The organism is Stenotrophomonas sp. STEN033 (assembly GCF_056856655.1).
The window spans coordinates 1-56,720 of sequence record NZ_JBXFWM010000007.1; the positions used below are offsets into that span (position 1 = coordinate 1).

The window sequence follows — 56,720 nt, forward strand, 5'->3', positions numbered from 1 at the left end:
GCGCGGCCGGGGGGGGGGGGGCCAAACCCCTTGGGGGTGTGTTCGGCCGGCGCCTCGGGGGGGGGGGGGTTGCGGGCCCAGCCACCCGCCGAGCGGGGCGCGGCTCTACAGGGTGCACGGAGCGCTCAGATCTCCTCGTGCAGGCCGCACTCGCGCTTCAGGCCGAAGAAGCGGGTGTCTTCCTCGCGCATGCCCGGCTCCCAGCGGCGGGTGGTGTGGAAATCACCGATCGATACATAGCCCTGCTCCCACAGCGGGTGGTAGGGCAGCTGGTGTTCCTGCAGGTACTTCCACACGTCGCGGTCGCTCCAATCGGCGATCGGGTTGACCTTGTAGCGCTCGCCACGGCGCTGCAGCACCGGCGTGTTGGCGCGGCTGGCCGACTGGCTGCGGCGCAGGCCGGTGAACCAGGTGCCAACCTGCAACTCGTCCAGGGCGCGCTTCATCGGTTCGACCTTGCGCAGGTTGTTGTACTGCTCGATGCCGACCACACCCTGTTCCCACAGGCGGCCGTGGCGCGCTTCCATCCAGGCGCGGCTGACCTGCGGACGGTAGACCTTGAGGTTGAGCTTGAGCCGCTCGCTGAGCTCGTCGGCAAAGCGGTAGGTTTCCGGGAACAGATAGCCGGTATCCACCAGGATCACCGGGATATCCGGGCGCTGGCTGCTCAGCAGGTGCAGGGTGACTGCCGACTGCGCGCCAAAGCTCGACGACAGCACATGCGCGCCGGGCGCGTTCTGCAGTGCCCAATGCACGCGCTGCTGCGCGTTCAGGGCTTCGAGTTCGGCGTTGAGCGGGCCCAGGTCATCCGGCAGGACAACCGGCGTGGTGGTGGGGGATTTGGGCAGGGCGCTCATGCGTGCAGTTCCACGGAGATTTCGCGGTGGGTGGGGTAGGGCGGCAGGGCGACGATGCCGGCGCGGTGCAGGAAATCACCGAAGCCTTCTTCGTCGTTGCGTTCACCGGCATAGCGGGCAAACAGCGGTTCCAGCGCGGCCAGGATCTCCGGCTCGGCGATGTTCTCGCGGTACAGGGTGTTCAGGCGCTGGCCGCGGTGATCGGCGCCCAGCATCAGGTTGTAACGGCCCGGTGCCTTGCCGACCAGGGCGATCTCCCCAAGGTAGGGCCGCGAGCAGCCATTCGGGCAGCCGGAGATGCGCAGCAGGATGGGGGCCTCGCTCAGGCCGTGCTGGGCCAGCAGCGGCTGCAGCTTGGCGCTGAACGCAGGCAGGTAGCGCTCGGCTTCGGCCATCGCCAGGCCGCAGGTCGGCAGCGCCACGCAGGCCATGGCAGCGCGTGCCAGCGCGGTCGGTGCGCGGTTGCCCAGATCCAGCCCGGCGCTTTCGACGATGGCGTCGATCTGCGCGCGCTGGTCGGCGGCGACGCCGGCGATGATCAGGTTCTGGTTGCCGGTCATGCGGAACTCGCCCTGATGGATGCGGGCGATCTCGCGCAGCGCGGTCAGCTGCGGTGCGCCGGGCAGGTCGGCGATGCGGCCGGCCTGCAGGGACAGGGTCAGGTGCCAGCGGCCGTCGGCGCCTTCCACCCAGCCGTAGCGGTCGCCGTTGTGGGCGAAGGACTGCGCACGCGGAGCGGCGAAACCGATGCCGGCACGGCGTTCGATCTCGGCGACCACCGTGTCCAGGCCGTGGTCGTCGATGGTGTACTTGAAGCGGGCGCGCTTGCGCAGTTCGCGGTTGCCCAGGTCGCGCTGGGTGGTGACCACGGCGGTGGCCACGTCCAGCAGCGCGTCACGCGGGATGAAGCCGACGTTGTTGGCGATGCGCGGGTAGGTTTCGGCATCGCCGTGGGTGGCGCCCATGCCGCCGCCGAGGGTCACGTCATAGCCCAGCAGTTCGCCGGCAGCGTCGAGCACGCCGATGAAGCCCAGGTCGTTGGCGTACACGTCCACGTCGTTGAGCGGCGGCAGTGCGAAGCCGATCTTGAACTTGCGCGGCAGGTAACGCTCGCCGTAGATCGGCTCGTCCTCGGCACCACTGCCGGCCACGCGCTCCTCGTCCAGCCAGATTTCGTAGTAGGCGCGGGTATTGGGCAGCAGGTGCTCGGAGGTGCGCGCGGCATCGGCGTACAGCGTGGCGTGCGCGCTGGACAGCAGCGGGTTGGCGGCAACCAGCACATTGCGGTTGACGTCGCCGCAGGCGGCCAGGGTGTCGATCAGCGCGGCGTTGATCGCCTGCATGGTGGCCTTCAGCTCGCGCTTGATCACGCCATGGAACTGGAAGGCCTGGCGGGTGGTGATGCGCAGCGAGTGGTTGCCGTAGCGGGTGGCGATGCTGTCCAGCTTGAGCCACTGCTCGGGGCTGATTACGCCGCCCGGGGTGCGGGTGCGGATCATGAACTGGTAGGCCGGTTCCAGCTTCTGCCGGCGGCGCTCCTCGCGCACGTCGCGGTCGTCCTGCTGGTAGCTGCCGTGGTACTTGATCAGGGTCTGGTCGTCTTCGCGCAGGGCGCCGGTGACCGGGTCGGCCAGGCTTTCCAGCAGGGAGCCACGCAGGCGGTTGCTGTCGGCCTTGATGTTCTCAACGGAGTGGTTGCTCATTCTTTTCGCTATCTGGAGTCAGAGGTTGTAGGAGCGGCGTAAGCCGCGAAGCCACTGCTGCGTCGACGCGCAGGGTCAACGCCAACAACACTCAATACACATCCCGTCCATAGCGCCCCTCCGTGTGCAGTCGAGTCAGGTAGTCGCGGGCAGCGTCTTCGTCCAGCCCGCCGTGTTCGCGCAGTACATCCAGCAGCGCGGCATGCACGTCCTTGCCCATGGCGATGGCGCCGCAGACATACAGATGTGCGCCGTTCTGCAGCCAGTCGTACAGATCGCGGCCGCGGGTACGCAGGCGCTGCTGCACGTAGACCTTGTCGGCCTGGTCGCGCGAGAAGGCCAGGTCCAGGCGCTGCAGTTCCTTGCGGCGCAGGGCGTCCTGCCATTCGCTCTGGTAAAGGAAATCGGTGTTGAAATGGCGTGCGCCGAAGAACAGCCAGTTGCGGCCGGTTGCGCCGGTCTCGGCACGTTCCTGCACGAAGCCGCGGAACGGGGCGACGCCGGTGCCGGGGCCGATCATGATGATGTCGCGGCTGTTGTCGGCCGGCACGCGGAAGCGCTCGTTGGCTTCCACGTAAACCGGCAGCTGCGCGCCTTCTTCCAGGGCCGCGAGGAAGCCGCTGGCTGCGCCCAGATGGGTGCTGCCGTGGGCGTGGTAGCGCAGCTCGTCGACGGTAATGTGGACTTCCTCGCCCACCCGCTTGCGGCTGGAGGCGATGGAGTACAGGCGCTGGGCGGCCGGGCGCAGGGTGCTGAGCAGGGCTTCGGCACTCCATTCGGCCGGCCAGCGGCGCAGCACGTCGACCAGCTGGTGGTCTGCGAATACCGCTGCCAGTTCGCTTTTCTGTGCCGGGTCCAGCAGGCGGGCCAGCTCCGGGTGCGCGCTGCGCTCGGCCACGGCGGCCAGCAGCGGGCGTGAGATGCGGGTCAGCTCGCGGTGCTCGGCCAGCCATTGGCTCAGTGGGCGGCCATGACCGTCATGGTCGACCGACTGGGTGCCGTCCAGGCCGGTGACATCCAGTACCGCCTCGACCAGTTCGGCCGGATTGCGGTGCACGATGCCCAGCGCATCGCCGGGTTCGTAATGCAGGTTGCTGCCTTCCAGCGACAACTCGAGATGGTGCACATGCTTGGCGGCAGTGCCGTACTGCGCGTAGGCCGGGCCCTTGAAGTCGCGACCGCTGATCACCTGCCGCGACAGCAGCTCGGCATTGAACGGATGCTGGGCGCTGTAGACGGTGCCATGCCGCAGCGGGGTGACATTGCTGGTGGTCGGGGCAGCGGTCTCGCTGATGTTGGCGCGGGCATCGCGCAGGGCCTGCGCGCGCCACGGATCGACCACGCTGTCGATGTCCAGGTCGGCCTCGCCCACGGCCTGCAGGCGGGTGGCGCCCAACTCGGCCAGGCGGCTGTCCAGCTTGCGCGCAATGCCGCAGAACTCCACATAGCTGGAGTCGCCCAGACCGAGCACGGCGTACTTCAGCTCCGGCAGCTTGGGGGCGCGCTTGCCGGCGATGAACTCGACCAGGCCAATGGCATCGTCCGGCGGGTCGCCTTCGCCCTGGGTGCTGATGACGATGTAGAGCAGGCGCTCGTTGGCCAGCTCGCGGGTGGCATAGGCGTCGGCGCGCAGCAGCCGCACCGGCAGGCCGGCGGCCTCGGCCTCGGCGGCCAGCTGTTCGGCGGCGCGCCGGGCGTTGCCGGTCTGGCTGCCATAGATCACGGTCAGCCGGTTCTGTGCCGGCTGGTTACCGGCCTGGCCGCCGGGGATGACGGCAAGGGAAGGGGGAGGGGTTCCCTGCGCCAACCCGGCGGCGAAACCGGAAAGCCACCACAGGCTGTTTCCGTCCAGACCGTCCACCAGACGTGTCAGCAGGACCCTGCGGTCTTCAGGCAAGGGGCTGGGGGGCACGGTGGCGGCGGCAGTCATTTCCGGTCCGGTCTGGTTTGGGGATGACTGATCCTAGGTACGGCGCAGTGCCAGCGGAAAGGACAAGCGGTTATCGCTTCATGCCTTGGGTTTATTTCGTCCTGTGCCAGCGCAGGCCCACACTTGCCATCCGATCCCGACCCTTACCGGGTACTGTGTGGCCCATATCGGGCCTGGCCTCTGCGACTGTGCTGATGACTGACACCACTTTGTCCCACCTTGATCGGCTGGAAGCCGAGAGCATCCATATCCTGCGTGAAGTCGCCGCGGCCTTTGACAACCCGGTGCTGCTGTACTCGGTGGGCAAGGACAGCTCGGTGCTGCTGCACCTGCTGATGAAGGCCTTTGCCCCGGGCGTGCCGCCGATCCCGCTGCTGCACGTGGATACCCGCTGGAAGTTCCGCGAGATGATCGCCTTCCGTGACCGCCGCGTGGCCGAAACCGGCACCGAGCTGCGGGTACACATCAATCCCGATGGCATTGCCCGCGATATCGGCCCGGTCAGCCACGGCGCCAGCGTGCATACCGATGTGATGAAGACCCAGGGCCTGAAGCAGGCGTTGGACAAGTGGAAGTTCGATGCAGCCATTGGTGGCGCGCGCCGTGACGAGGAAAAGTCGCGGGCCAAGGAGCGCGTGTTCTCGTTCCGCAACGACCGCCACCGCTGGGACCCCAAGAACCAGCGGCCCGAGTTGTGGAACCTGTACAACGCGCGCATTCATCAAGGCGAGAGCGTGCGCGTGTTCCCGCTGTCCAACTGGACCGAGCTGGATATCTGGCTCTACATCTACCGCGAGAAGATCCCGGTGGTGCCCTTGTACCTGGCTGCCGAGCGGCCGGTGGTGGAGCGCGACGGCAGCCTGATCATGGTTGATGACGAGCGCCTGCCGCTGCGGCCGGGCGAGCAGCCACAGCTGCGCAAGGTGCGGTTCCGCACGCTGGGCTGCTATCCGCTGACCGGCGCGATCGAATCCGAGGCTGACACGCTGGAGAAGATCATCGCCGAGATGCTGGTATCCACCAGCTCCGAGCGGCAGGGGCGGCTGATCGACCATGACCAGTCCGCATCGATGGAGAAGAAGAAGCTGGAGGGGTATTTCTGATGAGCGCCGTGACTGCCACCTCCGATATCGCCACCTATCTGAAGACCCACGAAGACAAGCCGCTGCTGCGCTTCATCACCTGCGGCAGCGTGGACGACGGCAAGAGCACCCTGATCGGGCGCCTGCTGTACGAAAGCAAGCGCCTGTTCGATGACCAGTTGTCCGCGCTGGAGGCTGACAGCCGCCGCCACGGCACCCAGGGCGAGCGCATCGACTATGCGCTGCTGCTGGACGGCCTGGCCGCCGAGCGCGAGCAGGGCATCACCATCGACGTGGCCTACCGCTATTTCGATACCGACCGCCGCAAGTACATCGTCGCCGACTGCCCTGGCCATGAGCAGTACACCCGCAACATGGCCACCGGTGCCTCGACTGCCGATGTGGCAGTGGTGCTGGTGGATGCGCGCAAGGGCCTGCTGACCCAGACCCACCGGCACAGCTACATCATCTCCCTGCTGGGCATCGGTCAGGTGGTGCTGGCGGTCAACAAGATGGATCTGGTGGATTACGACCAGGCGGTGTTCGAGCGCATCGTGGCCGAATACCGGGCGCTGGCCGCACAGCTGGGCATTGCCAACGTGCAGGCCATTCCGTTGTCGGCGCTGGAAGGGCAGAACCTGTCCAGGCGTTCGGCGGCCACGCCGTGGTACAGCGGCCCCAGCCTGATCGAGCACCTGGACACGGTCGAGCTGCGCGAGCACGACGCTGCCAGCGGCCTGCGCCTGCCGGTGCAGTGGGTCAATCGGCCCAACCAGGATTTCCGCGGCTTTGCCGGCACCATTGCCGCCGGCCAGGTGCGCGTCGGCGACGAGGTGGTGGTGCTGCCGTCGGCGCGCCGTTCCACGGTCAAACAGGTGCTGGGTCCGGATGGCCCGTTGGCGGTCGCCTCGACCGGGCAGGCGGTGACCCTGACCCTGGCGGACGAAATCGATGTCAGCCGCGGTGACGTGATTGCCGCTGCCGGCGACCCGCCGGAAGTGGCCGACCAGTTCGCCGCCCATGTGCTGTGGATGGACGACGCGGCGTTGTTGCCGGGCCGTCCGTACTGGCTGCAGATCGGCAGCCGCACGGTGGCTGCCAATATCAGCGAGATCAAGCACCGGGTGGATGTGAACACCCAGGAGCGGCTGGCTGCCAAGCGCCTGGAGTTGAACGAGGTTGGCTACTGCAATCTTTCGCTGGACGAGCCGGTGGCCTTCGCCCCGTATGCGCAGAACCGCGCATTGGGCGGCTTCATCCTGATTGACCGGCAGACCAATGCCACCGTCGCCGCCGGTACCCTGGACTTCGCCCTGCGCCGTGCCGGCAACGTGCATTGGCAGCACCTGGACGTGGACAAGGCCGCGCGGGCGCGGATCAAGGGCCAGCAGCCGAAGGTGCTGTGGTTCACTGGATTGTCCGGTGCCGGCAAATCCACTGTCGCCAACCAGGTGGAGAAGCGCCTGCATGCGCAGGGTGTGCATACCTTCCTGCTGGACGGCGACAACGTCCGCCATGGCCTGAACCGCGACCTCGGCTTCACCGACGAGGACCGCGTGGAGAACATCCGCCGCGTTGCCGAAGTGGCGCGGCTGATGGCCGATGCCGGGCTGGTGGTGTTGGTCAGCTTCATCTCGCCGTTCCGCGCCGAGCGGCAGATGGCGCGCGAACGCTTCGAGGATGGCGAGTTCATCGAGGTATTCGTCGACGTGCCGCTGGAAGTAGCCGAGGCCCGCGATGTGAAGGGCCTGTACCGCAAGGCGCGCGCCGGGCAGATCCCCAACTTCACCGGCATCGACTCCCCGTATGAGGCTCCTGAGGCACCGGAGCTGCACCTGCACGCGGACACCGACAGCGTGCCGGCGATGGTGGAGCAGGTGCTGCAGGCACTGCGCTGATAGGAGGCACTGCAGTCTTTACCCGCTCGCTTGCGCCGAAGGCAGAGGGGTGGGCGAAGAAGTGCCCCGGATAGGGTCGCAATTGCAGCTTTCGCCCCCTCCCTTGCGCCGAATGCGGAGGGCAGGGTAGGGGAGGGTTAAGGCTTTTGCATTGCCCCCCCCCGTGAAGGCCCTTGCGGAGAATGGCTCGGCACTACCGCTACAACAGCTTCGTTCCCCCCCTAACGGCACATCCGGGCGTCATCTGACACCGCTAGACTGCTTGATCGTGTATCAGATGGGACTCTGTATGTTCGGGCGATTTGCCGCCACCGTTGCCGGTGGCACTGTCTTGGCGCTGGCGTTGGCCGGATGCAACCGCAAGAACCCCGAGGCGCCGCGGCAAGCCGCCGGCGCAGTGCTGGTCACCACCCAGGTCGTCAAAGCCGCGCCGTGGAGCGATACCCTGCAGGCCAATGGCACCGCCAAGGCCCGCGAATCCATCATCGTCACCGCCAAGGTCAGCGAGATCATCGACAAGGTGCATTTCGAAAGCGGCCAGCAGGTCGCGGCCGGTGCGCCGCTGGTGACCCTGCGTGGCCAGGCCCAGCAGGCCGCCCTGGCCCAGGCCCAGGCCACCTTCTCCGAGGCCGACCGGCTCTACAAGCGCCAGCGCGAACTGGCCGCACAGCAGCTGGTTGCGCATTCAACCCTGGATACCCAGCAGTCGATCCGTGACGCCGCCGAGGCCCGCGTGCAGCAGATGCGCGCCGATATCGTCGACCGCCAGGTACGCGCGCCATTCGCGGGCGTATTGGGCATCCGCCAGGTCAGTCCCGGCTCGCTGGTCACGCCGACCACCGCCATCGCCACCCTGGACGACATCTCGCGCATGCACGTGGACTTCCAGGTGCCGGAAGCGCAGCTGTCCTCGCTGCAGATCGGCGACAAGGTCAGCGGCAGCAGCATTGCCTACCCGGGCCGCAATTTCGAAGGTGCGGTCAGCACCATCGATGCCCGCGTCGACCCGGGCAGCCGCGCCATCACCGTGCGTGCCGATTTCGACAATGGCGACCACGCGCTGCGCCCGGGCATGTTGCTGGACGTGCGCCTGTACCGCCCCGAGCGCGACGCGCTGGTGATCCCCGAGATCGCCGTGGTCCAGGTGGGCCGCGACTCCTATGTGTTCCGGGTCAAGGACGATGAAAGCGTGGAGCGCGCCGACGTCAAGACCGGCACCCGCCGGGCGGGCGTGGTGGAGATCGTCGAGGGCCTGAAGGCCGGCGAGCGCATCGTGGTGGACGGCACCGGCAAGCTGCGCCCGGGCATCCGCATCCAGGATGAGAAGCCGGCCAAGGCCGCCGAGGCTGCCGCTGTTGAGAAGGCTGCGGAAGCGTCGGCCCCGGCCAAGACGGCGAGCGCCGGATGAAGCTGTCCGATCTTTCCATCAAGCGGCCGGTACTGGCCGTGGTGATGAGCCTGTTGCTGCTGGTACTGGGCATCATGTCGTTCAACCGCCTGACCCTGCGCGAGCTGCCGGCCATCGATCCGCCCATCGTCTCGGTGTCGGTGGATTACACCGGCGCCTCGGCGGCGGTGATCGAAAGCCGCGTCACCCAGGTGCTGGAAGACGCGCTGGCCGGTATCGAAGGCATCGACACCATCAATGCGCGCAGCACCAACGGTCGCGCCTCGGTGAGCATCGAGTTCACCGCCAACCGCGATATCGAAGCGGCCGCCAATGACGTGCGTGATGCGGTCAGCCGCGTTGCCGACCGCATGCCGGAAGAGGCGCGGCCGCCGGAAATCGCCAAGGTCGAGAGCGATGCCGACCCCATCATCTGGTTCAACATGGCGTCCTCGTCGATGGACACGCTGGAGCTCAGCGACTACGCCGACCGCTATGTGGTGGACCGTTTCTCCAGCATCGACGGCGTGGCCCAGGTACGCATCGGCGGCCGCCAGCGCTACGCCATGCGGGTATGGCTGGACCGCGACCAGCTGGCCGCGCGCGGGCTGACCGTCAACGAGGTGGAAACCGCGCTGCGCAACGAGAACGTGGAATTGCCGGCCGGCCGCATCGAATCGGCCGACCGTGATTTCACCCTGCGCGTGGAGCGCAGCTACGTGGCCCCGGCCGACTTTGCCAGCATTCCGCTGGGCAAGGGCAATGACGGTTATGTGGTGCGCCTGGGCGATGTGGCCAAGGTGGAACTGGCCTCGTCCGAACGCCGTGCCTATTACCGCAGCAATGGCGAACCGGGCATCGGCCTGGGCATCGTCAAGACCTCCACCGCCAATGCCCTGGACGTGGCGCGCGACACCCGCGCCGAGGCCGAGCGCATTGCCCAGACCCTGCCCAAGGGCACGCAGATCTTCGTCGCCTTCGACAACACCACCTTCATCGAGGCGGCGGTGGAGCGCGTCTACGCCACCCTGGTCGAAGCGATGATCCTGGTGCTGGTGGTGATCTGGCTGTTCCTGGGCAGCCTGCGCGCGGCACTGATTCCGGCGGTGACGGTACCGGTGTGCCTGGTCGCGGCCTTCATCGCGCTGTTTGCGTTTGGTTTCTCGATCAACCTGTTCACCCTGCTGGCGCTGGTGCTGTGTATCGGCCTGGTGGTGGATGACGCCATCGTCGTGGTCGAGAACGTGCAGCGCCGCATCGATCTGGGCGAGCCGCCACTGGTGGCCGCCAAGCGCGGCACCGCGCAGGTGGCGTTCGCGGTGATCGCGACCACTGCGGTGCTGGTGGCCGTGTTCCTGCCGGTGGGCTTCCTGGAAGGCAATACCGGCCGGTTGTTCCGCGAGCTGGCGGTAGCGCTGGCGGCGGCGGTGGCCTTGTCGGCCTTCGTCGCGCTGACGCTGACGCCGATGATGGCGTCCAAGCTGCTCAAGCCGCACAGCGAGCAGAAGGTCAGCCGCCTGCACGGCTTCATCAACCGCCAGCTGGAACGCTTGTCGGGTGCGTACGGGCGGGTGCTGGACCGGCATGTGCAGCGCAGTTGGGTGTTCGGGCTGGTGATGCTGGCCGCGCTGGGTGCCAGCTGGGGCCTGTTCAAGCTGATTCCATCGGAACTGGCACCGGCCGAAGACCGGGGCTCGTTCCAGATCATGATCGACGGCCCGGAAGGTGCGGGTTTCGATTACACCGTTGGCCAGGTCCAGCAGGTGGAGAAGATCGTCTCCGCCTTTGTCGGGCCGGAGGAACCGATTGTCCGCGCCAACCCGCGCGTGCCCGGGGGCTGGGGCAACAGCGAGGAAATGCATACCGGCCGCATCAGCGTTTTCCTGCAGCCCTGGCGTGAGCGCAGCGAGGCCACCAGCGACGTGGCCACCGCGCTGCAGAAGGAGTTGAACGACCTCAGTGGCGTGCGCGTGCGCACCATGGTCGGTGGCGGCCTGGTCCGCAGCATGGGCCAGCCGTTCCAGATCGTGCTCGGGGGCCCGGAGTACGCCGAGATCGCGCAGTGGCGTGACCGCCTGCTGGCACGCATGGCCGACTATCCCGGCCTGGTGGGCGCCGATTCGGACTACAAGGAAACCCGTCCGCAGATGCGGGTCAACATCGACCGCCAGCGTGCGGCCGACCTCGGCATCTCGGTCACCGACATCGGCCGCGCGCTGGAAACCATGATGGGCTCGCGCCGCGTCACCACCTTCGTCGACAACGGCGAGGAGTACGACGTACTGGTGCAGGCCGGCCGTGAAGGCCGCGCCTCGCCGGCCGACCTGTCGGCCATCCAGGTGCGCGCGCGCTCCGGTGAACTGGTGCCGCTGTCCAACCTGGTCACGCTCAGCGAAGTGGCCGAGGCCGGCAGCCTCAACCGCTTCAACCGCCTGCGCTCGATCACCATCAGCGCCAATGTCGCGCCCGGCCACACTCTGGGCGAAACCATTGCCTGGGCGCAGCAGGTGGCCGCCGAAGAGCTGCCCGAGTACGCGCAGATCGACTGGAAGGGCGAATCGCGTGAATACCAGAGCGCGGGTGGTGCGGTGCTGTTGACCTTCGCGATGGCGCTGCTGGTGGTCTATCTGGTGCTGGCCGCGCAGTTCGAGAGCTTCATCCACCCGCTGGTGATCATGCTGACCGTGCCGCTGGGGGTGCTTGGCGCCTTTGTTGGCCTGTACCTGAGTGGTGGCACGCTCAACCTGTTCAGCCAGATCGGCATCGTGATGCTGGTGGGCCTGGCGGCAAAGAACGGCATCCTGATCGTGGAGTTCGCCAACCAGCTGCGCGATGAAGGGCGCAGCGTGCACCAGGCCATCGTCGAATCGTCGATGGTGCGCCTGCGGCCGATCCTGATGACCTCGATCGCCACCGTGGTCGGCGCCATCCCGCTGGTGGTCGCTGGCGGTCCCGGTTCGGCCAGCCGCGCCACCATCGGCATCGTGGTGATCTTCGGCGTCAGCGTGTCCACCTTCCTGTCGCTGTTCGTGGTGCCGGCGTTCTATGCGCTGTTGGCGCCGTACACCAAGTCACCGGAAACCGTGGCCAATGAGCTGAACCGGCTTGAGGCGGAAACTCCGTCGGTGGGCGGCCATGCGTGAGTTGTTGGCCGGCGGCCGTGTCCAGTTGCGTCCCTGGCAGCCCGGGGACGTGGACACGTTGCTGGCCCACGCCAACGATGCGGCGGTATCGCGGGGGCTGAGCACACGCTTTCCCTATCCCTATACCCGCGCCGATGCGCTGGCTTTCCTGGCCGGCGAAGTGATCGAACTGGACCGCAGCATGTTCGCCCTGGTCATCGATGGCCAGGCCTGCGGTGGCATCGGTGTCAGTCAGGGCCGCAACGAGCGCCGTTATTCGGCGGCCCTGGGCTATTGGCTGGGGCAACGTCATTGGGGCCAGGGCCTGATGACCGAGGTGGTTGCCGCCTATGCTCCCTGGGTGATGGAAGAACTCGGCCTGGCGCGGCTGTCCGCGCAGGTGATGGCCAGCAACCCGCGCTCGGCGCGGGTGCTGTTGAAGAACGGATTCAGCGAGGAAGGCACCGAGCGGCAATCGGTGTTCAAGGACGGCCAGCTGCACGACATGCGTTGCTTCGCGCGGCTTAGGACTTTGCCGCCTTTGGCGTGACGGCCCTGCACAACCGGGCCTAATCGTGGAAAAATCGGTCAGCCCCGGGATTCCGGGCTTTGGCTACCTTTCAGCTTTCCGGGGAATTACGTGGAATCCATCGTCGAATACGTAAACGGCATCATCTGGAGCAATGCGCTCATTTTCATGTGTCTGGGCGCCGGCCTGTGGTTCAGCCTGCGCACGCGTTTCATGCAGATCCGTGGTTTTGCCGAGATGTGCCGGCTGACGGTACGCGGTGAGAAGTCCGAAGCCGGCGTGTCTTCCTTCCAGGCCCTGGCCATGTCGATGGCCGGCCGCATGGGTATCGGCAACATCGCCGGCGTGGCCACGGCCATTGCCTACGGCGGCCCGGGTGCGATCTTCTGGATGTGGGTGATGGGTTTCCTCGGCGCCTCCACATCCTATGTGGAATCGACCCTGGCGCAGATCTACAAGACCAAGGATGCCGAAGGCCGCTATCGCGGTGGCCCGGCCTATTACATTGAAAAGGCCATGGGCCTGAAGTGGTATGCGGCGGTGTTTGCCGTCGCCACCGTGATCGCCGCCGGCTTCCTGCTGCCGGGTGTACAGGCCAATGCCATCGCCGACAGCGCGGTCAACGTGCTGTGCACCGGCGCCGATGCCTGCGCATCGGTCGGCGGTGCTGCCAGCATGAAGCTGTGGATCGGCCTGAGCGTGGCGGTGCTGCTGGGCATCATCATCTTCGGTGGCGTCAAGCGTATTGCCAGCTTCGCCGAGGTGATCGTGCCGTTCATGGCGCTGGGCTTCATCCTGATGGCGATCGTGGTGATGATGCTCAATGCCAGCAAGGTGCCGACGATGTTCGCCGACATCTTCTCCAGCGCCTTCGGTGCCCATGCAGCGTTTGGCGGCATCATCGGCCAGGCCATCGCCTGGGGCGTGAAGCGCGGCATCTACGCCAACGAGGCCGGCCAGGGCACCGGCCCACACGCGGCTGCCGCCGCCGAGGTTTCGCACCCGGCCAAGCAGGGTTATGTGCAGGCCTTCGCCATCTACTTCGACACCATGCTGGTGTGCACCTCGACTGCGTTCCTGGTGCTGTCCACCGGCATGTACAACGTGTTCCGCGAAGTCACCGAAGGTGGCGTGACCAAGCTGGAAGCCATCATCACCGGCGTGCCGGGCGTACAGCCGTCCGAGGGCGCGCTGTTCACCCAGGCGGCGGTGGAGTCGGTGCTGCCGGGTTGGGGCGCGGGCTTTGTGGCACTGGCGCTGTTCTTCTTCGCCTTCACCACCATCATGGCCTACTACTACATGGCCGAAACCAACCTGACCTACCTGGCCGGCAGCAACCGCACCCATCCGGCGGCGATGCTGGTGCTGCGCCTGGGCATCATGGGCATGGTGGTGTTTGGTGCCTACCACAATGCGAAAATGGCCTGGGCGCTGGGTGATATCGGCGTGGGCCTGATGGCGTGGCTGAACGTGATCGCCATCCTGATCCTGCAGAAGCCGGCCATGCTGGCGCTGCGTGACTACGAGCGGCAGAAGAAGCTGGGCCTGGACCCGGTCTTCGACCCTGACGCATTGGGCATCAAGAACGCCGACTTCTGGCGTGGCAACAAGTAATTCAAAGGAACCGCTGTGAGCAACCCCTGGAACAACCGTCGTCCCTCCTCGCGACCGCCGCGTGCAACCCCGGCGGCGCCTGCCGCCACGCGCGAAGGCGACGGTGTCCCGGTACGCGGCGGCGACGAGCTGCGCCTGTACGGTGTCAATGCCGTGCAGGCGATGTTCGCCAAGCGTCCGCAGTCGCTGCGCAAGCTGTACCTGGCCGAGGACATGATCCCGCGCCTGCAGCCGATGCTGAAGTGGTGCGTGGCCAACCGCGTGGGTTACCGCGTGGTCGGCGATGGTGACCTGAACAAGCTGGCTGCCACCACCCATCACGAAGGTGTGGTCGCCGACGTGTTGAAGCAGGAACCGTTGCCGCTGGCCACCTGGCTGGCTTCGCTGCAGGACGGCCCGGTGCTGGCGCTGTGGCTGGACGGCGTGGGCAACCCGCACAACTTCGGTGCGATCCTGCGTTCGGCTGCGCATTTCGGTGTTGGCGCGATCCTGCTGCCGGCGGAGTCCACGCTGGCGCTGTCCGGTTCGGCCGCGCGCGTGGCCGAAGGCGGCGCCGAGTCGGTGCCGCTGGTGCGCCTGCCGGCCCTGCCGCAGGCCGTTGCGCAGCTGCGTGATGCCGGTTTCGGATTGGCGGCGACGCTGGTTGAAGGCGGCGACAACGTGTTCACTACTGCGCTGCCGGACCGGATGGTTTACGTGATGGGAGCGGAAAGCGAAGGCATGGACCGCGGGTTCGCACAAAGCTGTGACCTGCGCCTGTCGATCCCGGGCAGCGGCGCGGTGGAGAGCCTCAACGTGGCTTCGGCAACGGCGGTTTTCCTGGCCAGCTGGAAGAGCCGCCAGCAAGGTTGAACCGCACTGTAGTGCCGAGCCATGCTCGGCAGAAGCCTTACCGGTAAAGCCCCGTTGCCGAGCATGGCTCGGCACTACAAAACGAAGGCGCCTTGCGGCGCCTTTGTCGTTATTGCCTGCCAACCTCATTCCTTCGGCGGCACCACGTCCTTGGCTTCGCTGCCGAAGCTGCCTTCCGATTCCGCCGCCAGATAGGCAAACACGGTGTAGGCGGCCACATTCTGCGCCAGCGCCTTCGGGTCGATCTTGTCGAGGGTGTCGTCCGGGGTGTGGTGCAGATCGAAGTAATCGGTCCCGTCCTGCGCCAACCACGCCCAGGCACCGCCCTTGGCCGCCAGCGGGCCGACATCCGGGCCGGGGCCGCCTTCGTTGGCACGGTACTCGATGCCCAGCGGGGCCAGCGCCTCGCCGATCTGGCGTGTAGCCTCACGCGATTCTGCCGGGTTACCCGAACCGGTGTTGAAGGCATAGATGCGGCCTGCGCCGAAGTCGCTCTCGGCAGCGATGTGCTGCTGCACGATCTCGCCTGCGGCCACGCGCGCGGCAGCATAGGCCTTGCCGCCGTGCAGGCCCTGTTCCTCGTTGGCAAAGGCGATGACGCGGATGGTGCGCTTCGGCGCCTGCTTGAGCTGGCCGATCAGATGACCGGCGGCCATGGTGATGCTGACGCCGGCACCATCATCGATGGCACCGGTGCCCAGGTCCCAGGAATCTAGGTGACCACCGATCACCACCACTTCCTTGGGCAGGCTGCGGCCGGTGATTTCACCGATCACGTTCTGCGAGGTGTAGCTGCCATCCCAGCCGCAATCCAGCGCGATGCGGATGCGGGTGGGACCGCGCGCGACCAGACGGTTGAGTTGGTCGGCGTCCGGGCCGGACAGCGCGGCCGACGGCACTGGGGTCAGGCCTTCGTCGTAACGGGTAATGCCGGTATGCGGCATGCGGTGTGAATCAGTACCAGCCGAACGCATGATGAAACCCACCGCACCCTTGCGGATCGCTTCGGACGGGCCACGGCTGCGTACACTGCCGCCGATGCCGTAGTCAGCGCCATCGCGCTTGCGGGTCATGGTGAAGTCGACATAGGCGATCTTGCCGGCCAGCGAGCCTTCCGGCGCCGCCTTCAACGCATCCAGACCTTCAAAGCGCACGATCTCGGCTTCCACCGTACCAGCCGGGCTGCCGCCCAAGGCGGTGATGGTCAGCGGCTGCGGATGCGCGCCCAATACGGAGGCATGCTCGCTGCGGCGCTCCCACTTGGGGAAGGTGACCGGCTCTGTCCATACCTTGTCGAAACCCAGCTGCTTGAACTTGGCCTTGGCCCATTCCACCGCGCGTGCATCGGCCTCACTGCCGGCCATGCGCGGGCCAACCTCGGTGGTCAGTGATTCCACCACCTGCCAGCCGGTGTTGTCAGCCAGCGCCTGCGTTCGCAATTGCGCGGCCTGCGCCAGCGCCTGGTCCGGAATATGGGTGGGGGCAGCAGTGGCAGCAGCAGAAGTGCAGAACAGCACGATGGCAAGAGCAAGGGCACGGCGGCGCATGATCGGTTCCACGGTGGATTGAACTATCAGGGTAACAGTGAGCAGAAGTAGGGGAATGTGCCAGTTGGTATGGGTCAACCATCAGGGGCAGATTCAGTGAAGTGCCTATGGCCTTGTTGATCACCTTCAGTTAGGCCGATAGCGCAATGGAAAACGCTACAGGGTGAATGGGAGTTTTCCTGTGGCCCCGCTGTTGCAGCGCGGGAGAGCCTGAGTTTCCACCGATCGGGTGGTTTCAACAGGACGTTGTAATGACAGTGCGAAACAGGGCTGCAGGGATGGTGTTGATGGCGATGGTGGCGCCGGCGGCATGGGCACAGGCACACTCACTTGATGATGTGCGTTTCACCGGTCCCTTGCTGACCCCGTCGCCTTCGACCCTGCCGCAGGGGCAGTTCTTCCTGCAGCCCTATCTGGTGCAGACGCATGGTTCGGGGAGCTACGACGACAAGGGGCATCGTCATGCATTGGCCGATGCGAGCGACACGTCTTTGCTGTCGGTGCTGCTCAGCGCAGGTCTCACCGACAGGCTGGCCGGAGAATTGGTGATGGACAGTGCGCGCAGCACCCAGGGCGGCCAGCACAGCGATGGCTACCGGCTGGCGGACAGCGCGCTACGCCTGCGCTATCTGTTCCGCGAAGGGGACCCGCTTACCGGCAAGTCCGCGCTTGCGGTGATGTGGGGTCAGGCGCTGCCAACCGGTCGGCATGACCGGCTCGGCGACAACCTGCTCAACGGGCAGGGCAGTGGCGCCTATCGCAGCACGTTATCGCTGCTTGGACAGGCCTACCATTGGTTGCCGAACGGACGGCCATTGCGTTGGCGCTGGCAGACGCGCTGGAGTCCGTCGCCGCGTGATGTAAGCCTTACCGGCCGCAGGGTTTACGGTACCGGGCAGGGCTTTCGTGGCCAGGTGCGTCCCGGGTCTGCGGTGGGCGCGGGCTTGGGCCTGGAGTACAGCATCGACGTGCATTGGGCGCTGGCCTTGGACCTGAGCGCCAGCCATCAGTCCGGCAATGCGGTGGACGGCACGGTGGTGGTGGGGGACGGTCAGCGCCAGCGTATCCATCGGCGTGATCGCGCGAGCCGCAGCTACAGCATCGCGCCGGCAGTGGAATACAACGTCAGCGACCAACTGGGTTTCCTCGTTGGCGTGCAGGCATCGCTGCCTGGCGGGCGCAACAGCGCCACCTATGTCAGCCCGCAGGTGTCGATGGCGCTTTCGTTCTGAAGGCTGCAATGACAACGGCCGGGCTCTCGCCCGGCCGTTGTGGTGTAGCGCAGGCCTGCGCCTGTATCAGTGCTTGTTGAGGCTGTCGCGGATTTCACGCAGCAGCAGCACTTCCTCGCTCGGCTCGGCCGGGGCAGCTGGCGCTTCTTCCTTCTTGCGCGAGAGCTTGTTGACGACCTTGACCAGCATGAAGATCGCGAAGGCGACGATGATGAACTGGATCAGCGTGTTGATGAAATCGCCATAGCCGATCACCACGGCGGGGATTTCCTTGCCATCGGCGCCGATCTTGGCCGGCGCCAGCGTCCAGGCCAATGCCGAGAAATCGACATTGCCGATCAGCCAGCCGATCGGCGGCATGATCACCTTGTCCACCAGCGAGGTGACGATTTTGCCGAAGGCGCCACCGATGACGACACCGACCGCCAGGTCGATGACGTTGCCGCGCATGGCGAATTCCTTGAACTCGCTGATCATTCCCATGTGTTTCTCCTAAAGGTGCATGAGGGGGAGTGGGCGCAGCCTACTCCAGTGGATGTCATCAGGCGATCACGCCATCGCGCTGTGCGATTTTTCCTAGGCGGGCGCTGAAACGATCGCCGCGTTGCAGGGCGGCCACACCGGCCGGGGTACCCATGAAGACCAGGTCGCCGGCACGCAGCGCGTAGAGCTTGGACAGCTCATGCAGGATCTCCGGCACGTTCCAGATCATCTGGTCCAAGGTGGATTTCTGCCGCAGCTGGCCGTTGATCTCCAGCGAGAGCTCCAGCGGCTCGAGATCGCCGACCTGCGCTGCCGGTACCAGCATGCTGACCGGAGCGGAATGGTCGAAGCCCTTGGCAATATCCCAGGGGCCGCCCTTGGCCTTGGCCGCGGCCTGCAGGTCGCGGCGGGTCAGGTCCAGGCCGACGCCGTAGGCCAGCACCAGCGCCATCGCGTCCTCAACGGCGAGCACGCCGGCGGGTGCGTCCTTGCCCAGTGCGACCACCAGTTCCACTTCGTGGTGCAGGTCGGCGGTGGCGGACGGGTAAGGAATGGGGGCATCGCCAACCACGATGGCATCGGCGGGCTTCATGAAGAACATCGGCTGGCCACGTTCGGCGGCGGCGGGCACGGCGGCGCCCATTTCGCGGGCATGGTCAGCGAAGTTACGGCCGACGCAGTAGATGCGGTGTACCGGGAAAGTACCGCCGCCCTCGACCGGAATGCGGGGCTGGGGCAGGGCGGGGATCAGATCGGTCATGGTTGCGTCCAGGTGAAACGACGCAGAAGTCTAGCGGACGCAGGCCGCGTCTGTAGAGCCGAGCCATGCTCGGCAGGTGCCTTACCGGGAAAGCTTCTGCCGAGCATGGCTCGGCACTACAAGATCGCTCCCTCCCTTTCGTGCAGCGAAGGGGAGGGCTGGGGAGGGGTAAGGCGCTTCGCCGTGCGGTAGAGCCGAGCCATGCTCGGCTGGGGCATTGCCGGGAGAGCTTCTGCCGAGCATGGCTCGGCACTACATATACGCGTTAGCGTGCTTGCGGCAAGGCTGCCTTGCGGACGACGTGGTACTCGGCATCGACGACCGTCGGGTCGGCTTTGCGCACGCTGCGGGCCTTGCGCGACGCCAGCAGTTTCCAGGTGATACCGCCCAGTATCATGGCTGCGCCGATGAACACACCGCCCACCACCAGTACCGCCAGAATGGCGATACCCAGCAGCCCCAAGGCGATCCGCACCAGCGGATTACGCGGTTTGCGCGGCTCGAACAGGTTGCGAAGCTTGGCAAATTGGACGTAACGGATATTCATGAAAGTTCGATGACGTTGAGTCTGGGACGGAGTATCAGGGGCGGAGGGGTCAGTTGCGTGAAGTTGTCGTTAATTTCATTCTGAATAGGCGGTGGCGACAAGGGGTTGAGTCAGCTTCGTCTTGGGCAACGAAGTCGCGTGCGACAATGAGGGGCTCTCTTGTATTGGTGTTCCAATGTCCAGTGCCATCGCTTCCGGAATCGAACTTTGCCCGCTGGCCGCAGTGCCGGACCAGGGTTTCCATGCGGTCGTGGCCGTGATCGATGGCGATGCCGAAACCCTGGTGCTGTACCGCGATGGCGATCAGGTCCGGTCCTGGTTGAACGTCTGCCCGCATGCCGGGCGCGCGCTGGACTGGGCGCCGGGCCAGTTCCTGAAGAGCCGCGAAGGGCATCTGGTCTGTGCCGTGCACGGTGCCTCGTTCGAGCTTGACGGTGGCATATGCGTCGCCGGGCCGTGCAAGGGCGACTCGCTGCGCGCGGTGCCGGTGCGGGTACAGGACGGAAAGGTGCTGCTCGGCTGAGGCCGGGCCCACAACCCCGATGTGGGAGCGGCGTAAGCCGCGAAGCCGATAAAGGTGGATGGCAGACCGCCGCCTGCACTCGCCAGATCGCGGCTGGTAGTTGCGCAGAATACGACCGGCAAGGTCACGGGTTTCGCCGCCCCAGCACGCCCCTGCCGCGCCTGCTCAGAACATGATGTTGATCATCAGCACCACGATCACCGTGTAGAGCAGTGACAGCGGTCCGCCCACCCGCCACATCTCGCGCGGGGTGTATTTGGCCGGGCCCATCGCCATCGAGATCACCGGGTTGGAGGCGGTCATCAGGTTGTTGGAGGCCGACAAGGCCACGATCAGCGCGAACGCGGTGGGGTTGCCGCCGGCGGCCAGTGCCAGGTTGACTGCGATCGGCACCATCACGATGGTCGCGCCAACATGGCTGATCACCAGCGAGAACGCGGTGGTCAGCAACGCCAATGCGATTTCCAGCACCCAGACCGGGATGCCGGTGGGCAGTTTGTCGATGGTATGGCCGGCGATCCAGGCCGCCGCACCACTGCTGTCCATGGCCCAGCCCAGCGGGATCAGCCCGGCCATCATGAAGATGGTCTTCCAGTTGATCGCGGCGTAGGCCTCGTCCATGCGCAGCACCCCGGTCAGCAGCATGCCGGCCACGCCGGTCAGCAGGGTGAGGGCGACCGGCAGGTGCGAGGTGAGTGCGATGATGATGGTGATGGCGAAGATCGCCATGGCGATCTTGAACTTGTGCGGGCGCTGCTCACCCTTGGGGTAGTCGGTGACCACCACGAAGTCGCGGCTGCCGGCAGCGGCGGCGAGGTCCTGCCAGATGCTGTGGAAGACCAGCATGTCACCGGCACGCAGCGGCGTGTTGCGCACGTCCTCGCGGATCACCTGCTTGTCGCGGTTGATCGCCAGCAGGCTGATGCCGCGTTCCTTGCGCAGGCGCAGTTCGCCGGCAGTCTTGCCGATGACCTTGGAGGTGGGTGGCACCACCGCCTCGGAAATGCCGGCGCGGGCAGGGTTGAACAGGTCGCCCAGCTGCTTCAGCCGCGAGGACATGCGCAGGAACTGGTTCTGCGCGAAATCCGATACCTGCTGGCGCGGGCCCATCGCCCCGATCACGCTGCCCACCCAGATGCGCATGTCCGCCGGCGGCGACAGGCGGGTGTCATCGCCGGTCTTCAGGGCCAGCAGCATCGGTGCGTCGAACAGGTTCTCGGCCTCGCCGACGGTCATGCCGACCAGCGGGCTTTCGGCGGTGACCAGCAGCTCGAAGACATCGCCCTCGATGCCATAGGCCTTGGCGAAATAGCTCTCGGTGCGGGCCGGTGCCTGGCCGTCCTCGCTCTCGGTTTCCTCTTCCTGCAGCTTGCGGCTGCCGTAGAAGCGGAAGTAGGCCAGTGACGCGATCAGCAGCGCGATACCAATCGGCAGCGGTGCGAACATGCGCAGCGGTTCGATGGTGGCGGTGCCGGAGGGCAGGTTGTTGTTGGCCGAAACCAGCAAGTCGTTGAGCAGGATCAGCGGTGAGTTGCCGACCATGGTCAGCGCGCCACCCATCACGATGGCGGCCGAGATCGGCAGCAGCTGGCGCTTCAAGGTGAGTGCGGTACGCGAGGCCAGGCGCGAGGCGACTGGCAGGTACAGCGCCATCACCGACGGGTTCTGCATGAACGAAGAGTTCAAGCCGGCGGTGGCGGTGGTCAGCAGCAACAGGCGTTTTTCCAGCCCATGCGAGCGCCGCAGCAACCAGCCGGCAAGCCGGTTCAGCGCACCAGTGCGGTCCAGGCCGGCGCCGAGGATGGTGGTGGCGATGATGCTCATTACCGCGTTACCGGAAAAGCCGCCGAAGATTTCTTCCGGCGCGATCAGGCCGGTGACGCCCAGCACCACCATCACCACCAGCGCCACCACGTCGGCGCGGATGCGCTCGAACAGGAACATCGCCATCGTGAAGCCCACCAGCCCGAGCACGAGCTTCATATCGGTGGTGAGCGTCAGCGCGGTATCCATCAGGGCAGGTGTCTGGAAAAGGAAAACAGGGGCGGGACGACGGCGCAGTCTGCCATCAACGCTGCATGGCCAGCGTGTGGATCAAGCGGCTTGTGGCTTGCTGCGGTCATCACGCCCTCGGTTCTCAGCCAGCGTCGCTGGCGTCTGGCTTGTCGTAAAGCAGGTCCCAGACGCCGTGGCCGAGTTTCTGGCCGCGGGTTTCGAAGTGGGTCTGCGGACGCCAATCCGGACGCGGCACTGCGCCACGCGGGCCGGCACGGTTGACCAGGCCAGGGGTGGCATCGAGCACGTCCCACATCTGCTCGGCGTAGTCCTCCCAGTCGGTGGCGCAGTGCAGGCGGCCGCCCGGGCGCAGCTTGCGCACCAGCAATTCAGCGAATGCCGGTTGCACCAGGCGGCGCTTGTTGTGGCGCTTCTTGTGCCAGGGATCGGGGAAGTAGATGCGCACTTCGTCCAATGCGCCGTCGGTGATTTCCTTCTCCAGCACCTCGACTGCGTCGTGGTGGTAGAGCTTGACGTTGTCGGCGGCGTCATCGGCCAGCGCATTGAGCAGGCGGCCCACGCCCGGTGCGTGCACCTCGATGCCGATGTAGTCCTTGCTGGTATCGAACTGCGCGGCATAACGCAGGGCTGCGCCATTGCCAAAGCCGATTTCCAGCACCTTGGGCGCGTTGCGGCCGAAGGTGGCCTGCAGGTCGCGCGGTTCGCCGTTGAAATCGATGCCGAAACGCGGCCAGCGCTCGTCGAAGGCGCGCTGCTGGGCCGGGGTGAAGCGGCCCTGGCGCAGCACGAAGCTGCGGATCTCGCGGCGGCCTTCGGTCACGGTGAAGGGCTTGGGCGGCGCCTTGGCGCCTGCACTGTCAAAGGGATTGGTCATCAGCTGATCAGCCCATCTACCGGGGAGGAGGCGCTGGCATAGCGCTTGCGCGGGATGCGCCCAGCCAGGAAGGCCTCGCGCCCGGCTTCCACCGCCTTGCGCATGGCACTGGCCATCAACACCGGGTTGCGGGCGCCGGCAATGGCGGTGTTCATCAGCACGCCATCGCAGCCCAGCTCCATCGCGATGGCCGCGTCCGAAGCGGTGCCAACGCCGGCATCGACGATGATCGGCACCTTGGCGTTCTCGATGATCTCGATCAGGTTGTACTTGTTCTGGATGCCCAGGCCGGAACCAATCGGCGCGGCCAGCGGCATCACCGCAGCGCAGCCGATCTCTTCCAGGCGCTTGGCCAGGATCGGGTCGTCCGAGGTGTAGACCATGACGTCGAAGCCGTCCTTGACCAGCTGTTCGGCGGCCTTGAGGGTGGCCATCACGTCCGGGTACAGGGTCTTCTGGTCGCCCAGTACTTCCAGCTTGGTCAGGTTGTGGCCGTCCAGCAGCTCACGGGCCAGGCGGCAGGTACGCACCGCGTCCTCGGCGGTGTAGCAGCCGGCGGTATTGGGCAGGATGGCGTAGCGGTCCGGCGGCAGCACGTCCAGCAGGTTGGGCTCGCCCGGGTTCTGGCCGATATTGGTGCGGCGGATGGCCACGGTGACGATCTGGGCGCCAGCGGCTTCGGTGGCCAGGCGGGTTTCTTCCAGATCCTTGAACTTGCCGGTGCCGGTCAGCAGTCGGGAGGAATAGGTTTTGCCGGCGATGACCAGCGAATCAGGGGGGACATGTGCATTCATGCCCGAATTATCACCCATCCCGCCGACCGGTAGTGCCGAGCCATGCTCGGCAAAGGCTCAACCATGCCCGTAGTGCCGAGCCATGCTCGGCAAAGAGAATCATCGGTAATGCCCCAATGCAGCTAGGCTGTGCTCTCCATGCGCGCCGCTGTAGCCCCCTCCCTTTGCCGCAGGCAAGGGGAGGGCTGGGGAGGGGTTGGCTTTTGAGTCCCTTGCTAACGCGAGTTTCGCGGCTGATGTCATTCCTGCAAGCACTGCTGGGAAAGCCTCTGCCGAGCATGGCTCGGCACTACCTTGCTGCGGTGCCTCAGCCGCCGCCAAGCGCATGCACGATCTCCACCACGTCACCGTCCTGCAGCGCGTGGTCCGCATGCTGGCTGCGTGGAATGATCTCGCCGTTTATCTCGACCGCGACGCGGCGCTCGGCCAGCCCTTCGGCAGCCAACAGTTCGATCAGGCGCAAGGCGGGCTGTAGTTGGCGTGGTTCGCCATTCAGATGGATATTCATGCCGCCATTCTCGCCAGCGCGGCGGAAAAAGCCCAGCCGACGGACAGTTTGCGGCGGCGCAGCGTGTGTGTCTTACGCGGTAATGAAAACATAACAACGTGCGGCAGCGTATGTCTGCCGCTTCCCCACCCAGGAGTTGAACATGTCTCTTTCCCTTCGCCCGCTGCGCGCCGCCATGGCCGTTGCCATTGCCCTGGCCGCGGTGCCGGCCATGGCGCAGTCGCCTTACTCCAAGACGGTATTCTTCGGTGACAGCCTGACCGACACCGGCTACTTCCGTCCTGTGCTGGTGAAGCTGGATCCCAATGCTTCCCTGGTGGGGCGTTTCACCACCAACCCGGGTTGGGTATGGGCGGACTACATCGCCGACCAGTACGGCACCAACGCCAGCCCCAATGGCAACGGCCAGACCGGCGACAACTACGCTGTTGGCGGCGCCCGTGTGGGTGTGGATGAAGTCGGTTTGCTGGGCCCGACCCCGTCGATGAAGTCGCAGATGACCGCGTATCTGGCGGCCAATGGCGGCAAGGCGGATGCCAATGCGCTCTACACGGTGTGGGGTGGCGCAAACGATCTGTTCACCGTAACCAGCCCGACCCAGGCGCCGGCCGTCATCGGTGCCGCGGTAACCGAGCAGGTGGGCATCGTTGGTGCGTTGAAGGCCGCTGGAGCCGAGTACGTGATGGTGCCGAACCTGCCGGATATCGGCTTGACCCCGATGGCGCGGGCGGGTGGTGCGGCCGGCATGGCACAGGGCACGGCATTGGCCAAGGGCTACAACGACGCGCTGTTCGGCGGCCTGAAGCAGGCTGGCCTGCAGGTGATCCCGGTGGATACGTTCACCATCCTGCAGGAAATCGTCGGCAACCCGGGCGCCTATGGCTTCACCAATGTCAGCAACATGGCCTGCACCTCGGCCTCGTCAGTGACCTGCTCGCCGCTGAGCCTGGTTGCACCGAATGCCAACAACACCTATGTGTTCGCCGACGGCGTGCATCCGACCACGGCGGCGCACCAGATACTTGGCCAATACGCTATTTCGGTGCTGGAAGCGCCGCGCCTGCAGCAGATACTGAGTCATTCGGCGCAGACCACCGGTCGTGCCCGCGCCGATCAGGTCGGTGCGCACCTGGGCTCGCGTCCGGCCGATGGCCTGAGCTGGTGGGGCAATGTGCGCGGCGACATGCAGCGTTACGACCATGCCGACCTGTACGATGGATTGGCACCGGCGGGTCTGTTTGGCGTGGATTGGTCGCGTGACGGCATGGTGCTCGGTGGCTTCGCCGGCTACGGCCGCATGGATGCCGACTTCGGCAACAACAAGGGTGACTTCACCCAGGATGACACCACCCTGGGCCTGTTCGCCGGCTGGTATGGCGATCGCGCGTGGGTCAACGGCCAGCTGAGCTACAGCTGGTTGGGGTATGACGTGACCCGCAAGGTGCAGCTTGGCCCGGCCACCCGTGAGCACAAGGGCTCGCCGGACGGCAGCAACCTGACCGCCGCGATCAATGCCGGTTACGAGTTCGGCCAGGCGGGGGGCTTCCGTCACGGTCCGGTGGCTGGCGTGGTCTGGCAGAAGGTGAAGCTGGATGGCTACGTTGAAAGCAACGCCAGTGCCACCGCGTTTGGCTACGGTGACCAGGATCTGGATTCGACCGTTGGCCGCATTGGCTGGCAGGCCCGCTTTGATGGCGATGGCCTGAAGCCGTATGTGCAGGTCACTTATGACCATGAGTTCGAGGACGGCAAGCAGGCCAGCGCCTGGCTGCAGACCTTGGCTGACGTTGGCATGTACAAGGTGCCGGGGCTGGAGTTTGATCGCAACTACGCCACCGCCGTTCTGGGGGCCCGTCTGAAGTTGTGGGGGCTGGACAGCAACATCGGCCTGAGCACCACCACGATGCAGAAGTCCGCGCGTGATGCCACCGTGTTCGCCAGCTTTGGCGGCAGCTTCTGAACTGCCGTGGGAAGTAGTAGCAAGTAGTTAGCTGTTGTGTGTGGGAGGCGGTGCCGCGTCAGCGGCATCGCCTCTTTTTGTTTGCGCGACGGGATTTCCTGGATGCGCGTGGTACCGGGTTTTACGCCCCTGCTGAGCGCCAACGGCCGGGAAAGCAGGACTCAACCTGCTGCATCGACCCGAAGCAAGTGCCGCAGGGCCGGCCGTTGCTTTGTCACAGCGTCACGCATAGACTTCACCCTCGCCAAAGCGGGCGTAGCTCAATGGTAGAGCTGTAGCTTCCCAAGCTACTGACGAGGGTTCGATTCCCTTCGCCCGCTCCACTCCCCGGCGATTGGCAAGGGGCAAAAAGGCAGGCTTTCACGCCGTTGCGAAGTCCCCATTTCAGATCATCCGGATCGACCAAGGCCGCGATATGCTGCGCGCCTACTGTCCGATCCCGCCGCGATGAAACTGGCCATCCTCTCCCGTAATACCAAGCTCTATTCGACCCGTCGATTGGTCGAAGCTGCACGTGCCCGCGGTCATACCGTGCGCATTCTCGATCCGTTGCGCTGCTATATGCGGATAACCTCCAGCGGCTTTGGCATGCACTACAAGGGCAAGGCGCTGACCGGGGTGGACGTGGTGATCCCGCGGATCGGGGCCTCCATCACCCGTTACGGCACTGCTGTGCTGCGCCAGTTCGAAATGATGGGCGCGCGCACCCCCAATCCGTCCGACGCGATCCTGCGCGCCCGCGACAAGCTGCGTGCGCACCAGTTGCTGGCGGCCAAGGGTATCGACATGCCGGTGACGGTATTCGGCGACAACCCCGACGACACCGACGACCTGCTGTCCATGCTGGGGCCGCCACCGCATGTGGTCAAACTCAGTGAAGGCACGCAGGGCAGGGGGGTGATCCTCACCGAGAAGCTCAGCGCGTCCAAGGGAACCGTCGAGGCCTTGCGTGGCCTGTATGCCAACTTTCTGGTGCAGGAGTTCATCGCCGAGGCCCAGGGAGCGGACCTGCGCTGCCTGGTGGTAGGGGACCAGGTGGTGGCGACCATGCGTCGGCAGGCGCAGGACGGGGATTTCCGTTCCAATCTTCACGCCGGCGGCAGCGCTGAGCGTGTGGTCTGCAGCAAGGCCGAGCAGCAGGTGGCGGTGCGTTCGGCCAAGGCGCTCGGGCTGGGCATCGCCGGTGTCGATCTGATCCGCTCCAAGCGCGGTCCCTTGGTGTTGGAGGTCAATTCCACACCGGGCCTGGAGGGTATCGAGGGGGTCTCGGGCGACGATATTGCCGGGCGCATGATCGAATACGTGACCAGCCTCAAGCGCTGAAGCAAGGGATGCAATTTCTTTGCATGGTTTTAACAAGCCTTTAATCCGGCTGGCCCTAGCCTGTTTCCACTGTGCCCAGCCCTCCTCAGTGGGTCCGGTGATCGGGAATTTTTAAGGCCCTGGCGGGTTCCGCCGGGGCCTTGTTTTGTCTGGATTTTCGTTTGCATCTGGCAGTTGTTGTGATCTTCACACAGCGCTAGAGTGAGCCCATTCCTAAGGAGAGGGTCCGCTATGCTGCGTGGTCTGTTGTTGGTAGTGCTGTTGGCTCCGGCCGTGGTTGTGGCAAAACCCGCCGAGCCGCCGTTGCAGGCATCCATCCCCTTCCAGGTGCAGCAGCAGAAGGTGCGCGGGGACCTGCAGGGCAATGAGGTGTACAGCGAGATTTCCTCGGCAGACCGAGGTCGCGTGCTTGAAGCACTGGAGCGCATGTCCCAGGCCATCGGTGCGGGTACGGCGGATGCCTTGCCAGCGGAGAAGAAGGTTGCGGTATTCAACGATCAGGAGCTGGTAAATGGCATCCTGACCAAGGCTCGCGAGGACAGTCGCCTGATCTGCAAGCGTGAAAAGCGGGTGGGTTCGCAGATGCCGACCACAAGCTGCCTCACCGTTGCAGAACGCGACCGCATGCGGCGTGAGTCCGAACAGCACGTTCGTTTTGCCCAGGATGGCAAGATCATCATCAACAATAAAGATGCTGTGCGGTAATCCTCGCGGAACGCAGTGCTAGGAAGGCATTAACAAAGCCTGTGGTGTAATTCTTGGCAAGCAGACCGAGTCTGCTTGCTATTTCCAAATACGAAGGTAATCGCCCACGTGCGCATTCTTGTAATCGAAGACAACAGCGATATCGCAGCCAACCTTGGTGACTACCTCGAGGATCGTGGGCATACGGTCGATTTCGCCGCCGATGGCGTGACCGGCCTGCACCTGGCTGTGGTGCATGAGTTCGATGCGATCGTGCTGGATCTCAACCTGCCGGGTATGGATGGCATCGAAGTCTGCCGCAAGCTGCGCAATGACGCGCGCAAGCAGACACCGGTGTTGATGTTGACCGCGCGCGACTCGCTGGACAACAAGCTGGCCGGCTTTGATTCCGGCGCCGATGACTACCTGATCAAGCCATTCGCGCTGCAGGAAGTGGAAGTACGGCTCAATGCACTGTCACGCCGTGGCAAGGGTGCCCACACCCGCGTGCTGGAAGTGGGGGATCTGGAATACAACCTGGACACCCTGGAAGTGCGTCGCCAAGGCAAGCTGCTGCAGCTCAACCCGACCGCGTTGAAGATCCTGCAGGCCTTGATGGAGGCTTCGCCGGCGGTGGTTACCCGGCAGGAACTGGAGACCCGCGTGTGGGGCGAGGAGCTGCCGGATTCGGATTCGCTGCGCGTGCACATCCATGGCCTGCGTGCTGTGGTGGACAAGCCTTTTGAAGTGCCGATGATCCAGACCCGCCACGGCATTGGTTACCGTATCTCCGCACCCGATGCCTGAAACAGCCCTGCCTGAGATCGTGCGCAGGCGCGGACGCTACCGCCGGCGTCTGCGCAGCCGCATCATCCTCTCCTTCGTGTTGTTGGGCTTCTGCCTGACCACGTTGTTCGCATTCGCGACGAATTGGGCACGGATGCGCGTGGAAAACCAGTTGGTAGAGGATGTGATGAATCGCAACCTCGATGCCTCCTGGCAGAGCTATATGCGCAGCGGTGGCACCGACGTTGTCGCGCCGGTGCAGCAGATGCGTGCGTTCCTGTTCCGCCCGGACAAGCTTGATGGTCTACGCCGTGACTATCCAGAATGGGAGGGCTTGCAGGACGGTATCCACAACATCAGTGGTGAGGACGCCGAAGGCAAGCCGTTCTCCTACAAGGTCGGTGTACGCAAGACGCCGGACGCCTGGTTCTTCATTGCCTATGACATGGGGCAGGCGCTTCGTGGCGAGCAGCAGCTCAACCGCGCGCTGTTTCTGTCGGTGATCATCTTCAGTTTGCTGTCCTGGGTGCTGGGCTGGTGGTCTGCCTCAAGGGTGATGCGGCCTGTGTCCGATCTGGCGGCGCGCCTGCGTGCCTATCGCGGTGGCAATACGCATCCCGAGCCGCTTGCCCCGCGTTTTCCCGATGATGAGGTGGGGCAGCTGGCCGAGGCGCTTGATGACTATTCGGCACGTCTGACCGAAGTGGTCCAGCGTGACCGCGAGTTCAATGCCGACGTCAGTCATGAGTTGCGCACTCCGCTGGCGGTGATCCGTGGCGCTACCGAGTTGTTGCTGACGCGCCCCAACCTTGATGACAAGGTGTTACAGCGCTTGCAGCGCATCCAGCGCGCCGAACAGCAATGCAGCGACTTGATCGGTTCGCTGTTGTTGTTGTCGCGCAATGAGCGTGCACAGGGCAGTAGCAATGTTGCGCGCGTTGCCGAGCAGTTATTGGAATCACACCGCGCCCAGCTCGGCGGCAAGCCCCTGGAGCTGGTGCTCGACGGGTCGCGTGAACTGGTGATCGATGCTCCGGAGTCCGCGCTGTCCGTTGCCTTGGGCAACCTGATCGGTAACGCGGTGAAGTATTCGCAGGAAGGCAGGGTGCTGGTGAGGGTTGGCGCGAACGCCGTCGAAGTTATCGATAACGGTCCGGGACTAAGCGAGAAGGATGCTGCCAGCCTGTTCCAGCGTGGCTATCGTGGTACCCATGCAGGACATTCGCAGGGTGGCGGTATCGGCTTGTCCATTGTCAGCCGTCTGTGCGCGTTGTACGGCTGGCAGGTGGATATCCGTCCGGGCGAAGAGCGCGGCGTGATCGCGACGCTGACATTCGCCCCCGAGCAGCCTTGAGCTGCAATCAGAGGCTTCGATCGGCACGCTACAGCCGTATGGCCGTATAGAGCCGTATAGCCATACAGCCGTATAGCCGTATAGCCGTATAGCCGTATAGCCGTATAGCTGCACAGCCGGGCGGCAGGTGGCGGGTTGACGGAGACTGGATTGCGTCAGATTGCCCGCTGTTTGGCCCCTTTCCCGCCAGCGGGAGAGGGGCTAGGGTGGGGTGGCGCTCTGCGCACGAATCAGAAGCTGCGATCGGCGCGAAAGGCGGTGAGCCGGGGAGGCTGGATGGCGCCGGATTGCCCGTTTTTAGCCCCTCTCCCGCTGGCGGGAGAGCGGTTGGGGTGAGGGTGCTCTCCGCGCGCTGTTGAAGGCAGCAGTCAAGCCAGCAACCCAGCAAGCTCCCGATAACGTGCATCCAGTGCTTCGATATGCACCTGCAGCGCATCCGGGTGACCGTCATTGATGATCACATCGTCAGCCAATGCCAAGCGCTGCGTGCGGCTGGCCTGGGCCTGGATCATGCGCTCGGCCAGCGCGGCATCGATGCTGTCGCGGCTGAGCAGGCGCGCATGTTGCACCTCCTCGGGGGTGTCCACCACCAGAATGCGCTGCAGCCAGGGGTAGGTCGAACGCCCGCCGGCTTCAGTCAGGAGTGGAATGGCGGCAATCGCATAGGGACTGGGTGCCGCCTCGCAGAGGCTGCGCACGCGCGCGCGGATTGCGGGATGGGTGATGGCTTCCAGTGCGCGGCGTTCATCGGGGTTGGCGAACACGCGTTGGCGCAAGTAGGCCCGGTCCAGGCTGCCATCGGCCTGCAGAACATCGGCGCCGAACAGCTCGGCAATCGCTGCAAGGCCGGGGCTGCCAATCGCGACAACCTCGCGCGCTGCTACATCCGCATCAGCCACGGCAATGCCCAGCGCCTCGAAGCGCCGGCTGACTTCACTCTTGCCCGAGGCGATGCCGCCGGTCAGTCCGACGATGAAGCTGCTCATGCGATGACTCCGATACAACAATGGCCCATGAAGGGCCATTGTCGCGTGTGCTGCCTTATTGCTGTAGCCCTGCCAGCCGCATGTAGCCGCCTATCATCTGGTCGCCCCACATGAAGACCAGCCAGCCGGCGATGGCCAGATAGGGACCGAACGGAATGGGCGTGGCGCGGTCGCGCCCCCGCGAATACAGCCAGATCGAGCCGATGATGGCGCCGACCAGCGAGGACAGCAGGATGATCGGCAGAATGCCCTTGAGTCCGCACCAGGCGCCCAGTGCCGCCAGCAACTTGAAATCGCCGTGGCCCATGCCTTCCTTGCCGGTGATCTGCTTGAACAGCCACCAGACCGTCCACAGCGACAAATAGCCGACTGCGGCGCCAATCAATGCAGGCTTGGCCGGCATGTAGAGATTGTCCATGCTGCCGATCAGGCCCAGCCACATCAAGGGCAGGGTGAGCTGATCAGGTAACAATTGGGTGCGCAGGTCGATACCCGACAGGGCGACCAGGAAGCAGCTCAGCACGATGGCGCCAAAGCCCTGCCAACCAAACCCGAACTGCCAGACGCTGGCCAGCACCATCAAGGCGGTAACCAGTTCCACGATCGGGTATTGGATGGAAATCGGTGCCTGGCAATGCCGGCACTTGCCGCGCTGGATCAGCCAGCTGAACAGCGGGATGTTCTCGTACCAGCTCAGCTTGTGCTTGCAGTGCGGGCAGTGCGACGGCTCCACCACGATGCCCGGCGGCGGCGGCTCATAGATATCCGGCTGCTCGAGGATCTCGCGCGCATCGCGTTTCCACTGCCACTCCATACGCTTGGGCAAGCGCAGGATCACCACGTTGAGGAAGCTGCCGATCAGCAGTCCCAGTCCGGCCGCGGCGGGGTAGCCGAGGCCGGGATGCTGGTCGAGAAATGCCATGCTTTTAGTTATCCAACAACCGATGCAAGTTTGAAGATCGGTAGGTACATGCCGATGACCATGCCGCCTACGATGGTGCCGATGAAGACCATGATCATAGGTTCAAGCAGGCTGCTCAGCGCGTCGACCGCGTTGTTGACTTCCTGCTCGTAGTACTCCGCCACCTTGAACAGCATGGCGTCAAGCGCGCCGGCTTCTTCACCGATGGCCGTCATCTGAATGACCATGTGCGGAAACAGGTTGACCTGTTTCATTGCCATGTTGACCGGGTAGCCAACGGCTACGTCGTCGCGCATGCGCAGAACCGCTTTCTCATAGACGCTGTTGCCGGTAGCGCCAGCAACAATGCCGAGTGCCTCCACCAGTGGCACGCCGGCCTTGAACGTGACGCCGGTGGTGCGGGCGAAGCGTGCAATGGAGCTGTTGTGCATGATCTGGCCGATCACGGGCACTTTCAGGATCAGCTTGTCCATCGTGTGCTGCATAGCGGGGGAGCGCTTGTAGGCAAACAGGAAACCAAGGACTGAGCCAATTATCACGATCAAGATGAGCCACCACCATGCGACCATGAATCGTGAGAGGGCGACGATCATCTGGGTGAATGCGGGAAGTTCAGCGCCGAACCCCTTGAAGACGTCCTCGAATTGTGGAACCACCCATACCAGCAAGATGGAACTCACGAGCAGTGCTACCGCAACAACTGTTGCAGGGTAAAAGAGCGCCTTCTTGATCTTGCCCTTCAGCGCTTCGATGTTCTCTTTATAGTTGGCCACTGTATCAAGTACGGTCTCCAGCACGCCCGCGCCTTCGCCGGCCTTTACCAGGTTTCGGTACAGCTCATCGAATTGCACTGGATGCTTGCTGATGGCCTCGTAAAGCGAGGAACCGCCTTCGATGTCGGCCCGGATCTGGCCGACCATCTTCTTCATGCGCGGATTCTTCTGCCCGTCGCCGATGATCTCCAGCGAGCTCACAATCGGAACACCGGACTTCATCATTGTCGCCATCTGACGACTGAAGAAGGCGATTTCCTTCGGGGTGATTCTGGAGCCGGCAGCGCCAAACAGAGGCTTCTGCTTCGGCTTTACAACGGTCGCGGTGATCCCCTGCCTGCGCAGCTCGGCGCGAACCATGTTGAGATTCTTTGCCTGTTGTTCACCCTTCATCTTCACGCCGCGTTTGTCCGTTCCCTCCCAGACAAAAGACAGCAACTGATTGGTGTTGCGTGCTATGGGGTCATTCTTGACAGCATTACGAGTGGCGGACATCGATTTGGGCTCCCCGCCCAGGCCTTCCCCGGGCTGGGCATCTGTCTGCATGGTATCTGTTTGCTTGCGGGCTGGCACGTATCGGTTAGATGTCAGCTCGCGGTTCTAGATGCGCAATGCAAGCTGCGTCACAAAGTGACGCATTTGGTCACAAAGGGGTGTGGCAGGCAAAACGAGTTGCGGGGGCTTCCATTCCTCAGCGTTGCTGCCATCATTATGGCGGGGGAGCTGGGGAGCCGTCTTTAACTTGGCACGCATCCTGCTTTGCACTACCCCGCATGGGAGGGAGTCTGCCTATGCGGCTTTCACCCTCGTCAACTATCAAAACCTCTAGGGGATGTACCTAATGAAGAAGCAGCAGGGTTTTACGCTGATCGAACTGATGATCGTCGTTGCGATCATCGCCATCCTGGCCGCCATCGCGCTGCCGGCTTACCAGAACTACGTCGCCAAGTCGCAGGTCACTGCTGGCCTGGCTGATATCCGTGGTGGCGTGACCGCTTATGAAGAAGGCGTTCAGTCCGGCAAGACCGGTGCTGCCACGCTTGACGACCTTGGGCTGAAGCAGAGCACTGCTCGTTGCGCAATTGCCCCGAGCGGTAGCTACAACGGTTCGGGCACGCGTTCCATTGCTTGTACCCTGAAGGGCAACCCGAGCGTTGCAACCAAGACTGTAACGCTGACCCGTGATGGTTCGGGCGCTTGGAACTGCACTTCGACCGTGGACGCCAAGTTCAAGCCGACCGGCTGCAATTAATCACGGGCGTGTTGGTGGATGAGAAAGGGGCGGAAACGCCCCTTTCTTTGATTTCGGACTCGGCTTTTTCTGCAAGGGGGGGAGTATGAACGGGCAGAGGGGCTTTACGTTGATTGAGCTGATGATCGTGATCGCGATCATCGCGATATTGGCTGCGATTGCGCTACCGGCTTATCAGAATTACGTGGCGAAATCGCAGCTGGTCGCAGGGCTGGCGGATGTGCGTGGCGGACTGACAGGCTTCGAGGCGCATGTGCTGGTGGAGAATGTCACAACGTTCGATTTAACTGACATCGGACTGCCGGCCACTACGCCGCGATGCAACATGAGCATGGCTTCGGGTGACACGGGATTCATCCGCTGTACGCTCAAGGGGAGCCCGTTGGTCGCTGGCAAGACTATCGAGTTGGCCCGTAACGCCTCTGCTGCGTGGCAGTGCAAGGTCGATGCAGGTATCAGTTCCAAGTTGTGGCCTGCTGGTTGTCAGTAAGAATTGATTGTCCGTGAAGTGGATAGGGGTGGGGATTTGAGCGTTTCTCCGCGGTGGCTGCATGGCGCTGGAGTTTTCGGTTTGCTCGTGCTGGTGGCTCTGGTTTATTGGCCTGGGCTTGGCGGTACTTTCCTGTTTGATGATTTCCCGGTGTTGGTGGATAACCCGCAAGTTCATGTGTCGGAATTGAACTTGCGTGCAATATGGAACGCTGCCACTAGCTTCGCAGCAGGGGACGGCGGCAGGCAGCTCGCAATGGCTAGCTTTGCCTTGAACTATTCCCTTGGCGGCCTTGACCCATGGGGATGGAAGCTGGGTGGGCTTCTGGTGCACCTGTTGAACACATTGTTGATCTATTTTCTCTGTCGTCGCTTGATGGGCCTGGCTGGCTGGGGAGGATATCGAAATGTGGCTGCCTTGGTTGTGGCGCTACTTTGGGCGGTGCATCCCCTGCAAGTCTCCAGTGTTCTGTATGTTGTTCAGCGGATGGAGACGCTGTGTTTGAGTTTCGTGCTGCTGGCACTGCTGGCGTATCTGAAAGGCAGGATGGCGCAACAAGCGGGCGAGCAGGGCTGGTTCTGGCTGGTGATGTGTTTGCCGCTGTTCCTGTTGGCTTTGGGGTGCAAAGAAAGCGCGTTATTACTTCCGTTATTTACTTTGTGTCTGGAGTTGACCTTCTTGCATTTCGGTGGCGCGTCGCTCAAGCAGCGCCGCTTCTGGCGATGGGGGTATTCCAGCGGCTGCGTGTTCGCTTTGGTGATTTTCATAGTTATAGTCATTCCGAGCTACGGGGCTCAGGAAAACTATGCAGTACGTGATTTCAATGCGTTGGAGCGCGTGCTTACACAGCTGCGCGTGCTGCCAATGTATCTGGGGCAGATCCTGTTGCCGTTGCCGGGCTCGATGCCTTTCTACTATGACGACTACGTAGCTTCCCGTTCACTTTTGCAGCCTTGGAGTACGTTGCTCGGCGGAGTGCTGTTGGTAGGGATTTTTGTGCTGGCTTGGACACTTCGACGTCGTTTGCCGCTATTTTCGCTTGGGATCTATTGGTTCTTTGCGGCGCATGCAATTACCAGTAACGTGATTGCTCTGGAGTTGGTGTTTGAGCATCGCAATTATTTCGCGATGCTGGGCGTGCTGTTGGCGCTGGCTGAGCTGTTGCGGCAGATCCCGGTGCGGGATGGGCCCGCTATCAAGGTTGCCGCAGTTATAGCCGTTGTGTTGGGGTTTGGAGCTCTTGGGGTGATTCGTGCCGCGACCTGGGGGGATCGTCTTTTGTTGGCGACAGAGTTAACTGCGTTGAGTCCGCAGTCGGCTCGAGCGGCAAGTGACCTCGGACTCATCTATTATCAGATGGCAGGTGACTCGGTTGACTCACCTTTCTTCGCGTTGGCCAAGCGGGAGTTCGAGCGCGAGTCCACGCTGCCTTCGGCGACGATACTGGCTGAACAGTCTCTTATCCTGATGCATGCCGGTCACGGTTTGCCCGTGGATGATGCTTGGTGGGAGCGATTGAAGCAGCGTTTGCGAGAGCAGCCGATAACGCCAGGGACCAGTTCTGCGTTGTTTGGACTGTTGGGGAATAGGGTCGACAAGGGGGTTGAACTCGATGATCTTGAAATCGATGAATCTTTTGTTTTGATGTTCAACAAAGTGTCGCTGCCGCCGATCAGTTACGTGCAGGTGGCCGAACATGCTGTGAAGTACCGAGGTGATTATGCTTTGGCAGATCAACTATTGGACATCGCCGTGAAGCAGGGGGAGGACAAGCCGGAACAGTTGCACATGTTGGTTCAGATGCTGCGGGAGGAGCAATATCCTGAACTTGCTGACAGGTTATATGCGCGCATTTCGTCTTCCGGTGTTGGGGGAAGGTAAGGCGCTTGGATCTTTGGCTGTGCGATGCCTAGCAAGAAGGCGTGGCTTTCTTGCTGGAACGAAGGCCCCGCGGTGCAAAGGGGGGGGGCATTCATTCACTCGTCGTTTTATGCGAGGTTATGGGAGCGACGTAGCCATATAGGCCGCGATCAGGAGCCGTATCTTTAACTTATTGGTACGGAGGTTGCTCGTTTTGGATTGTGATCAATTCAATAGCTATTCGCGTGGAATGCCGTCGCTTATCTAAACGATGCCGGTGCAAAGGCGACTCCTTCAGTTTCTGGATCGCGCGTTCCATCGTCCCGTTCTGTGCGGACGGTACGGTACGATGACTCGTTGCTTCAGGCGATAGCCGAGAGGGCGGTAGCGACTTGTGGGTAAAACTGCAGCGTGGAAACGTTTCTAGCCTTATTGTACGTTGCGCTTGGATTTTCAGATTGGTTTCTTGAAGTTACTACTTTCTGGCAACAAGCCACAGGCGTGCCGCGAGATGCTTTCCTATGAAGGGAAACCTGGATAGTGGATGCAGGTATCGCAGTACGTTGTAGTGGGGAAGCTTGCTGACCTCAATGCTGGTGTAGCCAGCGCGATGGAAGAAGTGGCAATTGTCTGCTTGGTTTCGTACTGCAATGTGTTCGGGGAACTGGCGAATCCAGCCATGATGCTTGAGCAGCTCCACAAAAAAATCCAGATTTGGGGTGTGAAGGTAGACCTTTCCATCGGCTTTCAACGCTGGATGCGCTGCCTCGACGATGGCCGACCATTGTCGGTCGGCGACGTGTTCCGAGATGTCCAATAAGAATATCGCGTCGAACTGCTCTACCTTTCCGTCGAGAAATTCAATGGCATTTGCACAATGGAAATGGCAATTGGCCAATTCTTTGGTCAGGTCGCGGGCGGTACTGATCATATCCTCGGAAAAGTCGATTCCGGAATATTGGGTATATCGGCCTTCCAGCAGGCGAGAAAGAATACCTGTTCCACAGCCGATATCCAGAATGCTCGCGTCAGGCGGAAGCGAAACGCGTTGCACAAGTTGTTTGACACGCTGCTCCTGGCTCGCATTGTTGAAATGCTCGACATAGGCGCTGCCGTGCAAATCCTTTTGGGAGTTGTAGTTGTCGTTATACATTCAGGGACATCCGGATTTGATGGCGGACGCGGCAGTTCCTGCCAGAACATCCACGGCACTGCTCAGTATGCGCAGGAGCGCCGCGAGGTGTATTGCTTGATTGGTTTCAATCCAGTAGCTTGCTATTGCGACCAGAATGGCTTCCCGCGCACCGATACCGCTTGGTAGGAAGATGACCAGCATCCCCCCGGAAACGGCCAGCAGGTAAGCACCCGATACGCCGAGTGCAGCATGGATGTTCAGTCCATATAGTTGAGTCGCCAGAAACGTGGCCAAGATAGCCCAGCCGATGATCTGAATCAGTTGCAGGGTAGTTGCGAGGAGAAGATCGCGCCTTGGCGGTGGCGAGTTGTCGAGTTGAGCAGAAATCTTGGGTATATGCTCTGCCAGAGTGCGTATGGTCATGATTGCGGTGACAGTCGCCGCGGGCAGGATGGGGAGCAGCAGGGCGGCAGTCCATGCTTCGTGAAATGCCATGGTGATCAGCAGTAGACCGAGCAAGATGGGAAGAAGCAGGCCGCTGCCCTGATCCACGAGGCTCGCTTGGAACAGCTTTCTGCGTTGCTCCTGCGGTTGGTCGTAGATGCGCATGAGGAATCCGAATATTCCGCCCGGGAGATACTTCCCGATCAGCAATAGGCCGAGCTGGCGCGCTGCCGTCGCCCATCGGGTGTCTTGCAATGCAAAGGCGCGCAAATAGGTTCGCCACGACGCCGTTGCAAGTAGCCATATGGCGCCTAGAAGAACGAATATGAATAACCATCCAGATACTGGCATCTGCGCTATCGTCTCGCCAGATAGCATCCGGCTTCGCCAAAGTGCCAAGCCACAAAGAACAAGACCGCTCCAAAGGAGTGCTCGTTTGGCGACTTGCCATGTGCGCTGCAATTTCAATGCAATCGCTCCATCAGCGTCTGTACGATCAATTTCGAGGGGGATGCAGGATCTATTTCCCTGATTGTCCATTCGTGTTCAGCATGCTGTGATACGAAACGCTCGATGATTTTTGGTTGCAGGTGCGACAGCGCAATGGTATCGCCGAGGCCATCCGCGCGTTCGGTTGTCCTTCTTAAAAGTAGAGTCGGAAGGCCCAGCATTGCGGCTTCCTCTTGGTTGCTTCCTCCATCAGTCATCAGTAGGCGGCTTCCCACAAGTAGTTTGACGAACTCTGGGTAGTCAGTGCGATCCATGAGTTCCAATCCGGGCGTGTTCTGAAGCTTTGTTTTCCAGCCCGTCTTCTCGATTTTGGCTCGGGTTGCGGGGTGTAGAACGAACTTGATAGGTAGTTTTCGAGCGGCATCAATCACTGCCTGCATCAGCAGATTGAAGTCGTCGGCATTGGATAGGTTTTCGTTCCTGTGGAGAGAGACGACTCCATATCCGCCAGCACCGCCGACTGTTGAGAGGGCGGCTCCGGTATTGGCCAGGGAGGCCAGGAGGGCGTCGCGAAGCGTGTTTCCATTGGTCTGGACGACGCTGCCTTTAGTTGAGGCGAGATTCGCACTGGCCAATGAGTCCGGGGTGAAGTGGATGTCGGTGATCTTGGAGACTAGGCGCCGGATCAGCTCCTCCGGGAAGGGGTCGAACATTCTGCTTGACCGAAGGCCAGCCTCGATGTGCGCCACCTTCACGCCGGAAAGCCGGGACGCCACTGCGCCGAACAGGGTCGAGGCTGTGTCGCCATGAACGAGACAGATATCCATGCCTTTCCACTCCTTTCGCCGCAGGCGCACAAAAGTCTGGCGCCAGAACTGAACGGTCCAGTGAGCAAAGGAAAGCTTGGTATTTGCCTCGTAGTTGGGAATCAGAACATCATCAGCAGGGCGGGTGCCGAAGGCTTTCTCAAGGAGGTCGAAGGTCTCGCTATGTTGGCCTGTGTACACAAGTCGATAGTTGATGTCGAAGGTATCCATCTGCTTGAGGATGGGTGCCATTTTGATGTACTGGGCTTTTGTGCCGAGTATGACGAGGATTTTCATGACAGGTTGCCGGCCTCCAGTGGCGGGTGGGGGGGGCGGATAGGGTTTTCGTGTGACTGCTGCAATGCGCTGTGATCTGTAAGAGGTCCGTTGTAGCAGGCAATGCATTGCATAAACGGCGGATATGAGAATCGGCGGCAGTGGTGGGCTGTATTTAGCGGTTGAAGAGTCGGCAATGTGTATGAATACTAAGCAAATAGCGGCCGCCGCCAGGACGCAGAGTGGTAGTAAGCTCGCAACAGGGATTTAGGTGAGGCATTTGGGCGTTGGGCATTAGCAATAGCTCCCGACGCAAGACCTATCCAGACCCGATGTGTGAGCGTCTTTGCGCTGCGTATCCGATCGTGCAGCGGGCATTCCGTTATACAGACTAGCGAGCGCCAAGTAGCTGGAAGTCAATATTGCACTTCCTTCCTCATAAGGGATTGCGTATGGTCCCCGTGTCCCGTGCGATGGCAAGGCTTGCATTATCATGGGCGGATCCGGGCGTTGCCTTGGTTTAATCCCTCTGCCACTGAATATGTCCCTTAACAGAGGAGCGGAATGGGAGTTCCTGATCGGAGGTGATTGTGTTTCAGGTGGTCGGGAAGCTTGACAGACAGTTTCACCTCAAATTGATGGTTTCTGTCTGCTGCAGCTGCACCCCCGCTTAGGGGTGGAGTATCACGCATCCCGTCGATATGTAAGGTTTGTGATCTGTTCCGAGATCAATCCAATCAGGAAAATAATCACGGCCGCACTGAAAAGTAGTGTGCTCATGTTGGTCAATCGGTGCATGATCGTGAACGTATAGCCGTAATAGCCAAGCCCGATCAAAAGGAAGCTAAGTGCGACCGGCCCGAACAATTTCATCGGCGAATACAACGTCGCGATCTTGAAGATGATCAGCAGAAACCGGATACCATCCTTCAGTGGCCGGATATGGCTGCCATTGCCTATTCGTTTTGCAACCGGGATTGGAACGTAGGCAACCGGATAGGCACTACGGAAGAATGCCATGGTGCTGGTGGTGGGATAACTGAATCCGTTCGGCAATAGATGCAGAAATTCGCGGAAGCGCTCGGCGCGTACTGCACGGAACCCGGAGGTCAGGTCTTCGATACGGTGACCAGTCATATGGCTGGCCAGCTTGTTATAGAAGGCATTGGCCAAGCCCCGATGGAAGTTGGCTTGGCCATCACTGTCACGGGCGCCCACGACCATGTCGTAACCCTCATCCAATTTTGCCAGTAGTTGCGCGATATGGCCGGCGCTGTGCTGGCCATCGGCGTCCATGAACACCAAGGTCTGGCCGGTGGCGGCGCGGGCGCCTCGCTTGATCGCCGCGCCATTGCCCATGGAGTACGGACTGCTCAGCACGCTGGCGCCGTGCTCACTGGCAATTGCCGCGGTCTGGTCGGTTGATCCGTCGTCGACCACAATGATCTCGGCGGCCGGGTAAGCACCGCGCAATTCAGGTAGGGTCCGTTTCAGCCCCTCGGCCTCGTTTTTTGCAGGCAGGATAATGCTCAGTTCACGCACGTTTGATTACCAGAAGTTCTCCCCTCCGCCATAGTAGCCGGGTTGATGGCATTGTGTGGATAGACTGCCGATTTATAGGGGGTTGAGGTAATCTTGGGGCCTGCTTTCTGGGGATGCCCAAATGAATGTTGCCACCGCCAATCTCGTTGGGATCACTGGCATCGCACGCCGTCTGGTTCAAGACGGGGCTTTGGATGAGGTCGTGGCCCGTGCCGCTATGGCTCAGGCCAGTGACGCCAAGGTGCCGTTGGCACAGTGGCTGGCTGACAAAAAGCTGGTGAGCGCGGCGCATATGGCAGCTGCCAATGCGATGGAGTTTGGCATGCCGTTGCTGGATGTGTCGGTGTTTGATACCAACCAGAATGCGATGAAGCTGGTCAGCGAGGAGCTGTTACGTAAGCATCATGTGCTGCCGCTGTTCAAGCGTGGCGGAAGATTGTTCATCGGTACAAGCAATCCGACCCAGTCACTGGATGAGATCAAATTCCACACCAACTTGGTGGTGGAGCCGATTCTTGTTGATGAGGATCAGATCCGCCGGACACTGGACTTGTGGTTGGCCAGTAATGATTCGCTGGGCGACAGCCTTGGCGGTGACGGTGAAGGCATGGGCGACTTGGACGTTGCCGCCGGTGATGAGGACATGGGTAGTGGTGGTGACAGCGGCGTTGATGTAAAGGGTGATGACACGCCGGTTGTGAAGTTCGTCAACAAGGCACTGGTGGATGCCATCCGCAAGGGCGCTTCGGACATCCATTTCGAGCCCTACGAAGATGATTATCGGGTGCGTTTTCGAATCGATGGTCTGCTGAAGAGTGTGGCCAAGGCGCCGGTGAAGCTGAACCAACGTATCGCTGCACGCCTGAAGGTGATGGCGCAGCTGGATATCGCCGAGAAGCGCGTGCCACAGGATGGTCGCATCAAGCTCAACCTGTCCAAGAGCAAACAGATCGATTTCCGTGTCAGTACCTTGCCGACCTTGTTCGGCGAAAAGATCGTGCTGCGTATCCTTGACGCCAGCGCGGCCAAGTTGGGTATCGACAAGCTTGGCTATGAGCCCGACCAGCAGAAGCTGTTCCTGGATGCCATCCACAAGCCGTACGGCATGGTGCTGGTCACTGGTCCGACCGGTTCGGGTAAGACGGTGTCGTTGTATACCGCGCTGGGCATCCTCAATGACGATACCCGCAACATTTCCACGGCCGAGGATCCGGTGGAAATCCGCCTGCCTGGCGTGAACCAGGTGCAGCAGAACAACAAGCGCGGCATGACCTTTGCCGCAGCGCTGCGCTCGTTCCTGCGACAGGATCCGGACATCATCATGGTCGGCGAAATCCGTGACCTCGAGACCGCGGAAATCGCGATCAAGGCAGCGCAGACCGGCCATATGGTGCTGTCCACGCTGCATACCAATGATGCGCCACAAACCATCGCACGTTTGATGAACATGGGTATCGCGCCTTACAACATCACCTCGTCGGTGACTCTGGTGATCGCGCAGCGTCTGGCGCGGCGTTTGTGCCCGAACTGCAAGCGGCCGACCCAGTTGCCGGAGAATGCGCTGTTGGCCGAAGGCTATACCGCCGAGCAGATCGCCAAGGGCATCAATCTGTTCGAGCCGGTGGGCTGTGATGAATGCACGGAAGGTTACAAGGGCCGTACCGGTATCTATCAGGTGATGCCAATGACCGACGACATCGCGGCTATCGTCCTGCAGGGCGGCAACGCGATGGATATTGCGGACGCTGCGCAGAAAATCGGCATCAATGATCTGCGCCAGTCAGCATTGTTGAAGGCGGCGCAGGGCATCACCAGCCTGGCCGAAATCAACCGCGTCACCAAGGACTAAGCCCGGGTAGTGCCGAGCCATGCTCGGCAGAAGCCTTTCTGGGAGAGCCGCAGCCGAGCATGGCTCGGCTCTACATTGGGTTTCCGGGTAATGCCCAGCCGAGCATGGCTCGGCTCTACAGTGGGTTTCCGGGTAATGCCCAGCCGAGCATGGCTCGGCTCTACGTTGGGGTTTTCGGGTAGTGCCCAGCCGAGCATGGCTCGGCTCTACGGTGGGGTTTCCGGGTAATGCCAGCCGAGCATGGCTCGGCTCTACCTTGGTTATGGGTACCGACTTACTCCATGCCCAGCTTTTTCAGCTTGTAGCGCAGCGCGCGGAATGTGATGCCCAGTTGCGCGGCGGTCTTGGTCTTGTTCCAGCGGTTCTCTTCCAAGGCCTTCTGGATCACTGTGCGCTCCATCTGTTCGATGTAGGAGGGCAGGGCGGAGCTGGCGGGGTCAATGTCGACCACGGCCTCCTGCACGACAGGGACGACCGGCGCGGCAGTCGGTGCATCGCCGCCGGGGACCGTGCGCGGCGCGGCATTCTGCGCTTGCGGCAGGCGCAGGTCGCTGGCATCGATGCGGTCGCCATCCGCCAGGGCCAGGGAGCGCTCAAGGATGTTCTCCAGTTCGCGGACGTTGCCGGGAAAGGAATAAGCGTCCAGCGCCTCAAGCGCCGAGGCTGCCAGTTGCGGCGGCTTCTGGCCCTGGGATTGCGCCAGCCGTTGCAGGATGGTGTTGGCCAGTTGCGGCAGATCGCCGCGGCGTTCACGCAGCGGGGGTACCCGCAGTTCGATGACGTTGATGCGGTAATACAGGTCATGGCGGAAGCGGCCGTCCTGCACCAACGTGCCCAGGTCCTTGTGGGTGGCCGAAAGGATGCGCACATCCACGGTGACTTCGGTGGCCGCACCAACGGGGCGCACCGATTTTTCCTGGATGGCGCGCAGCAGCTTGACCTGCATCTGCAGCGGCAGCTCGGCCACTTCGTCCAGGAACAGGGTGCCGCCATTGGCAGCCTGGAACAGCCCTGGCTTGTCAGCATGGGCACCGGTGAAGCTGCCCTTGCGATGGCCGAAGAACTCGCTTTCCATCAGTTCGCTGGGGATGGCACCGCAGTTGACCGGGATGAAGGGGCCTGCCGCGCGTGCGCCCTGGTCGTGGATGGTGCGCGCCACCAACTCCTTGCCGACGCCGGATTCGCCCAGGATATAGACCGGGGCCTGGCTGCGGGCAACCTTGCCGATGGTGGCGCGCAGTTCGTCCATCGCCGGTGAGCTGCCGAGCAGGCGGGTGGCACTTTCCGGCGGGGGCGGGGTGCTGGGACGGGCTTCGTTGTTCAGTTCGATGGCGTGGCGGACCAGGCCGCGCAGCACATTGATGTCCACCGGCTTGCTGACGAAGTCGAAGGCGCCGGCTTTCAGGGCCTCCACGGCCAGGTCCATGCTGCCGAAGGCGGTGATCATTGCCACCGGGGTGGAGGGGTGGTCGCGGGTGATTTCGGTGACCAGTTCGATGCCATTGCCATCGGGCAGGCGCATGTCGGTCAGGCACAGGTCGAAATGATTGCTGGCGAGCAGCTCCCGGGCCTCGGCCAGGTTGGCGGCGGTGCTTATCCGCAGACCCATCCGCCCGAGGGTGAGGACAAGCAGTTCACGGATATCGCGTTCGTCATCGACGATCAGGGCGCTGTGTGTTGCGTTCATGAATGGAACGATAGCCGAGGTGGAGGCTTGCCTACAAACGATTGCATCGAAAAATGGATCATTGGCGCTCACCGCGGGCGAACGCGGTTTTCGGGGTGCTCAGGGTCAAGCGGAAGCAGGCGCCGCCAGCGGGAATGGACACGTAATCCAGCTGGGCCTGGTTGGCGCGGCAGAGCTCGCGCGCGATGTACAGGCCCAGGCCGGTTCCATGTTCCGAGGTGGTGTAGAACGGCCGGAACAGCTGGGTGGCGATGGCGTCCGGTATGCCGGGCCCCCGGTCCATCACGTCGATAACGGCATTGCGCTCGGCCGAGGCGACGCGGATGCGGATGCGCGCCGGCTCATCGGCCACGCGGCCATACTTGAGGGCGTTGTGGACCAGGGCGGTCAGTACCTGGTGCAGGTGCCGGGGGTCCATCATCGCCACCACCGACGGTTCACGGATCACCGCCTCCAGACTGTCGTTCTCCAGTGACAAGGTCTGCCGGTACTCGATGACGAAGCGGCGCACGAAAGCGGCCAGGTCGAGGTTCTCGGGGTTGGCGCGTTCGCGCCGGGCCAATGCCAGCACGCTTTCGACGATGCCGTTGGTCCGCTGGCATTGCTGGTGGATGATCTGCAGCAGGCGGCGGTCGGCTTCGCCGAGGTCTTCGGACTCTTCCAGCAGCTGGGTGGCGTAGTTGATCGCCGCCAGCGGGTTGCGGATCTCGTGCGCCAGGCTCGCTGAAAAGCGGCCCAGGGTGGACAGCGTCAGTGACTCGGCCCGGCGCGAAACCACGGTGGTGTCGTCCAGGAAGATCAGCGACATGTCGCTGTCGGCCAGCAGACGGGCGAAGCGCGGTAGTACCTCGGTCTGCTCCGGGGCCAGTTGCAGTGGCGTTTCGTCTTCGTGCCAGCCATTGCGCCAACGCTGCAAGCGCCGCGCCAGCTCCGGCGATGCCATGTTCAGGGCGACGCGTTCGGTGGCCAGCGCGCCTTCCATGTCGCCGAGCAGGGCGGTGGCGGCTTCGTTGGCCAGGGTGATGCGTCCGTTGGTATCCACCACCAGCACACCAGTGCGCATGCGGCGGATGATCAGTTCATTCACTTCAAACAGATTGGCAACTTCGGCGCCGCGCTGATCGGCCAGTTGCTGGGTGCGGCGGGTGCGGCTGCCAATCTGGTAGGCAATGAAGGTCAGGGCCAGGTAGCTGGTGACGAACATCGCCAGCTCTGCCAGGGTGCGGGTGTTCTGGCCGCCTTCCAGCATCTGCCAGATGTATTCGGCGACGCTGGCCGCGGAGGCCAGCAGGCCGATCAGCATCGCCCGCGACAGCGGCAGCAACAGGCCTGCAGCAGCAATATTGAACAGCAGCGACATCGAAACACCGGCGCTGGCGCCGGGCAGGGCGTGGCTGAGCAGGGTGGCGGCGATGATGTCGACCATCACGCTGCCAAATACGATGCGCTGCAGCCAGCGTTCGTTGCGCCCCCAGATCAGCAGCGCCACCGAGATCAACAGGTAGGCGACGGAGACCGACTGCGCCAGCAAGGGTTGGTGAGCGTCGCCAACCATGGAGGTCAGCGGCCCGAACACCAGTGCGCTCAGCAGTGCGGCGACCAGGACCCGGTACAACGCGAAGAAGTACAGCTCACGCGTTGGAATGGATTCGATGCGGTCGATGATCGACGAACTGGGGGCCAAGCTGGATCTCCTATCCAGACCTAATCACGCCAGTATAGGTGCGCCGACCGCGCTGCGGGGGACTCCCCGACATGCCGGACAATCATCGGCAAGTTGCTGAATTGGAAGATAAAAGCGTGCCGTTCTTGGCGATTTGTACAGACTTCTTTGCGTGCTGGGCCGCCGTCGGCGACAATATTGGGCCCGCCCGCCCTGCAAGTAGGCCAGTTTCGGCCCTGTGGGCTGCGTGCGGTCGTTCCTATTCCCACGGTGACGCATGAATTTTCACGAGTACCAGTCAAAACAACTGCTTGCCGAATACGGCATCCCGGTCCCGGCCGGCAAGGTCGCTGCGACCCCGGACGAGGCAGTAGCTGCTGCCCAGTCGCTGGGCCAGGGCCCCTGGATGGTCAAGGCTCAGATCCACGCTGGCGGCCGCGGCAAGGCTGGCGGCGTCAAGTTCTGCAAGACCACCGACGACGTCAAGGCCGCTGCGGCCAAGATGCTCGGCACCAAGATGGCCACCTACCAGACCGCAGGCGTCGAGCTGCCGGTCAACCTGGTGCTGGTGACCACTGCCGGTGAGATCGTCAAGGAGCTGTACCTGTCGGTGCTGGTTGACCGTGGCACCAAGACCATCACCTACATCGCTTCTTCGGAAGGCGGCGTGGAGATCGAGCAGGTTGCTGCTGAAACCCCGGAGCTGATCCACTCGCTCAACGTCGATTTCGTTGAAGGCGTGCAGGGTTACCACGGCCGTGATTTCGGCTTCAAGCTGGGCCTGACCGCCAAGCAGGCTGGCCAGTTCGCCAGCATCATGGTCAACCTGTACCGCCTGTTCAACGAAAAGGACCTGGCGCTGGTTGAAATCAACCCGCTGGCGATCCTTGACGACGGCAACCTGTACGCGCTGGACGGCAAGTTCGACAGCGACGACAACGCCGCGTTCCGTCAGAAGGCGCTGGTCGCCATGCGCGACAAGACCCAGGAAGATCCGACCGAAGTGATCGCTTCGGAGCTGGACATCAACTACGTCACCATGGACGGCAACATCGGCTGCATGGTCAACGGCGCAGGCCTGGCCATGGCCACCATGGACGTCATCAAGCTCAACGGCGGCGAGCCGGCGAACTTCCTGGACGTGGGCGGCGGCGCCAACAAGCAGCGCGTCATTGAAGCCTTCAAGCTGATCCTGTCCTCGGACAAGGTCGAAGGCATCTTCGTCAACATCTTCGGCGGCATCGTCCGTTGCGACATGATTGCCGAAGGCATCATCGCTGCCGTGAAGGAAGTGGGCGTCAAGGTTCCGGTGGTGGTGCGCCTGGAAGGCACCAACGTGGAAGAAGGCAAGCAGTTGCTGCGTGACAGCGGCATGGCCATCATCCCGGCTGACAACATCAACGATGGCGCCAAGAAGATCGTTGAAGCCGTCAAGAACGCCGCCTGATCCGACACCGAAGGAAATCCAATGTCAGTTTTGATCAACAAGAACACCAAGGTGATCGTGCAGGGCTTTACCGGCCAGCAGGGCACCTTCCACGCCACTCAGATGATCGAGTACGGCACCCAGGTTGTCGGCGGCGTGACCCCGGGCAAGGGCGGCACCACCCACATCGACCTGCCGGTGTTCAACACCGTGGCCGATGCCGTGCAGAGCACCGGCGCCAATGCCTCGGTCATCTACGTGCCGCCGCCGTACGCGGCTGACGCGATCCTGGAAGCCGCTGCTGCCGGCATCAAGGTCATCGTCTGCATCACCGAAGGCATCCCGGTGCTGGACATGCTGCGCGTCAAGAACGTGCTGACCCGTTCGCATCCGGACACCGTGCTGATCGGGCCGAACTGCCCCGGCGTGATCACCCCGGGCGAGTGCAAGATCGGCATCATGCCGGGCCACATCCACATGCCGGGCAAGATCGGCATCGTGTCGCGTTCGGGCACCCTGACCTATGAAGCGGTCAAGCAGACCACGGAAGTGGGCCTGGGCCAGTCGACCTGCATCGGTATCGGCGGCGACCCGATCAACGGCCTGAACTTCGTTGACTGCCTGAAGCTTTTCAACGAAGACCCGCAGACCGAAGGCATCATCATGGTTGGCGAAATCGGCGGCGACGCTGAGGAAGCCGGTGCCGAATACATCAAGAACCACGTGAAGAAGCCGGTTGTCGGCTTCATCGCTGGTGCATCGGCTCCGGCCGGCAAGCGCATGGGCCACGCCGGTGCGATCGCATCGGGCGGCAAGGGCACTGCCGAGGGCAAGTTCGCAGCAATGGAAGCTGCTGGCGTTGTCACCGTCCGTTCGCCGGGCGACCTGGGCGCTGCCATCGCGAAGCTGGTCAAGTAAGACTGCGCTTCAGTGATTTGAGAGAGGCCACCTTCGGGTGGCCTTTCTTGTTTTTGGGGGTGGGTGATCGGGGAGTAAAAGCCAAAAGCAAAAATAAAAATAAAAACAAAAACAAAAACAAAAATAAAAACAAAAATAAAAACAAAAACAAAAACAAAAACAAAAACAACATCTAAGAGCCTGCCCTCACCCCTACCCCTCTCCCGCAGGCGGGAGAGGGGACAGCCAAAGCCACAGCCACAGCCAAAGCCAAAGCCAAAGCCAGGCCAGGCCAGGCCAGAGCCAGAGCCGGAGCCGGAGCCGGAGCTGAAGTCCAAGTCGACGTTAGATCACTGACTAAAGCTCATCTTTTGCACTGGCTGTAGCTTTGGCTTTGGCTGTGGCTTTGGCTGTGGCTTTAGCTGTGGCTGTGGCTGTGGCTTGGGCTTTGGCAGTGGCTCTGGCTCTGGTTCTAGCTCTAGCTCCGGCTGTTGCTTTCCCCTCTCCCGCCTGCGGGAGAGGGGTAGGGGTGAGGGGAGGCTCTGGCTTTTTGCCGTTAGCCTTTCCCATCGCTATCTGTCACCTCAAAGGCAGCGCCCCAAAAGCCAAAATCGTTACATCCCAAAGCGCGCTTTCCCTGATTTCAACCACCGCCTTGCCAGGTAATCGTCCCCCTACAAAGGAGGCAACCATGCGCAAAGGCAGCAAGACCAACTGCGCCCGTGCCCTGCGCCGACGCATGACAGATGCCGAACGACGCATCTGGTACTTCCTCAGAGGGCGCCACCTGGCCGACTTCAAGTTCCGCCGGCAACACCCCATCGGGCCTTATGTTGTGGATTTCGTCTGCCTGGAGCAAAAACTGGTTATCGAACTCGACGGCGGCCAACACGCATCCGATCCCAATGACCTCCGCCGTGACGCCTTCCTGCAACGGCAGGGCTACCGCGTGCTGCGCTTCTGGAATAATGAGGCCCTGAGCCACACCGACGCGGTCTGCGAAAGCATCCGGCGCGCGGCGTTGGTAACACCAAGCCCCCGCAGGGTGCGGGGCCAAGCAGAAGGTTGTTGATCATGTCCGAAACGCTACGCATCGCCCTGGCCCAGTTCGATTTCCCGGTTGGGGACGTGGCCGGCAACGCCAGCCGTATCATCGAGCTGATGCATGAGGCGCGTGACGAATACGGCGCCGACGTGGTGCTGCTTCCGGAACTGGCCATCAGCGGCTATCCGCCTGAAGACCTGCTGATGCGGCCGGGCTTCCTGCGCAGCTGTGAGCAGGCGTTGGCGCGTGTCGCCGCGCAGGCCCAAGGCATCGTCGCCGTCGTCGGTTGGCCGCAAAGCGCTGGAGCGGTGGTTTACAACGCGGCGAGCGTGCTCCGTGACGGCGTCATTGCCGCAACTTACCGCAAGCGCGAGCTACCCAATTACGCCGTGTTCGACGAACGCCGCTACTTCGACGTGGACCCGGATGGCGGTAACTGCGTGTTCGAGGTGAACGGCGTGAAATTGGGGCTGGTGATCTGCGAAGACCTCTGGTTTCCCGAGCCGCTTGCCGCCACCGTCAAGGCCGGCGCCGAGCTGGTGCTGGTGCCCAATGCCTCACCTTATGAGCGCGGCAAGCACGCCCAGCGCGATGCCCTGCTGGCCGAACGCAGCCGCGAGAGCGGTGCCGCCATCGCCTACGTCAACACCGTCGGCGGCCAGGATGCGGTGGTGTTTGATGGCGCGTCGGTGGTCGCCGATGGTGATGGCACGGTGCACCCGGCCGCGGTTGCCTTCACCGAGGAAATGCTGCTGGTCGAATACAACGTCGCCGCGCGCAGCTTCATGCCGCTGCGCTGGATCGATGATGGCGATGAAAGCATGGACGCGCTGGCCTGGCGCGCGGTTACCCGCGGCATCCAGGACTATTGCGGCAAGAATGGCTTCAGCAAGGTGTGGCTGGGCCTGTCCGGTGGCATCGACTCGGCGTTGGTGCTGGCCTTGGCCGTGGATGCATTGGGTGCCGAGAATGTCACCGCGGTCAGCCTGCCATCGCGTTATACCGCCGATCTGTCCAATGATCTGGCGGTGGAACAATGCCGTGCGCTTGGGGTGAAGCTTGAAACCGTGCCGATCGAGCCAGCCTTCCAGGGATTGATGCAGTCGCTGTCGACGATGTTCGAGGGCCAAGCGGCCGATGTCACCGAAGAAAACCTGCAGTCGCGCAGCCGTGGCGTGATCCTGATGGCCTTGGCCAACAAGTTCGGCGGCCTGCTGCTGACCACCGGCAACAAGAGCGAGTACGCCGTCGGCTATGCCACCATCTATGGGGATATGTGCGGCGGCTATGCGCCGTTGAAGGACCTGTACAAGACCGAAGTCTACGGTCTGTCCAAGTGGCGCAATACGGTGGGCGGCGCGCCGGTGATTCCGCCCGCGGTCATCGCGCGGGCGCCTTCGGCGGAATTGCGTGACAACCAGACCGACCAGGATTCGCTGCCGGCCTACGATGTGCTGGACGGCATCCTGTATCGCTATATCGACCAGGAACAGTCGCGCGAAGACATCGTCGCTGCAGGTTACGCGCCGGAAGTGGTGGATCGGGTACTGAAGCTGGTGCGGATCAGTGAGTGGAAGCGGCACCAGGCCGCGCCTGGTCCGAAGGTGTCTCGGCGCGCCTTTGGCCGCGAGCGCCGTTATCCCATTACCAATGGCTACCGCGGTTGATCGGCTGACTTCCGGCGGATGCAAATAGAAGGGGCCGCAAGGCCCCTTCCATGAGGAGGGGGCTGAAGCTTGAAGGCCAAAAGCTCCCCCCATCCGCCCTCCGGGCACCTTCCCCCGCAAGCGGGAGAAGGGAAGAGCCCAAGCCAAAGCTCAAAGCCAAAGCCAAAGCCAAAACCAAAACCCAAGCCAAAGCTCAAAGCCAAAGCCAAAGCCAAAGCCAAAGCCAAAGCCCACAAATCCGGAAACAAGAAAGGGGCCCTTGGGCCCCTTTCCTTCACCACAATTACCGCTACCGCTTACTTGCCGCGGTTCATCGTGGCATTGCTCTGGCCGGTGGCTACCGAACGCTCCCCGGCAAACGGGTTCAGCTTGCGGATCATCCACGGATACTTCGGCCAGTTGCCGGCCAGCCACGGGTGCTCGGGCTGGTTCAGCTGCAGCACGCGGCGGGCGTCGTCGGCCAGGGTCTTGTTGCCCAGATGCGTGTAGGCCTCGCCCAGCAGCGCTACCGCGTCGTACTGGAAGGCGCTCTGCGGATAGGTCTCCAGCAGGTAGTTGGCGCGGCCAACCACCGACACCCAGGCGCCACGACGGGCGTAATACAGCGCATCGTCCAGCTCATGCTGGGCGAACACATCGCGCAATTCGATCATGCGCTGGCGCGCATCGGCGGCGTAACGGCTGTTCGGGTAGCGCTCGGTGACGATGTTGAAGTCGGCATAGGCCTGGCGCGGGGTCGACAGATCGCGGCGGCTCGGGTCCAGCGACCATACGCGGCGCAGGAAAACCGTATCGCGGTTGCCGTTGGCAAGGCCGCGCAGGTAGTACAGGTACGCGATGTTGCGGTGGGTCGGGTAGGTGCGGATGAAGCGGTCGATGCTCGACACCGCGTCATCGTTCTTGCCGGCCTTGTACTGGGCGTAGGCGCTTTCGATCATCGCCTGCTCGGTGTACGGGCCGTACGGGTACTGCGCAATCAGGCGCTTGAAGCTGGTTTCGGCACCGGACCAGTTGCCGCCCTCCATCAGCTTGTGGCTCTTTTCGAACAGTTGTTCGACCGGTGCGCCTTCGTCGGCGTCCTTCTTGGCGCCGCGGTGGCAGCCAGTGGCGACGAAGACCAAAACCAGCAGCAGGGCGGTGAGGCGGACGGGCGCGGACAGCAGCGAAGAGCGTCGGATCATGGGTTCAGGGCAGGACGCGGCAGGAATACGAAGGGGCGATGATAGCCTAGTGGCCTGTCCTGCGACTGACTGTTGTCGCTTGGACCCCATAATTTCGTCTTTAGCCGGTCTTTGCCCATGTCCGAGAACACCTTTTCCAGCCCGCGCCAGGCGCAGGTTCCCGATTCCGCCGCCGGTCGTCGCTTCGACGCGGTCCTGGCCGAACTGTTCCCCGAATTCTCCCGTTCGCGGCTGACCGAATGGATCAAATCCGGCGCAGTTCTGCTCGATGGCGAGCCCGTCCGCCCGCGCGATCCGGTCCGCGGCGGCGAAATCGCCACCCTGAATGCGGTGCTCGAGGTCGAAGTACATGCGCAGCCGGAGGACATCCCGCTGTCGATCCTGTACGAGGACGAGCATGTGTTCGTGATCGACAAGCCGGCTGGCCTGGTGGTCCATCCGGGCGCTGGCAATCCCAGCGGCACCCTGCTCAACGCCTTGCTGTTCCGTGACCCGGCCATCGCCAAGGTGCCGCGCGCCGGCGTGGTCCATCGCCTGGACAAGGACACCAGCGGGGTCATGGTGGTGGCCCGCACCGTGCAGGCGCAGACCGCGCTGGTGGAGCAGCTGTCCGCGCGCGAGGTCCACCGCCAGTACCTGGCGGTGGTGGTGGGTGCGCTGGTTTCGGGGGGCACGGTGGATGCGGCGATCGATAGGCATGCGCGCGATCGCCTGAAGATGGGGGTGCGCGAGGACGGCAAGGAGGCGGTGACCCATTACCGCCTGCGTGAGCGCTTCCGCGCCCACACTGCGCTGGAGTGCCGCCTGGAAACCGGCCGTACCCACCAGATCCGCGTGCATATGGCGCATCTGAAGCACGCCATCGTCGGTGATCCGCTGTACGGCGGCTCGCTGAAACTGCCCAAGGGCGCCACCGATGAGCTGGTCGCGGCGCTACGCAGCTTCAAGCGCCAGGCGCTGCATGCCGAGACGCTGGAGTTCCAACACCCGATCACCGGCGAAACCATCAGCAATACCGCGCCGGTTCCGGCTGACCTGGTTGCGCTGATGAAGGTGCTGCGCGAGGACTCCAAGGCCTTTGCCGAACGCGAACGGGGCCGTTGGTAATGGCCGAGGCGAGCCCGCTGTGGCTGGCCGACTGGCCTGCGCCCCCGGGGGTGCGGGCCTTCACCACGATGCGCCATGGCGCCGGCGGCTCGCTGCCGCCGTTTGACAGCTTCAATATGGGCAACCGGACCGCTGCTGACGGCGACGATCCGGTCCAGGTGCAACGCAACCGCGACGCCTTGCAGCAGTTGGCCAAGCTGCCCTCGGCCCCGCACTGGCTGCGCCAGGTGCACAGCAGTGACGCCCTGCGCTTTGACGCGCCGCCGCTGGCGCAGGGGCTGGAGGCCGAGCCGACCGCCGATGCCTCCGTCACGTCCGTCCCGGGCGTGGTGCTGGCCATCCTCACCGCCGACTGCCTGCCGGTGGTGTTCGCCGCCCGTGATGGCAGCGAAGTGGCCGCTGCCCATGCCGGCTGGGGTGGGCTGGCGCGCGGCATGCTGGAGAACACCCTGGCCGCCATGCACACCCCCGCCGAGGCGCTGGTGGCGTGGATAGGCCCGGCGGCCGGTCCGGCCCTGTACGAGGTGGGTGTGGACGTGCGCGAGGCCTTCCTGGCGCATTCCAGCGCCGCTGAAAGCCACTTCGTCGCCACCCGGCCCGGCCACTGGAAGGTGGACCTGCCCGGGCTGGCCCGGCAGCGGCTGGTCGCGGCGGGCATGCAGGCGCAGGCCATCCATGGCGGTGACCTGTGCACCATGGCCGATCCGCAGCGCTGGTTCTCGCACCGGCGCGACCGCCGCAGCGGCCGTATCGCCACCCTGGTGTGGATGGAGCGATGAGCCTGCCGCTGTTCGCGCAGGTGCTGGGCCCCGCGTTTGAGCAGCTGGCACCACAGGTGCGCGCGTTGCACGCGATCCCCGCCCGCCAGCGCTGGAGCGGGCAGGGCGACGTGCTGCGTGGCAGCCACTGGCTGGTGGCGCCCTGCGCCTGGCTGGCACGGCTGCCGCCGACCTCAAGCGTGCCGGTGACGGTCGAGTTCGTGGTCGATGCCGCGGGTGAGCGCTGGAACCGGCAGTTCGGTGCCGCGCGCATGGCCTCGCGGCTGTGGCAGCGCGGGGGGCGCTTGTTCGAGCAGTTGGGGGCGGTGCGCTTCCGGTTTGGGCTGTGCGAGCAGGACGGGCAGATCCTGTGGCGGGCCGAGCGGGTCTGGGCCTTCGGGGTGCTGCCACTGCCGGCGCGCTGGTTCGCCCAGGTGCATTGCCGCGAGCGTGAGCACCAGGGGCGCTATGAATTCCTGGTGGATGTCTCGATGCCGCTGATCGGGCGGTTGATCCGTTACGAAGGCTGGCTGTTGCCGGAGGGCAGGCATGGCTGAGCCGGCGGTGATCGTGTTCGATGGTGTCTGCGCGCTGTGCAGCCGCTGGGTGCGCTTCCTGCTGCGTTTTGATCGGGCCGGGCGCTACCGCTTTGCCGCGATGCAGGGCGGGCAGGGCCGTGCGCTGCTGTCCACGCATGGGCTGGACCCGGATGACCCGCTGTCGTTCCTGCTGGTGGCTGAGGGCGTGGCGTATACAGATACGGACGCGATCCTGCGGGTGCTGACCGGGCTGGGCGGCGCTTGGCGTCTGGCCGGGATTGCGCGGGTGTTGCCGGCCTCCCTGCGGGATCCGGCGTATCGCTGGTTGGCACGGAATCGCTACCGCTGGTTTGGGCGGCATGACAGCTGTTTTCTGCCGACGGCGGAGCAGCGCGGGCGATTTTTGGATTGAGTGGGGTGGTGGGGTTTGCTGGCCAGAAGCTTCCCCCTCACCCCAACCCCTCTCCCGTAAACGGGAGAGGGGCTCGCATTGCTTGCGCTCGTAGTGCATCAGCCCCTCTCCCGTTTACGGGAGAGGGGTTGGGGTGAGGGCAGCTCTAGCCTGTGTTTCCGCCTAAGTCCCTTCCAACGTCCCCAGATAATCCCGCCGCCAGCGATGGATATCATGCGTGCGCAGCTGCTCCATCATCACCTGCCAACGCTCGATCCGCTCTGCCCGCGGCATGTTCGCCGCCGTCGCGATGGCATCGGCCACGCCATCCAGATCATGCGGATTGACCAGCAGCGCCTGCTTCAATTCATCCGCCGCCCCGGCCAATAGCGACAGCACCAACATGCCCGGATTCTCCGGGTCCTGCGCGGCGATGTACTCCTTGGCGACAAGATTCATGCCGTCGCGCAAGGGCGTCACCAAGCCCACGGCTGCCTGCCGGTAGAACCCGGTCAATGTGCTGTGTGCATAGTTCTGGTTGACGTAACGCAGCGGCGTCCAATCCGCCTCGGCATGGCCGCCGTTGATATGCCCTGCCAGGCGTTCCAGGTCGCTGCGCAGCTTGCGGTATTCGGTGACGCTGCCGCGCGACACCGGGGCGATCTGCAGATAGGTCATCTCGCCCTTCTGCTGCGGGTAGCGGTCGAGGTAGCGCTCGAAGCCGTGGAAGCGTTCCGGTAGACCCTTGGAGTAGTCCAGCCGGTCCACACCGATTGCCAGCTTGCGGTGTTGCAGGCTCTGGCGCAGATCGCGTACCGGCTTGTTGCTGGCGGCGCTGCGCGCCTGCCGCGCGATGTGTTCGGTATCGATGCCGATGGGGAAGGCCGAGGTGCGCACGCGGCGTCCATCCGGTGCCTGTATCCACTCGTTGTCGACCAGGCCGCCACCGCCGAACAGGCGCACATAGGACTGGAAGCGGTCGACATCGCGGCGGGTCTGGAAGCCGAGCAGATCGTATGCGTACAAGGTCTGGAACAGGGCGCGGTGATCGGGCAAGGCCTGGATCAGGTCCGCCGATGGCACCGGCACGTGCAGGAAGAAGCCTATCCGGCAGCCCACGCCGCGCTCGCGCAGCAAGGATGCCAGCGGGATCAGGTGGTAGTCGTGGATCCACACCGTGTCGTCATCACGCAGCAGCGGCGCCAGCGT

General features: G+C 63.2%; 48 protein-coding genes and 1 tRNA gene (1 of these 49 running past the window's edge). 27 read left to right on the plus strand and 22 right to left on the minus strand.

The genetic code is table 11. The annotated features are described in order from the left end of the window. Nucleotides 1-125: 125 nt before the first annotated feature. The 3 genes from AC1VXC_RS04125 to AC1VXC_RS04135 all read right to left on the minus strand — a co-directional run bounded on the left by AC1VXC_RS04125 (nt 126) and on the right by AC1VXC_RS04135 (nt 4,490). The gene (locus AC1VXC_RS04125; RefSeq protein WP_313494890.1) at nt 126-857 is read right to left on the minus strand and encodes a phosphoadenylyl-sulfate reductase; all 732 of its coding nucleotides are present in this window, start codon (nt 855-857) and stop codon (nt 126-128) included. Beyond that, nucleotides 854-2,560 carry an assimilatory sulfite reductase (NADPH) hemoprotein subunit gene (gene cysI / locus AC1VXC_RS04130; RefSeq protein ID WP_481539894.1) on the minus strand — a complete coding sequence of 569 codons (1,707 nt, stop codon included), beginning with the start codon at nt 2,558-2,560 and terminating at the stop codon, nt 854-856. The genes AC1VXC_RS04125 and cysI overlap by 4 nt, the downstream gene beginning before the upstream one ends. 91 nt (nt 2,561-2,651) lie before the next feature. Then, nucleotides 2,652-4,490, minus strand: a complete 1,839-nt coding sequence (locus AC1VXC_RS04135; protein WP_481539893.1) for an assimilatory sulfite reductase (NADPH) flavoprotein subunit — start codon at nt 4,488-4,490, stop codon at nt 2,652-2,654. Nucleotides 4,491-4,684: 194 nt separating this feature from the next. Between AC1VXC_RS04135 and cysD the strand changes: the two genes are divergently transcribed. The 7 genes from cysD to AC1VXC_RS04170 all read left to right on the plus strand — a co-directional run bounded on the left by cysD (nt 4,685) and on the right by AC1VXC_RS04170 (nt 14,974). Beyond that, nucleotides 4,685-5,593: a sulfate adenylyltransferase subunit CysD gene (gene cysD, locus AC1VXC_RS04140; RefSeq protein WP_312914246.1), complete on the plus strand. Its 909-nt coding sequence runs from the start codon at nt 4,685-4,687 to the stop codon at nt 5,591-5,593. Further along, entirely contained in the window at nt 5,593-7,470 is a 1,878-nt protein-coding gene (gene cysN / locus AC1VXC_RS04145) for a sulfate adenylyltransferase subunit CysN (RefSeq protein ID WP_481539892.1), read from the plus strand. The genes cysD and cysN overlap by 1 nt, the downstream gene beginning before the upstream one ends. A gap of 289 nt (nt 7,471-7,759) precedes the next feature. Then, a complete protein-coding gene (locus AC1VXC_RS04150; protein ID WP_481539907.1) occupies nt 7,760-8,878 on the plus strand; it encodes an efflux RND transporter periplasmic adaptor subunit in 1,119 nt (372 codons plus the stop codon). After that, nucleotides 8,875-12,000 carry an efflux RND transporter permease subunit gene (locus AC1VXC_RS04155; RefSeq protein WP_481539906.1) on the plus strand — a complete coding sequence of 1,042 codons (3,126 nt, stop codon included), beginning with the start codon at nt 8,875-8,877 and terminating at the stop codon, nt 11,998-12,000. The genes AC1VXC_RS04150 and AC1VXC_RS04155 overlap by 4 nt, the downstream gene beginning before the upstream one ends. Further along, complete coding sequence (locus AC1VXC_RS04160) at nt 11,993-12,529, plus strand: GNAT family N-acetyltransferase (RefSeq protein ID WP_312367604.1); 537 nt, start codon at nt 11,993-11,995, stop codon at nt 12,527-12,529. The genes AC1VXC_RS04155 and AC1VXC_RS04160 overlap by 8 nt, the downstream gene beginning before the upstream one ends. Before the next feature lie 147 nt (nt 12,530-12,676). Further along, the gene (locus tag AC1VXC_RS04165; RefSeq protein WP_481539908.1) at nt 12,677-14,122 is read left to right on the plus strand and encodes an alanine/glycine:cation symporter family protein; all 1,446 of its coding nucleotides are present in this window, start codon (nt 12,677-12,679) and stop codon (nt 14,120-14,122) included. Nucleotides 14,123-14,137: 15 nt separating this feature from the next. Continuing rightward, on the plus strand, nt 14,138-14,974 hold the full coding sequence (locus AC1VXC_RS04170; protein ID WP_293715726.1) for a TrmH family RNA methyltransferase: 837 nt from the start codon (nt 14,138-14,140) through the stop codon (nt 14,972-14,974). A 125-nt stretch (nt 14,975-15,099) separates the two neighbouring features. Here AC1VXC_RS04170 and AC1VXC_RS04175 read toward each other — a convergent pair whose 3' ends face one another. After that, nucleotides 15,100-16,521, minus strand: a complete 1,422-nt coding sequence (locus AC1VXC_RS04175) for a M28 family peptidase (protein ID WP_481538012.1) — start codon at nt 16,519-16,521, stop codon at nt 15,100-15,102. A 251-nt stretch (nt 16,522-16,772) separates the two neighbouring features. Here AC1VXC_RS04175 and AC1VXC_RS04180 point away from each other — a divergent pair, with 251 nt between their 5' ends. Continuing rightward, nucleotides 16,773-17,753 carry a hypothetical protein gene (locus AC1VXC_RS04180; RefSeq protein ID WP_481538013.1) on the plus strand — a complete coding sequence of 327 codons (981 nt, stop codon included), beginning with the start codon at nt 16,773-16,775 and terminating at the stop codon, nt 17,751-17,753. Nucleotides 17,754-17,819: 66 nt separating this feature from the next. Here the strand turns inward: AC1VXC_RS04180 and mscL are convergent, their stop codons facing one another. The 3 genes from mscL to AC1VXC_RS04195 all read right to left on the minus strand — a co-directional run bounded on the left by mscL (nt 17,820) and on the right by AC1VXC_RS04195 (nt 19,543). Then, nucleotides 17,820-18,236 (minus strand): large-conductance mechanosensitive channel protein MscL, encoded by a 417-nt coding sequence (gene mscL, locus AC1VXC_RS04185; RefSeq protein ID WP_312914251.1) that lies wholly within the window; start codon nt 18,234-18,236, stop codon nt 17,820-17,822. A 58-nt stretch (nt 18,237-18,294) separates the two neighbouring features. Continuing rightward, complete coding sequence (locus AC1VXC_RS04190; RefSeq protein WP_481538014.1) at nt 18,295-18,996, minus strand: fumarylacetoacetate hydrolase family protein; 702 nt, start codon at nt 18,994-18,996, stop codon at nt 18,295-18,297. A gap of 265 nt (nt 18,997-19,261) precedes the next feature. Beyond that, nucleotides 19,262-19,543 (minus strand): hypothetical protein, encoded by a 282-nt coding sequence (locus AC1VXC_RS04195; protein ID WP_313174480.1) that lies wholly within the window; start codon nt 19,541-19,543, stop codon nt 19,262-19,264. Between the two features lie 175 nt (nt 19,544-19,718). On the opposite strand from AC1VXC_RS04195, the gene AC1VXC_RS04200 reads away from it, so the two are divergent. Next, complete coding sequence (locus tag AC1VXC_RS04200) at nt 19,719-20,066, plus strand: Rieske (2Fe-2S) protein (RefSeq protein ID WP_313174481.1); 348 nt, start codon at nt 19,719-19,721, stop codon at nt 20,064-20,066. A gap of 165 nt (nt 20,067-20,231) precedes the next feature. Here AC1VXC_RS04200 and AC1VXC_RS04205 read toward each other — a convergent pair whose 3' ends face one another. The 4 genes from AC1VXC_RS04205 to thiS all read right to left on the minus strand — a co-directional run bounded on the left by AC1VXC_RS04205 (nt 20,232) and on the right by thiS (nt 24,258). Further along, on the minus strand, nt 20,232-22,079 hold the full coding sequence (locus tag AC1VXC_RS04205; RefSeq protein ID WP_293715705.1) for an SLC13 family permease: 1,848 nt from the start codon (nt 22,077-22,079) through the stop codon (nt 20,232-20,234). Between the two features lie 124 nt (nt 22,080-22,203). Further along, nucleotides 22,204-22,956: a tRNA (guanosine(46)-N7)-methyltransferase TrmB gene (gene trmB / locus AC1VXC_RS04210; RefSeq protein ID WP_313174483.1), complete on the minus strand. Its 753-nt coding sequence runs from the start codon at nt 22,954-22,956 to the stop codon at nt 22,204-22,206. After that, nucleotides 22,956-23,750: a thiazole synthase gene (locus AC1VXC_RS04215; protein WP_313272511.1), complete on the minus strand. Its 795-nt coding sequence runs from the start codon at nt 23,748-23,750 to the stop codon at nt 22,956-22,958. Before AC1VXC_RS04215 ends, trmB begins: the two co-directional genes overlap by 1 nt. Nucleotides 23,751-24,057: 307 nt before the next feature. Beyond that, entirely contained in the window at nt 24,058-24,258 is a 201-nt protein-coding gene (thiS, locus tag AC1VXC_RS04220; protein WP_313174485.1) for a sulfur carrier protein ThiS, read from the minus strand. Between the two features lie 175 nt (nt 24,259-24,433). Between thiS and AC1VXC_RS04225 the strand changes: the two genes are divergently transcribed. The 6 genes from AC1VXC_RS04225 (at nt 24,434) to AC1VXC_RS04250 (ending at nt 30,365) form a co-directional block, all read left to right on the plus strand. Further along, nucleotides 24,434-26,218, plus strand: a complete 1,785-nt coding sequence (locus AC1VXC_RS04225; protein WP_313494518.1) for an autotransporter outer membrane beta-barrel domain-containing protein — start codon at nt 24,434-24,436, stop codon at nt 26,216-26,218. Nucleotides 26,219-26,467: 249 nt separating this feature from the next. Next, nucleotides 26,468-26,541 (plus strand) — tRNA-Gly (locus tag AC1VXC_RS04230). A 124-nt stretch (nt 26,542-26,665) separates the two neighbouring features. Beyond that, nucleotides 26,666-27,541, plus strand: a complete 876-nt coding sequence (gene rimK, locus AC1VXC_RS04235; RefSeq protein ID WP_313174487.1) for a 30S ribosomal protein S6--L-glutamate ligase — start codon at nt 26,666-26,668, stop codon at nt 27,539-27,541. Nucleotides 27,542-27,772: 231 nt separating this feature from the next. Next, nucleotides 27,773-28,246 carry a hypothetical protein gene (locus AC1VXC_RS04240; RefSeq protein ID WP_313174488.1) on the plus strand — a complete coding sequence of 158 codons (474 nt, stop codon included), beginning with the start codon at nt 27,773-27,775 and terminating at the stop codon, nt 28,244-28,246. A 108-nt stretch (nt 28,247-28,354) separates the two neighbouring features. Then, the gene (locus tag AC1VXC_RS04245; RefSeq protein WP_057629745.1) at nt 28,355-29,032 is read left to right on the plus strand and encodes a response regulator transcription factor; all 678 of its coding nucleotides are present in this window, start codon (nt 28,355-28,357) and stop codon (nt 29,030-29,032) included. Next, complete coding sequence (locus tag AC1VXC_RS04250) at nt 29,025-30,365, plus strand: sensor histidine kinase (protein ID WP_481527667.1); 1,341 nt, start codon at nt 29,025-29,027, stop codon at nt 30,363-30,365. Before AC1VXC_RS04245 ends, AC1VXC_RS04250 begins: the two co-directional genes overlap by 8 nt. A gap of 368 nt (nt 30,366-30,733) precedes the next feature. Here AC1VXC_RS04250 and coaE read toward each other — a convergent pair whose 3' ends face one another. Genes coaE through AC1VXC_RS04265 form a run of 3 tightly spaced genes read right to left on the minus strand, consistent with a single transcriptional unit; the run spans nt 30,734 to nt 33,541 of the window. Further along, a complete protein-coding gene (coaE, locus tag AC1VXC_RS04255; RefSeq protein WP_313494512.1) occupies nt 30,734-31,351 on the minus strand; it encodes a dephospho-CoA kinase in 618 nt (205 codons plus the stop codon). Nucleotides 31,352-31,406: 55 nt separating this feature from the next. Continuing rightward, on the minus strand, nt 31,407-32,273 hold the full coding sequence (locus tag AC1VXC_RS04260; protein WP_313174493.1) for a prepilin peptidase: 867 nt from the start codon (nt 32,271-32,273) through the stop codon (nt 31,407-31,409). An 8-nt stretch (nt 32,274-32,281) separates the two neighbouring features. Continuing rightward, the gene (locus AC1VXC_RS04265) at nt 32,282-33,541 is read right to left on the minus strand and encodes a type II secretion system F family protein (RefSeq protein ID WP_481538047.1); all 1,260 of its coding nucleotides are present in this window, start codon (nt 33,539-33,541) and stop codon (nt 32,282-32,284) included. A gap of 346 nt (nt 33,542-33,887) precedes the next feature. On the opposite strand from AC1VXC_RS04265, the gene AC1VXC_RS04270 reads away from it, so the two are divergent. From AC1VXC_RS04270 to AC1VXC_RS04280, 3 genes are all read left to right on the plus strand, one after another. After that, entirely contained in the window at nt 33,888-34,298 is a 411-nt protein-coding gene (locus AC1VXC_RS04270) for a pilin (RefSeq protein ID WP_481538015.1), read from the plus strand. 85 nt (nt 34,299-34,383) lie between these two features. Continuing rightward, nucleotides 34,384-34,788, plus strand: coding sequence for a pilin (locus AC1VXC_RS04275; protein WP_481538016.1), 405 nt, complete (start codon nt 34,384-34,386; stop codon nt 34,786-34,788). Between the two features lie 81 nt (nt 34,789-34,869). Beyond that, complete coding sequence (locus AC1VXC_RS04280; RefSeq protein WP_481538017.1) at nt 34,870-36,669, plus strand: hypothetical protein; 1,800 nt, start codon at nt 34,870-34,872, stop codon at nt 36,667-36,669. Between the two features lie 454 nt (nt 36,670-37,123). On the opposite strand, the gene AC1VXC_RS04285 is transcribed toward AC1VXC_RS04280, so the two are convergent. The 4 genes from AC1VXC_RS04285 to AC1VXC_RS04300 all read right to left on the minus strand — a co-directional run bounded on the left by AC1VXC_RS04285 (nt 37,124) and on the right by AC1VXC_RS04300 (nt 41,301). After that, the gene (locus AC1VXC_RS04285; RefSeq protein WP_481538018.1) at nt 37,124-37,801 is read right to left on the minus strand and encodes a class I SAM-dependent methyltransferase; all 678 of its coding nucleotides are present in this window, start codon (nt 37,799-37,801) and stop codon (nt 37,124-37,126) included. Continuing rightward, nucleotides 37,802-38,767, minus strand: coding sequence for a lysylphosphatidylglycerol synthase domain-containing protein (locus AC1VXC_RS04290; RefSeq protein ID WP_481538019.1), 966 nt, complete (start codon nt 38,765-38,767; stop codon nt 37,802-37,804). It lies immediately after the preceding gene. Next, on the minus strand, nt 38,692-39,780 hold the full coding sequence (locus tag AC1VXC_RS04295; RefSeq protein WP_481538020.1) for a UDP-N-acetylglucosamine 2-epimerase: 1,089 nt from the start codon (nt 39,778-39,780) through the stop codon (nt 38,692-38,694). The genes AC1VXC_RS04290 and AC1VXC_RS04295 overlap by 76 nt, the downstream gene beginning before the upstream one ends. A 663-nt stretch (nt 39,781-40,443) precedes the next feature. Beyond that, entirely contained in the window at nt 40,444-41,301 is an 858-nt protein-coding gene (locus AC1VXC_RS04300; RefSeq protein WP_481538021.1) for a glycosyltransferase family 2 protein, read from the minus strand. A gap of 121 nt (nt 41,302-41,422) precedes the next feature. Here AC1VXC_RS04300 and pilB point away from each other — a divergent pair, with 121 nt between their 5' ends. Beyond that, on the plus strand, nt 41,423-43,150 hold the full coding sequence (gene pilB, locus AC1VXC_RS04305) for a type IV-A pilus assembly ATPase PilB (protein WP_481538022.1): 1,728 nt from the start codon (nt 41,423-41,425) through the stop codon (nt 43,148-43,150). Nucleotides 43,151-43,424: 274 nt separating this feature from the next. Here pilB and AC1VXC_RS04310 read toward each other — a convergent pair whose 3' ends face one another. Both AC1VXC_RS04310 and AC1VXC_RS04315 read right to left on the minus strand, forming a co-directional pair. After that, entirely contained in the window at nt 43,425-44,837 is a 1,413-nt protein-coding gene (locus AC1VXC_RS04310; protein WP_481538023.1) for a sigma-54-dependent transcriptional regulator, read from the minus strand. A 58-nt stretch (nt 44,838-44,895) separates the two neighbouring features. Next, nucleotides 44,896-46,521, minus strand: a complete 1,626-nt coding sequence (locus tag AC1VXC_RS04315) for a sensor histidine kinase (protein ID WP_481538024.1) — start codon at nt 46,519-46,521, stop codon at nt 44,896-44,898. Nucleotides 46,522-46,777: 256 nt separating this feature from the next. On the opposite strand from AC1VXC_RS04315, the gene sucC reads away from it, so the two are divergent. From sucC to AC1VXC_RS04335, 4 genes are all read left to right on the plus strand, one after another. Further along, nucleotides 46,778-47,947 (plus strand): ADP-forming succinate--CoA ligase subunit beta, encoded by a 1,170-nt coding sequence (gene sucC, locus AC1VXC_RS04320; RefSeq protein ID WP_057629765.1) that lies wholly within the window; start codon nt 46,778-46,780, stop codon nt 47,945-47,947. Nucleotides 47,948-47,968: 21 nt separating this feature from the next. After that, nucleotides 47,969-48,844 (plus strand): succinate--CoA ligase subunit alpha, encoded by an 876-nt coding sequence (sucD, locus tag AC1VXC_RS04325; protein WP_282267250.1) that lies wholly within the window; start codon nt 47,969-47,971, stop codon nt 48,842-48,844. A 670-nt stretch (nt 48,845-49,514) separates the two neighbouring features. Continuing rightward, a complete protein-coding gene (locus tag AC1VXC_RS04330) occupies nt 49,515-49,895 on the plus strand; it encodes an endonuclease domain-containing protein (protein ID WP_313174512.1) in 381 nt (126 codons plus the stop codon). Between the two features lie 2 nt (nt 49,896-49,897). Continuing rightward, a complete protein-coding gene (locus tag AC1VXC_RS04335; protein WP_481538025.1) occupies nt 49,898-51,535 on the plus strand; it encodes an NAD+ synthase in 1,638 nt (545 codons plus the stop codon). A 296-nt stretch (nt 51,536-51,831) separates the two neighbouring features. On the opposite strand, the gene AC1VXC_RS04340 is transcribed toward AC1VXC_RS04335, so the two are convergent. Beyond that, the gene (locus AC1VXC_RS04340) at nt 51,832-52,716 is read right to left on the minus strand and encodes an outer membrane protein assembly factor BamD (RefSeq protein WP_313174581.1); all 885 of its coding nucleotides are present in this window, start codon (nt 52,714-52,716) and stop codon (nt 51,832-51,834) included. A gap of 117 nt (nt 52,717-52,833) precedes the next feature. Here AC1VXC_RS04340 and rluD point away from each other — a divergent pair, with 117 nt between their 5' ends. The 4 genes from rluD to AC1VXC_RS04360 are packed head-to-tail and all read left to right on the plus strand — an operon-like array spanning nt 52,834 to nt 55,532. Beyond that, on the plus strand, nt 52,834-53,823 hold the full coding sequence (gene rluD / locus AC1VXC_RS04345; protein WP_313174579.1) for a 23S rRNA pseudouridine(1911/1915/1917) synthase RluD: 990 nt from the start codon (nt 52,834-52,836) through the stop codon (nt 53,821-53,823). Beyond that, nucleotides 53,823-54,602: a peptidoglycan editing factor PgeF gene (pgeF, locus tag AC1VXC_RS04350; RefSeq protein ID WP_313174576.1), complete on the plus strand. Its 780-nt coding sequence runs from the start codon at nt 53,823-53,825 to the stop codon at nt 54,600-54,602. The genes rluD and pgeF overlap by 1 nt, the downstream gene beginning before the upstream one ends. Before the next feature lie 2 nt (nt 54,603-54,604). Beyond that, nucleotides 54,605-55,138, plus strand: coding sequence for a DUF4166 domain-containing protein (locus AC1VXC_RS04355; RefSeq protein WP_481538048.1), 534 nt, complete (start codon nt 54,605-54,607; stop codon nt 55,136-55,138). Then, a complete protein-coding gene (locus AC1VXC_RS04360; RefSeq protein ID WP_313174574.1) occupies nt 55,131-55,532 on the plus strand; it encodes a thiol-disulfide oxidoreductase DCC family protein in 402 nt (133 codons plus the stop codon). Before AC1VXC_RS04355 ends, AC1VXC_RS04360 begins: the two co-directional genes overlap by 8 nt. 162 nt (nt 55,533-55,694) lie before the next feature. Here the strand turns inward: AC1VXC_RS04360 and otsA are convergent, their stop codons facing one another. After that, a protein-coding gene (otsA, locus tag AC1VXC_RS04365) for an alpha,alpha-trehalose-phosphate synthase (UDP-forming) (RefSeq protein WP_313174571.1) crosses the window boundary here: on the minus strand, nt 55,695-56,720 show its 3' portion. 342 nt of this gene lie beyond the right edge of the window; only the last 1,026 of its 1,368 coding nucleotides appear in the window; its start codon lies off the right edge, out of view; its stop codon occupies nt 55,695-55,697.

Excerpts from the sequence above, each read along its gene's own strand:
- coaE (WP_313494512.1), bottom strand. The coding sequence starts at position 31,351 with ATGAGCAGCTTCATCGTCGGACTGACCGGCGGCATCGCCTCGGGCAAG.
- AC1VXC_RS04330 (WP_313174512.1), top strand. The coding sequence starts at position 49,515 with ATGCGCAAAGGCAGCAAGACCAACTGCGCCCGTGCCCTGCGCCGACGC.
- pilB (WP_481538022.1), top strand. The coding sequence starts at position 41,423 with ATGAATGTTGCCACCGCCAATCTCGTTGGGATCACTGGCATCGCACGC.
- AC1VXC_RS04340 (WP_313174581.1), bottom strand. The coding sequence starts at position 52,716 with ATGATCCGACGCTCTTCGCTGCTGTCCGCGCCCGTCCGCCTCACCGCC.
- AC1VXC_RS04270 (WP_481538015.1), top strand. The coding sequence starts at position 33,888 with ATGAAGAAGCAGCAGGGTTTTACGCTGATCGAACTGATGATCGTCGTT.
- AC1VXC_RS04240 (WP_313174488.1), top strand. The coding sequence starts at position 27,773 with ATGCTGCGTGGTCTGTTGTTGGTAGTGCTGTTGGCTCCGGCCGTGGTT.
- rluD (WP_313174579.1), top strand. The coding sequence starts at position 52,834 with ATGTCCGAGAACACCTTTTCCAGCCCGCGCCAGGCGCAGGTTCCCGAT.
- AC1VXC_RS04160 (WP_312367604.1), top strand. The coding sequence starts at position 11,993 with ATGCGTGAGTTGTTGGCCGGCGGCCGTGTCCAGTTGCGTCCCTGGCAG.
- sucD (WP_282267250.1), top strand. The coding sequence starts at position 47,969 with ATGTCAGTTTTGATCAACAAGAACACCAAGGTGATCGTGCAGGGCTTT.
- AC1VXC_RS04260 (WP_313174493.1), bottom strand. The coding sequence starts at position 32,273 with ATGGCATTTCTCGACCAGCATCCCGGCCTCGGCTACCCCGCCGCGGCC.
- AC1VXC_RS04295 (WP_481538020.1), bottom strand. The coding sequence starts at position 39,780 with ATGAAAATCCTCGTCATACTCGGCACAAAAGCCCAGTACATCAAAATG.
- AC1VXC_RS04265 (WP_481538047.1), bottom strand. The coding sequence starts at position 33,541 with ATGTCCGCCACTCGTAATGCTGTCAAGAATGACCCCATAGCACGCAAC.
- AC1VXC_RS04335 (WP_481538025.1), top strand. The coding sequence starts at position 49,898 with ATGTCCGAAACGCTACGCATCGCCCTGGCCCAGTTCGATTTCCCGGTT.
- cysI (WP_481539894.1), bottom strand. The coding sequence starts at position 2,560 with ATGAGCAACCACTCCGTTGAGAACATCAAGGCCGACAGCAACCGCCTG.
- trmB (WP_313174483.1), bottom strand. The coding sequence starts at position 22,956 with ATGACCAATCCCTTTGACAGTGCAGGCGCCAAGGCGCCGCCCAAGCCC.
- AC1VXC_RS04360 (WP_313174574.1), top strand. The coding sequence starts at position 55,131 with ATGGCTGAGCCGGCGGTGATCGTGTTCGATGGTGTCTGCGCGCTGTGC.
- AC1VXC_RS04135 (WP_481539893.1), bottom strand. The coding sequence starts at position 4,490 with ATGACTGCCGCCGCCACCGTGCCCCCCAGCCCCTTGCCTGAAGACCGC.
- AC1VXC_RS04290 (WP_481538019.1), bottom strand. The coding sequence starts at position 38,767 with ATGGACAATCAGGGAAATAGATCCTGCATCCCCCTCGAAATTGATCGT.
- AC1VXC_RS04275 (WP_481538016.1), top strand. The coding sequence starts at position 34,384 with ATGAACGGGCAGAGGGGCTTTACGTTGATTGAGCTGATGATCGTGATC.
- AC1VXC_RS04155 (WP_481539906.1), top strand. The coding sequence starts at position 8,875 with ATGAAGCTGTCCGATCTTTCCATCAAGCGGCCGGTACTGGCCGTGGTG.
- cysD (WP_312914246.1), top strand. The coding sequence starts at position 4,685 with ATGACTGACACCACTTTGTCCCACCTTGATCGGCTGGAAGCCGAGAGC.
- AC1VXC_RS04310 (WP_481538023.1), bottom strand. The coding sequence starts at position 44,837 with ATGAACGCAACACACAGCGCCCTGATCGTCGATGACGAACGCGATATC.
- AC1VXC_RS04225 (WP_313494518.1), top strand. The coding sequence starts at position 24,434 with ATGGCCGTTGCCATTGCCCTGGCCGCGGTGCCGGCCATGGCGCAGTCG.
- AC1VXC_RS04180 (WP_481538013.1), top strand. The coding sequence starts at position 16,773 with ATGACAGTGCGAAACAGGGCTGCAGGGATGGTGTTGATGGCGATGGTG.
- pgeF (WP_313174576.1), top strand. The coding sequence starts at position 53,823 with ATGGCCGAGGCGAGCCCGCTGTGGCTGGCCGACTGGCCTGCGCCCCCG.
- AC1VXC_RS04215 (WP_313272511.1), bottom strand. The coding sequence starts at position 23,750 with ATGAATGCACATGTCCCCCCTGATTCGCTGGTCATCGCCGGCAAAACC.
- mscL (WP_312914251.1), bottom strand. The coding sequence starts at position 18,236 with ATGGGAATGATCAGCGAGTTCAAGGAATTCGCCATGCGCGGCAACGTC.
- AC1VXC_RS04125 (WP_313494890.1), bottom strand. The coding sequence starts at position 857 with ATGAGCGCCCTGCCCAAATCCCCCACCACCACGCCGGTTGTCCTGCCG.
- rimK (WP_313174487.1), top strand. The coding sequence starts at position 26,666 with ATGAAACTGGCCATCCTCTCCCGTAATACCAAGCTCTATTCGACCCGT.
- AC1VXC_RS04205 (WP_293715705.1), bottom strand. The coding sequence starts at position 22,079 with ATGGATACCGCGCTGACGCTCACCACCGATATGAAGCTCGTGCTCGGG.
- AC1VXC_RS04250 (WP_481527667.1), top strand. The coding sequence starts at position 29,025 with ATGCCTGAAACAGCCCTGCCTGAGATCGTGCGCAGGCGCGGACGCTAC.
- AC1VXC_RS04285 (WP_481538018.1), bottom strand. The coding sequence starts at position 37,801 with ATGTATAACGACAACTACAACTCCCAAAAGGATTTGCACGGCAGCGCC.
- AC1VXC_RS04195 (WP_313174480.1), bottom strand. The coding sequence starts at position 19,543 with ATGAATATCCGTTACGTCCAATTTGCCAAGCTTCGCAACCTGTTCGAG.
- AC1VXC_RS04175 (WP_481538012.1), bottom strand. The coding sequence starts at position 16,521 with ATGCGCCGCCGTGCCCTTGCTCTTGCCATCGTGCTGTTCTGCACTTCT.
- AC1VXC_RS04200 (WP_313174481.1), top strand. The coding sequence starts at position 19,719 with ATGTCCAGTGCCATCGCTTCCGGAATCGAACTTTGCCCGCTGGCCGCA.
- AC1VXC_RS04190 (WP_481538014.1), bottom strand. The coding sequence starts at position 18,996 with ATGACCGATCTGATCCCCGCCCTGCCCCAGCCCCGCATTCCGGTCGAG.
- cysN (WP_481539892.1), top strand. The coding sequence starts at position 5,593 with ATGAGCGCCGTGACTGCCACCTCCGATATCGCCACCTATCTGAAGACC.
- sucC (WP_057629765.1), top strand. The coding sequence starts at position 46,778 with ATGAATTTTCACGAGTACCAGTCAAAACAACTGCTTGCCGAATACGGC.
- thiS (WP_313174485.1), bottom strand. The coding sequence starts at position 24,258 with ATGAATATCCATCTGAATGGCGAACCACGCCAACTACAGCCCGCCTTG.
- AC1VXC_RS04150 (WP_481539907.1), top strand. The coding sequence starts at position 7,760 with ATGTTCGGGCGATTTGCCGCCACCGTTGCCGGTGGCACTGTCTTGGCG.
- AC1VXC_RS04165 (WP_481539908.1), top strand. The coding sequence starts at position 12,677 with ATGTGTCTGGGCGCCGGCCTGTGGTTCAGCCTGCGCACGCGTTTCATG.